This window comes from Metabacillus halosaccharovorans (assembly GCF_002019635.1).
GTDB lineage: Bacteria > Bacillota > Bacilli > Bacillales > Bacillaceae > Metabacillus > Metabacillus halosaccharovorans.
Map to the genome: position 1 here is coordinate 2,332,371 of NZ_KV917371.1, position 57,671 is coordinate 2,390,041.

49 protein-coding genes (2 of these 49 cut by a window edge) are annotated in these 57,671 nt (G+C 35.9%); 32 read left to right on the forward strand and 17 right to left on the reverse strand.

Annotated elements, in window-relative coordinates; translation table 11 throughout:
- A protein-coding gene (locus BK577_RS11190; protein ID WP_078432952.1) for an efflux RND transporter permease subunit crosses the window boundary here: on the forward strand, positions 1-1,685 show its 3' portion. It extends 1,396 nt beyond the left edge of the window; the window shows 1,685 of its 3,081 coding nt (coding positions 1,397-3,081); the start codon falls outside the window, past its left edge; the stop codon is at positions 1,683-1,685.
- A 189-nt stretch (positions 1,686-1,874) separates the two neighbouring features.
- On the opposite strand, the gene BK577_RS11195 is transcribed toward BK577_RS11190, so the two are convergent.
- The 4 genes from BK577_RS11195 to BK577_RS11210 form a co-directional block, all read right to left on the reverse strand.
- Positions 1,875-2,144, reverse strand: coding sequence for a YkvA family protein (locus BK577_RS11195; RefSeq protein ID WP_078433542.1), 270 nt, complete (start codon positions 2,142-2,144; stop codon positions 1,875-1,877).
- Positions 2,145-2,548: 404 nt separating this feature from the next.
- On the reverse strand, positions 2,549-2,938 hold the full coding sequence (locus tag BK577_RS11200; protein WP_232230089.1) for a sporulation protein: 390 nt from the start codon (positions 2,936-2,938) through the stop codon (positions 2,549-2,551).
- Positions 2,935-3,078, reverse strand: a complete 144-nt coding sequence (locus BK577_RS11205; RefSeq protein ID WP_253958147.1) for an FbpB family small basic protein — start codon at positions 3,076-3,078, stop codon at positions 2,935-2,937. The genes BK577_RS11200 and BK577_RS11205 overlap by 4 nt, the downstream gene beginning before the upstream one ends.
- Before the next feature lie 285 nt (positions 3,079-3,363).
- Complete coding sequence (locus BK577_RS11210) at positions 3,364-4,296, reverse strand: LysM peptidoglycan-binding domain-containing protein (protein ID WP_078432953.1); 933 nt, start codon at positions 4,294-4,296, stop codon at positions 3,364-3,366.
- A 336-nt stretch (positions 4,297-4,632) separates the two neighbouring features.
- Between BK577_RS11210 and BK577_RS26005 the strand changes: the two genes are divergently transcribed.
- Positions 4,633-4,806 carry a hypothetical protein gene (locus BK577_RS26005; protein WP_169908222.1) on the forward strand — a complete coding sequence of 58 codons (174 nt, stop codon included), beginning with the start codon at positions 4,633-4,635 and terminating at the stop codon, positions 4,804-4,806.
- Between the two features lie 72 nt (positions 4,807-4,878).
- On the opposite strand, the gene BK577_RS11215 is transcribed toward BK577_RS26005, so the two are convergent.
- From BK577_RS11215 to desA, 3 genes are all read right to left on the reverse strand, one after another.
- Positions 4,879-5,478: a response regulator transcription factor gene (locus BK577_RS11215; protein WP_078432954.1), complete on the reverse strand. Its 600-nt coding sequence runs from the start codon at positions 5,476-5,478 to the stop codon at positions 4,879-4,881.
- A gap of 10 nt (positions 5,479-5,488) precedes the next feature.
- A complete protein-coding gene (locus tag BK577_RS11220; RefSeq protein WP_078432955.1) occupies positions 5,489-6,601 on the reverse strand; it encodes a sensor histidine kinase in 1,113 nt (370 codons plus the stop codon).
- A 139-nt stretch (positions 6,602-6,740) separates the two neighbouring features.
- Positions 6,741-7,742: a Delta(5) desaturase DesA gene (desA, locus tag BK577_RS11225; RefSeq protein WP_078432956.1), complete on the reverse strand. Its 1,002-nt coding sequence runs from the start codon at positions 7,740-7,742 to the stop codon at positions 6,741-6,743.
- Positions 7,743-7,969: 227 nt separating this feature from the next.
- On the opposite strand from desA, the gene BK577_RS11230 reads away from it, so the two are divergent.
- The 12 genes from BK577_RS11230 (at position 7,970) to BK577_RS11285 (ending at position 28,249) form a co-directional block, all read left to right on the forward strand.
- Complete coding sequence (locus tag BK577_RS11230; RefSeq protein WP_078432957.1) at positions 7,970-9,733, forward strand: sensor histidine kinase; 1,764 nt, start codon at positions 7,970-7,972, stop codon at positions 9,731-9,733.
- Between the two features lie 235 nt (positions 9,734-9,968).
- Positions 9,969-11,552 (forward strand): response regulator transcription factor, encoded by a 1,584-nt coding sequence (locus BK577_RS11235; RefSeq protein WP_078433544.1) that lies wholly within the window; start codon positions 9,969-9,971, stop codon positions 11,550-11,552.
- Positions 11,553-11,572: 20 nt separating this feature from the next.
- On the forward strand, positions 11,573-12,904 hold the full coding sequence (locus tag BK577_RS11240; RefSeq protein ID WP_078432958.1) for an ABC transporter substrate-binding protein: 1,332 nt from the start codon (positions 11,573-11,575) through the stop codon (positions 12,902-12,904).
- Positions 12,905-13,200: 296 nt separating this feature from the next.
- Positions 13,201-14,121 carry an ABC transporter permease gene (locus BK577_RS11245; protein ID WP_245823505.1) on the forward strand — a complete coding sequence of 307 codons (921 nt, stop codon included), beginning with the start codon at positions 13,201-13,203 and terminating at the stop codon, positions 14,119-14,121.
- 20 nt (positions 14,122-14,141) lie between these two features.
- Complete coding sequence (locus BK577_RS11250) at positions 14,142-15,020, forward strand: carbohydrate ABC transporter permease (RefSeq protein WP_078432960.1); 879 nt, start codon at positions 14,142-14,144, stop codon at positions 15,018-15,020.
- 49 nt (positions 15,021-15,069) lie between these two features.
- Positions 15,070-16,674 (forward strand): ABC transporter substrate-binding protein, encoded by a 1,605-nt coding sequence (locus BK577_RS11255; RefSeq protein ID WP_078432961.1) that lies wholly within the window; start codon positions 15,070-15,072, stop codon positions 16,672-16,674.
- A gap of 146 nt (positions 16,675-16,820) precedes the next feature.
- Positions 16,821-18,296: a glycoside hydrolase family 32 protein gene (locus tag BK577_RS11260; RefSeq protein ID WP_078432962.1), complete on the forward strand. Its 1,476-nt coding sequence runs from the start codon at positions 16,821-16,823 to the stop codon at positions 18,294-18,296.
- Between the two features lie 14 nt (positions 18,297-18,310).
- On the forward strand, positions 18,311-19,276 hold the full coding sequence (locus BK577_RS11265; RefSeq protein ID WP_425435929.1) for a carbohydrate kinase family protein: 966 nt from the start codon (positions 18,311-18,313) through the stop codon (positions 19,274-19,276).
- 103 nt (positions 19,277-19,379) lie between these two features.
- Positions 19,380-23,099 (forward strand): GH32 C-terminal domain-containing protein, encoded by a 3,720-nt coding sequence (locus BK577_RS11270; protein WP_078432963.1) that lies wholly within the window; start codon positions 19,380-19,382, stop codon positions 23,097-23,099.
- Positions 23,100-23,217: 118 nt separating this feature from the next.
- Positions 23,218-24,003: an NAD-dependent epimerase/dehydratase family protein gene (locus BK577_RS11275; RefSeq protein WP_078432964.1), complete on the forward strand. Its 786-nt coding sequence runs from the start codon at positions 23,218-23,220 to the stop codon at positions 24,001-24,003.
- A 360-nt stretch (positions 24,004-24,363) separates the two neighbouring features.
- Complete coding sequence (locus BK577_RS11280) at positions 24,364-26,157, forward strand: ABC transporter ATP-binding protein (RefSeq protein ID WP_078432965.1); 1,794 nt, start codon at positions 24,364-24,366, stop codon at positions 26,155-26,157.
- Positions 26,144-28,249 carry an ABC transporter ATP-binding protein gene (locus BK577_RS11285; protein ID WP_078432966.1) on the forward strand — a complete coding sequence of 702 codons (2,106 nt, stop codon included), beginning with the start codon at positions 26,144-26,146 and terminating at the stop codon, positions 28,247-28,249. The genes BK577_RS11280 and BK577_RS11285 overlap by 14 nt, the downstream gene beginning before the upstream one ends.
- 34 nt (positions 28,250-28,283) lie before the next feature.
- On the opposite strand, the gene BK577_RS11290 is transcribed toward BK577_RS11285, so the two are convergent.
- Positions 28,284-29,210, reverse strand: a complete 927-nt coding sequence (locus tag BK577_RS11290) for an AraC family transcriptional regulator (protein ID WP_245823463.1) — start codon at positions 29,208-29,210, stop codon at positions 28,284-28,286.
- A 188-nt stretch (positions 29,211-29,398) separates the two neighbouring features.
- Between BK577_RS11290 and BK577_RS11295 the strand changes: the two genes are divergently transcribed.
- From BK577_RS11295 to BK577_RS11305, 3 genes are all read left to right on the forward strand, one after another.
- Positions 29,399-30,085, forward strand: a complete 687-nt coding sequence (locus tag BK577_RS11295; RefSeq protein WP_078432967.1) for a rhamnogalacturonan acetylesterase — start codon at positions 29,399-29,401, stop codon at positions 30,083-30,085.
- A 205-nt stretch (positions 30,086-30,290) separates the two neighbouring features.
- A complete protein-coding gene (locus tag BK577_RS11300; protein WP_078432968.1) occupies positions 30,291-31,316 on the forward strand; it encodes an alpha/beta hydrolase family protein in 1,026 nt (341 codons plus the stop codon).
- Positions 31,317-31,697: 381 nt separating this feature from the next.
- Positions 31,698-33,980: a helix-turn-helix domain-containing protein gene (locus tag BK577_RS11305; protein ID WP_169908223.1), complete on the forward strand. Its 2,283-nt coding sequence runs from the start codon at positions 31,698-31,700 to the stop codon at positions 33,978-33,980.
- A gap of 394 nt (positions 33,981-34,374) precedes the next feature.
- Here BK577_RS11305 and BK577_RS11310 read toward each other — a convergent pair whose 3' ends face one another.
- The gene (locus BK577_RS11310; protein WP_078432970.1) at positions 34,375-35,247 is read right to left on the reverse strand and encodes a carbohydrate ABC transporter permease; all 873 of its coding nucleotides are present in this window, start codon (positions 35,245-35,247) and stop codon (positions 34,375-34,377) included.
- A gap of 429 nt (positions 35,248-35,676) precedes the next feature.
- On the opposite strand from BK577_RS11310, the gene BK577_RS11315 reads away from it, so the two are divergent.
- The 6 genes from BK577_RS11315 to BK577_RS11340 all read left to right on the forward strand — a co-directional run bounded on the left by BK577_RS11315 (position 35,677) and on the right by BK577_RS11340 (position 42,997).
- A complete protein-coding gene (locus BK577_RS11315) occupies positions 35,677-36,534 on the forward strand; it encodes an ABC transporter permease (protein WP_281252600.1) in 858 nt (285 codons plus the stop codon).
- Positions 36,535-36,581: 47 nt separating this feature from the next.
- Positions 36,582-37,205 (forward strand): YesL family protein, encoded by a 624-nt coding sequence (locus tag BK577_RS11320; protein ID WP_078432971.1) that lies wholly within the window; start codon positions 36,582-36,584, stop codon positions 37,203-37,205.
- A gap of 112 nt (positions 37,206-37,317) precedes the next feature.
- Complete coding sequence (locus tag BK577_RS11325) at positions 37,318-38,829, forward strand: extracellular solute-binding protein (RefSeq protein WP_078432972.1); 1,512 nt, start codon at positions 37,318-37,320, stop codon at positions 38,827-38,829.
- Positions 38,830-38,918: 89 nt separating this feature from the next.
- Positions 38,919-40,505 (forward strand): glycoside hydrolase family 43 protein, encoded by a 1,587-nt coding sequence (locus BK577_RS11330; RefSeq protein ID WP_078432973.1) that lies wholly within the window; start codon positions 38,919-38,921, stop codon positions 40,503-40,505.
- Between the two features lie 3 nt (positions 40,506-40,508).
- Positions 40,509-41,627 carry a glycoside hydrolase family 88/105 protein gene (locus BK577_RS11335; protein ID WP_078432974.1) on the forward strand — a complete coding sequence of 373 codons (1,119 nt, stop codon included), beginning with the start codon at positions 40,509-40,511 and terminating at the stop codon, positions 41,625-41,627.
- Between the two features lie 17 nt (positions 41,628-41,644).
- Positions 41,645-42,997, forward strand: coding sequence for a glycoside hydrolase family 28 protein (locus BK577_RS11340; RefSeq protein ID WP_078432975.1), 1,353 nt, complete (start codon positions 41,645-41,647; stop codon positions 42,995-42,997).
- Positions 42,998-43,049: 52 nt separating this feature from the next.
- Here BK577_RS11340 and BK577_RS11345 read toward each other — a convergent pair whose 3' ends face one another.
- A complete protein-coding gene (locus tag BK577_RS11345; protein ID WP_078432976.1) occupies positions 43,050-43,835 on the reverse strand; it encodes an alpha/beta hydrolase in 786 nt (261 codons plus the stop codon).
- Positions 43,836-43,946: 111 nt separating this feature from the next.
- The gene (locus tag BK577_RS11350; protein ID WP_078432977.1) at positions 43,947-44,897 is read right to left on the reverse strand and encodes a pectinesterase family protein; all 951 of its coding nucleotides are present in this window, start codon (positions 44,895-44,897) and stop codon (positions 43,947-43,949) included.
- Between the two features lie 471 nt (positions 44,898-45,368).
- Between BK577_RS11350 and BK577_RS11355 the strand changes: the two genes are divergently transcribed.
- From BK577_RS11355 to BK577_RS11380, 6 genes are all read left to right on the forward strand, one after another.
- Positions 45,369-46,061 (forward strand): TerC family protein, encoded by a 693-nt coding sequence (locus BK577_RS11355; protein ID WP_078433548.1) that lies wholly within the window; start codon positions 45,369-45,371, stop codon positions 46,059-46,061.
- A 259-nt stretch (positions 46,062-46,320) separates the two neighbouring features.
- Positions 46,321-46,740, forward strand: a complete 420-nt coding sequence (locus BK577_RS11360) for a BlaI/MecI/CopY family transcriptional regulator (RefSeq protein WP_078432978.1) — start codon at positions 46,321-46,323, stop codon at positions 46,738-46,740.
- Complete coding sequence (locus BK577_RS11365) at positions 46,737-47,591, forward strand: M56 family metallopeptidase (RefSeq protein ID WP_078432979.1); 855 nt, start codon at positions 46,737-46,739, stop codon at positions 47,589-47,591. The genes BK577_RS11360 and BK577_RS11365 overlap by 4 nt, the downstream gene beginning before the upstream one ends.
- A 131-nt stretch (positions 47,592-47,722) precedes the next feature.
- Entirely contained in the window at positions 47,723-48,124 is a 402-nt protein-coding gene (locus tag BK577_RS11370; protein WP_078432980.1) for a DoxX family protein, read from the forward strand.
- A 9-nt stretch (positions 48,125-48,133) separates the two neighbouring features.
- Positions 48,134-48,811, forward strand: coding sequence for a DsbA family protein (locus BK577_RS11375; RefSeq protein ID WP_078432981.1), 678 nt, complete (start codon positions 48,134-48,136; stop codon positions 48,809-48,811).
- Between the two features lie 8 nt (positions 48,812-48,819).
- On the forward strand, positions 48,820-49,215 hold the full coding sequence (locus tag BK577_RS11380) for a disulfide oxidoreductase (RefSeq protein ID WP_078432982.1): 396 nt from the start codon (positions 48,820-48,822) through the stop codon (positions 49,213-49,215).
- Between the two features lie 107 nt (positions 49,216-49,322).
- Here BK577_RS11380 and BK577_RS11385 read toward each other — a convergent pair whose 3' ends face one another.
- Positions 49,323-49,415 carry a YjcZ family sporulation protein gene (locus BK577_RS11385; protein ID WP_034333088.1) on the reverse strand — a complete coding sequence of 31 codons (93 nt, stop codon included), beginning with the start codon at positions 49,413-49,415 and terminating at the stop codon, positions 49,323-49,325.
- Positions 49,416-49,825: 410 nt separating this feature from the next.
- Here BK577_RS11385 and BK577_RS11390 point away from each other — a divergent pair, with 410 nt between their 5' ends.
- Entirely contained in the window at positions 49,826-50,356 is a 531-nt protein-coding gene (locus tag BK577_RS11390; protein WP_078432983.1) for a hypothetical protein, read from the forward strand.
- Positions 50,357-50,402: 46 nt separating this feature from the next.
- Here the strand turns inward: BK577_RS11390 and BK577_RS11395 are convergent, their stop codons facing one another.
- The 4 genes from BK577_RS11395 to BK577_RS11410 all read right to left on the reverse strand — a co-directional run bounded on the left by BK577_RS11395 (position 50,403) and on the right by BK577_RS11410 (position 53,400).
- Positions 50,403-50,588 (reverse strand): hypothetical protein, encoded by a 186-nt coding sequence (locus BK577_RS11395; RefSeq protein ID WP_026562186.1) that lies wholly within the window; start codon positions 50,586-50,588, stop codon positions 50,403-50,405.
- Between the two features lie 289 nt (positions 50,589-50,877).
- Positions 50,878-51,615, reverse strand: coding sequence for a 3D domain-containing protein (locus BK577_RS11400; protein WP_078432984.1), 738 nt, complete (start codon positions 51,613-51,615; stop codon positions 50,878-50,880).
- A gap of 288 nt (positions 51,616-51,903) precedes the next feature.
- The gene (locus tag BK577_RS11405; protein ID WP_245823464.1) at positions 51,904-52,974 is read right to left on the reverse strand and encodes a PQQ-dependent sugar dehydrogenase; all 1,071 of its coding nucleotides are present in this window, start codon (positions 52,972-52,974) and stop codon (positions 51,904-51,906) included.
- Positions 52,975-53,073: 99 nt separating this feature from the next.
- Positions 53,074-53,400: a hypothetical protein gene (locus tag BK577_RS11410; protein ID WP_078432985.1), complete on the reverse strand. Its 327-nt coding sequence runs from the start codon at positions 53,398-53,400 to the stop codon at positions 53,074-53,076.
- Positions 53,401-53,698: 298 nt separating this feature from the next.
- Between BK577_RS11410 and trhO the strand changes: the two genes are divergently transcribed.
- Positions 53,699-54,646, forward strand: a complete 948-nt coding sequence (gene trhO, locus BK577_RS11415; protein ID WP_078432986.1) for an oxygen-dependent tRNA uridine(34) hydroxylase TrhO — start codon at positions 53,699-53,701, stop codon at positions 54,644-54,646.
- A 42-nt stretch (positions 54,647-54,688) separates the two neighbouring features.
- Here trhO and BK577_RS11420 read toward each other — a convergent pair whose 3' ends face one another.
- Positions 54,689-55,561 (reverse strand): helix-turn-helix transcriptional regulator, encoded by an 873-nt coding sequence (locus tag BK577_RS11420; RefSeq protein WP_078432987.1) that lies wholly within the window; start codon positions 55,559-55,561, stop codon positions 54,689-54,691.
- Positions 55,562-55,705: 144 nt separating this feature from the next.
- Here BK577_RS11420 and BK577_RS11425 point away from each other — a divergent pair, with 144 nt between their 5' ends.
- Positions 55,706-57,671, forward strand: the 5' portion of a protein-coding gene (locus tag BK577_RS11425; RefSeq protein ID WP_078432988.1) for a glycoside hydrolase family 127 protein. The gene runs 326 nt beyond the window's last position; 1,966 of the gene's 2,292 nt are visible here — the first part of the coding sequence; it begins with the start codon at positions 55,706-55,708; its stop codon lies beyond the right edge, outside the window.

Genomic DNA, 57,671 nt, shown 5'->3' on the forward strand with positions numbered 1-57,671 from the left:
TCATTGGATCAACGATCATTGCATTAACATTAGTTCCTATCTTCTTAGTTTGGAGACAGAAACTAGCTGAAAAAAAACCTGTGAAAGCTAAACAAAGAGAAGGTTTATTAGATAAACCATTACATTCAATTGCTGCCTGGTACAGCGAAAAGATTTTGAAGAAAATTGTTAAATTTCCACTGCGAGTCGGTATTCTTGTTCTAGCTTTCTGTACATTAGTATATGGATTAGTCCCATTTATCCCTGTAGTCTTTTTTCCAAGTGCAGATCGGGAAGAAGTAACTGTTTCAGTCACTTTACCTCCTGAAAAAACGTTAGAACAAACAGAAAATTATTTATCCGATATGAAAACATATTTGGAGAAAGAAGATTCAACCATTTATGAAGTTACTACGTTTGTTGGTACAGGAGAACCTGGTTTATTTGGAAGTGTTATGTCAAATCCAGGAGAAAATAGCGGTCAATTAGATCTTAGGGTAGACAAAGACTCCCAATCTGCTGAAGAAACCATTGAAAAGTGGGAGGATACATTAAGAGATAAGTATTCTGATGCGATTATTTCCATGTCCACAATTGAAGCAGGACCACCTGTTGGTGCACCAATTGCCATAACAGTCTCCGGAGATCAGTTACAAGAGCTGATGGATACTGTAGATAATATGAAAGAAGATCTTTCAAAGATTGAAGGCAATGGTGCCGTGATAGATGATGTGGGAAAATCACGTCCGACTGTTGTCTACACACCGAATCGAGAAGAAATGCAAAAACATGGAATTTCAACAAATGAAATTAGCCAACAAATTCGCTTATTAACTGATGGTGTTCCGATGGGTTCTTATGATGATGGGACACAAAGCAGAGACTTTTCCATAAGAATAGGTGGTGTAGAACAAGGTGAGGATATGAATCTTGAAGAGATAGAATTACCTTCAAAAGTCACTACCTTACAGGGTCCACCTGAGCTTGTTTCGTTATCAAATTTGATTACTGTAAATGAAGGGGAAGAGATTCAGTCTATTCCTCATAATGATGGCCAACGCACAGTTACAATTAGAACGTATCCAAATGAAGATCAAAAATCAGAGGTTGAAAAAGAAATCAACCAACTTGCGGAAGAGTATAAGTCCGAATCCATTTATGTGTCAGTTGGTGGGGAATCCTCTGCTCGAACCGACTTTTTCATAGAGGTTGGTAAGCTGTTTATTATTGTCGTGTTCCTGATTTATATACTAATGGTTGTTCAGTTTAATTCATTAAGAATTCCACTATTAATCATGAGTACAGTTTATTTGGCTATTTCTGGAGCAGTTATTGGGCTTTTTATTACACAAACAGGATTAGGCTTTATGGCAATGATGGGAATTGTCTCACTAGCTGGAATTGTTGTAAGAAATGCGACAGTTTTTATTGAGTTTATGGACCAAAGACTTAAAGAAGGAGCAGATTTAATTGATGCAGTTATTGAGTCAGGAGAGGCGAGGTTGAGACCTGTTCTATTAACAGCTGTGACTTCGATAGGAGCACTCATTCCGGTTGCATTAAGTGGTGATGTTTTATTCACACCACTAGCAATCTCTATTATTTCCGGGATTTTCTTTTCAACTATTTTCACATTGCTGTTCGTTCCTGCTTTTTATACTGTGATCAAGAGAAAAAAGGTTGGAGAGAAAATGGAAGCTGAATAAGGATTATAGATTCTACTACAATCAGGCGTGACATGCACGCCTGGTTTTATAGATGAGTGATGATGGACAAGTAGGGAAGAGAATGATAGCAGGAATGTTCTTCATACCGGAGATGATAGACATAAGGGAAGAGAGAACAAACAGAAACGTCCTTCATAGTGATATGAAGGACGTTTTTTTCATAACTAACTAGAGTTTATATTTCTCTTTCAATGACTCCGGAGCCAACTTAATCATCCAATCCAGCACAAATGTCGCAATCACAACATCATCCACAATTCCTAAAAATGAAATATAGTCAGGAATTAAATCAAATGGGAAGAAAACATATGTGAGAATGAGTAAAGTTCCCAATATCTTTTTATGAGATTCTACTTGTTTGGAGAAGAAGAACTCCTTTAAAAACGGAAGGAATCTCCAAAAAGTAATGATAAACTTAAGTCTCTTTAATCGTTTCATCAATATTAATCACCCCTTTATGGTTTGAACGATAAGCTTTGGATTGTAGTAACAAGACTTTGATGGAATCTTGGGGGATTTTTCACCTCTAATGTAAGTGAGGCAACAAGCTTTGTTTCGAAAATTGTTAATATTACGATTCCTATATAGTGAGACTTCCATCAGTGGGGTTATCTCCATCCCAACTGATGGTTAGCGAAACTTATCGGACCTTTATGGGCAGTTATCTCCCAACTTATCTTTTTTGCTTCAAGAATCTTCGTTAGGAGTTTTACTGCCCGTTAAGGTGGGGAAAATAGAGATTTTATATGCCTATGTGTCAATGCAAATCATTTCTCCTTGTTTATAATAGATGAAGAAGAAATGGATCCTACATCTTTCATCGTCCTTTCAAATAAATAATCTTATATGACCTGAATGATATCCTGGTCTTTACTTTCAACACCTTCATTAAAGGTAAGGCGGGTTTTAAATCGATATGAAATACTATCTGTTGAAGCAGGGATATCTTCTGGTAATTTAAAGGTGAAAGATACCTTGCTATCTTCTTCAGGGTTGATAAGCTTTGAAGATAAGATCGTAGCTGTATCAATGACTTTCTCTATATCTGTATTTCTATCAATTAAAACAAGATCACTATCAATCCTTTTTAATTGTTGCTCAATCGTTCCACCTTTAAGGTGAAAAAAACCGTTAATTAAATCACCGCGTTTATATGTGTCTTTTGGTAGAATTAGGTCAATCACAGCTGAACCAACACCTAAAAGGGACATATATTTCCTCAGTAACATCATTTATCTCCTCCAATATATTCGCTTTGTTTGACATATTTTTGTTCAAGGCGTTTTTCAATTTTATCTAGTTGATCTTTATCATTAAGAAGCTCTTCTTTGTTTTTCTTAATTAATTCTTCCATTGATAGTTTTTTTACCAATATAGTGATCTCCTTTATTCGTTATCCTATAGGTATAAAAGAAAAACCTTTACCGTCATGGTAAAGGTTTAGAAAACATAAAAGACCTTTACCAAATATAGTAAAGGTCTTGCTAACAACGTTATGGTTGCCAACGAAGCCGAGAGTGATTCACTCTGTAATGACGACTTTGTTGTTAAAGCTACTCCCCTTTAGGAGAACGACTTATTTAATTAAGTTAATCATAAAGTATTTAACTGTTATCGTCAATTGTTTTAATGTTACAGTTTTGTTACGATGTTAAGGTCATTTGACCTTAACTGTTTGTAATGCTTCAATCATTTTTGGAGTGATCCCTTCTGACTCCTCTTTGTTTAAATAATGAATCGTTATACGCATCCAAACACCATCTACTTTTTTCATGACAATATTCACTTGGGTTTTACTTGAGGTTCCATGCAGGAAAAATTCAGCATCTTGATAGAAGGGGTGTGAACTCGTTTTGGTTGGATATTCGGTTATCTTATAGTCCTTTAAGTATGCTCTTGAGTTTTCCCTTATCTCATTAATATTGGCATTTGCATCCAACACTTCAATTCTGGAAAAATATTCACCATTTTTGTCATAACTTATTATAAACCGTCTAGGTTCCTCAGCATCAAAGCTGTACCCTTCTTTAGGAGAAGCGCTGATCATGATTTCAGATGCATGGTAATTCGTTGGAGTGAAGGGTGTTGTCCCTGCTTGATCGACATTTAGAATTTGACCGACTTTGATCAAATCAGAGGTTAAATAGTTGCTGGTTTTTAATTCTTTCACTGTTAAACCATAATTGTTTGCAATACTGTATAAGGTGTCACCTTTTTTTACTGTAACGGTTGTAGGAATGATGAGCTTATCTCCTGCATAAATTGTATTTGAAGAAAGTTGGTTAAGGAATTTTAATTGTTGTACAGTAGTGTTATATTTTTTTGCAAAACTGTAGAGTGTATCACCTTTATTGATGGTAATCGTAGTTGGGATGGTTAATGTGTTACCAGTATAAATTAGTGAGGAAGAGAGGTTGTTAATTTGTTTTAATTGCGATACTGTCAATTCGTTTTTATCAGCAATACGATAAAGTGTATCACCCTTTTTTATCGTATATTGTGTCGAAGCCTCTGCACTGGAAATACCCCAAATTCCAGTTAAACCCAATGTTAAAGCTGCTAATTTTATTATACCTTTCGTTGTCTTCATATTGATCCCCCAATATTTATTCTATATACGGATGAGTTGGAAGAGTGAGGTCAATTTACATGTTCTTTTCAAGATGCCGTACTTAGTACATTAGACGAAATGAATGATCATATCGTTTCAAATGGATGAGCCTAATTTTTGGGGGCTTTAAATATGATGAAATTTGGAGCTTTTTGATGAATATTTTTGAGTCTTTTCAAGAGACTTTTGGGTTCTAGCGGTTTATAATAAATCATATAATCATTTTTACTTATAGATGATTGAAAACGAACATTGGTTGAAACACTTTATATTCGTTTCACACAAACCTATTTTAATAGAAAGGTGTGTCATAGAATGGAAGCTAATATAAAAAATCCAATTACTGTTGACTCAACAATATCATTAAAAGGAATTGTAAAAGCAATCTTTGATAATACCGTTCATATTCAGATTGGCGGGAAAATCATTACGATGCCAGTTGCAGATTTTAACCTATTAAAAGGGGAAACAAATAGCCAATCAAACTAAATGATTTCTTAATATAACGCAGCGAATGGTCTGAACCATAAACGCTGCGTTTTTCTGTTTTCAACTTATCTTTCATTTAAACCAACCTTTTTCCTTTGACTGGCTAATAGCCTCGATTCTATTTTTCACATTGAGCTTTTCTAAAATTGTAGAAATATAGTTTCGCACAGTGCCAGATTTAATGCTAAGTTGATCTGCAATTTCTTTTGTGTTCATTCCTTCTGCAACTAAGCCAAGTACCTCTTTTTCCCGTTCAGTTAGAGGGTTTTCTTCGCTATATAGATCATCCATTAACTCAGGAGCATAAATTCGTTTTCCGGCCATAATACTACGGATTGAATTGGCTAATTCTTCGCTTGGGCTATCTTTTAAAAGATACCCTTTCACACCTGCTTTTAATGCACGTTGAAAATAGCCGGAGCGGGAGAACGTTGTAAGGATAATGACTTTACAGTTTTTCTCCTTTAAATGTTCTGCAGCCTCTAGACCAGTCATGCCCGGCATCTCAATATCCATAATACAAATGTCCGGATTAAATTCTTCAACAAGAGTGAGTGCTTCTTTTCCATTCCCAGCTTTCCCTACGACTTCCATGTCTTCTTCTAAATTAAGTAAAGAACCTAAGGCGCCTAAAAGCATTTGTTGATCTTCAGCAATGATAATACGAATCATAAGTATCCTCCTAATCTGCTTGTTTGACGACATGTGGAACGGTTATGAAGAGTGATGTACCGTTATCTGTCGAAATGCTAAGGTATCCATTAACAAATTCGAGACGTTCTCTCATCCCTGCTAATCCGTTTCCTTTGGTAAAATCAGTGGATGTATTGCCAATTCCATCATCACTTATTTTTAATATAATTTCAGTTTGGGTTTGTTCTAATGAAATAAAGCAAGCTGATGCCTGACTATGTCTCACAACATTTGTAACAGCTTCCTTTAAGCACATGCTTAAAATGTTTTCTGTTAGTAGGGGTACATTTTTTGTTACCGATATATTCTCATCACAAACTAATTTAATTTGAGCAGCGTTTAAAATTTGTTTTACATGTGTCATTTCTTCTTTTAATCGAATCCCACGCATTTGTGAGACCATATTTCTAACCTCATTTAATGCTGTCCGTGCAGTTTGTTGAATGTCCTTCATTTCATTTTTTGCTTGTTCAGGGTCTTTATGGATAATTTTTCGAGCCAAATCACTTTTTAGTCCGATCATCGACAGTTTTTGTCCTAATGTATCGTGAAGATCACGAGCTATTCTTTGACGCTCCTCTAATATGACTAATTCAGAAATTCGTTTGTTGGCATCCTCTAATTTTTCTTGAAGATTGTCACGTACTTTTCGATTGTAAATACTGAAAGGTAAGAAGATCACACTTAGGCAGCTTATTAGAACAAAGGGTAATTGTCTTAATAATAACTCCTCATGTAAAACAATACTAAAGTTTATGGCTACTGCTGTTGCAACTAAGTGAATAATATAAAGCGTCAAAAAGTGTACACGGGCCTTTATATTTCCAATAAAATACGCAATATAAAAGGAAAAGTAGAAATAATTAAACAAGTACGAAGAAGTAAAGGAAATACCAATGAGAATGAGTGTTAATGCATATACCCTCCAGCTCTTAGAGAGGAAAGCGTAACGAAACGTAATAAAAAACATAATTGTTAGAGTAATACCGGCAATTATTTCAGCTGTTGAAGATGATTGGAAAATGAAATAAAAAGGTAAAATGCTTAAAAAAGCCCATATATATGGAGAAATGCCATTACTTTTTTGAATGATTCTCTTCATTTTTCGAACCTACTTTAAAGATTGATTTTAGTGATATTTTATCATATACATTTTTTTCATGCTTTAAGAGGATGACAACTTAGATTTTACTATCCAATTGAATAAGGATCGTAATGAGCTAAGAGTCATCCTCTTTAGGTTAATTATTTTGATAACTTCTTAAAGCGTTAAAGCCTACAAAGCGTTTGTTATGTGCATCCCATAATTTGAATTTTAGAGATTGTAAGCTGGTAGCCAACGTGATCGTAGGGACATTTTGTAATGGCTCTGTACGATTATGAACTTCCTCAAGCTTATAATTTGGTACTCTCGGGCTTAAATGATGAACATGGTGATACCCGATATTGCCTGATAACCATTGTAAAAGTTTTGGAAGCTTATAGTACGAGCTGCCTTCAACAGCTGCTAATACATATTCCCATTCCTCATTTTCTTCATAATAAGAATCTTCAAATGTATGTTGAACATAAAAGAGCCATATACCAAGTGAGCCTGAAACCATAAAGATCGGGATTTGTACTAAAAGAAACGGTACTGTCCCAAGTGCCCAGCAGAGGAAAACGATTAGAACTACTACTGAAACATTTGTTAAATACGTATTCAGGCGTTCATTTTTTCTAGCACCTTTTTTATTAAAACGGTTTTTAATTAAAAATTGATAAATCGGCCCAAGACCAAACATCACAAACGGATTACGATAAAGTCTGTAGCCTATTTTACGCCAAGTTGAGGAAGCGAGGTATTCATCGATTGTTAGCACCCATATATCGCCTGTCCCTCGTTTGTCAAGGTTACCACTTGTTGCATGATGGATCGAGTGATCATGCTGCCATTGACTATATGGAAATAATGTTAAGATGCCAGCAATCGTTCCCAGCACTTTGTTAGCAGTTCTATTTTTAAAGAATGAGTAGTGACAACAGTCATGGAAAATGATGAAAATCCGTACTAGGAATCCTCCCGCAATGACCGTAAACGCAAAGGTAAGGAGGTAAGATATTGTTAAACTTTGATACGCAAGTGTCCAAAGAATAAAAAACGGGCCAAGTGTTGTAATAAGTTGCCAAATACTAGCTTTCGTATTGGATTTTTCATAGGGAGCAACTTGCTTTCTTAAATTTCTTTGCAATTCTTTACTCATCTTTTTAATTCCCTTCATCGTTTGTACCTTAATTATATAGAGAAGATAAAAAATAGTGTAGACATAGGTGTCATAGGGACAGTATGACAAGTGTCATATATACATGAACGTGTCAGCATATATATTTTAGGTTTTTGCTTTATATAATATTCTCTTTTGGCTATTTAAAATTGAAAATGGAAGGTGTATATTACTAGTTAATAGAATGATAAATTTCAGGAGGAACTATGTTTTATTCGCTTAGGAATAGACTTTTTTTAATTTTTACTTTACTGTTAACGGTTCCATTCTTGCTTTTATCCATTATTATTCCTTCCTGGTTTACCTCGATCATAGAACAGCAAACAAAGGATTCAACTATTGAAATGATGGATCAATATTCTTTATACCTTGATTCCATTACAACCCAGGCGGAAGATCTCGGCAAACAAGTGCTGGTGGGACAGGCAACACAAGATTGGCTGAAGGCTGAAAAGGAGGAAGAAACAACAACTAATGCACAAAAGCTATTAATTAAAAACCAACTTAAAATGCAGTTATCATCCATGATGATAAACAATTCAAATAATATGTCCATTTCTATTTTTCTTAATGATGGGACCGGGACTTGGGGAAATATTCCTTCCCTTCAGAAAACTGAGTGGTACCAAGATTTTTTAGTAAACGATCAAAGGTGGATGAATACTCATATTGACTCCTTTCAACTCCATCAAGAAATGCGGGAAATAAACTTAAATGGCTATCTTATCCCTTTATTTGATATGAATATGCTGGAGTTATCAGGGATTATAAAGGTAAGTTTTCCATCTTCTTTACTAGAAACGGCGTTAAATAAAATTAAGCTTGGTGAAAATGGCAGAGTTTACTTATTGGATGGAGAGGGCGTTAATGTTTTGCCCGGAGAGGTTTATACTCCGAACGAGGTCTTAAATAAAAGTCTTGAGAATATCAAAAGCGGTATAGAAATGGGTTTAGTCGAAGTGAACCATCATGACGAGGAATACCTTGTTTTCTTTCAAAAACAAAAAATCGGTGATTGGATTTTAATAAGTGAAATAACGAAGTCAGAGTTATTTGCTAAAATCGATCAACTGCAAAAGAACTTACTCATCACAAGTGCCTTAATATTTCTGTTGACCATTCTAACCTCTTATTTATTGTCTTCTAATATTGTAAGTCCATTAGGGAAGTTAACAAAAGCAATGAAATTTGTAGAACGTGGGGATTTCAATGGAGCAAAGCGGGTGATGCCTTCCATAAAATCTCACCATCATGAAATTGGTTATGTGATAAAAGTCTTCGATCATACGATTGAGCAATTAAATCATTTAATCGAAACGGAGTATGAAGCAAACATTCGTAGAAAGGATGCAGAATACAAGGCATTATTATTACAAATAAATCCTCATTTTTTAAATAATACACTTGAAGTCATCGGTGGCTTAGCTGTTCAAGGAAAGAAGAAAGAAGTCATGAATGTAAGTATTTATTTAGGTCGTATGATGAGATACTCATTGAACACTCGAACAGATGTGGTGAAATTAGGTGAGGAAATTTCTTATATTCGAAGTTTTATAGAAATATTAAAGTTAAGATATGAGGGAACACTAACTTGCGAGATTGATGAACAAGAAGAAACTAAATCTATTCCCATTATTAAATTTATTATCCAACCTCTTGTTGAAAATGCAGTTAAGTATAGCTTTATCCACCATACTGTAGCCGACATTAAAATAAAAACAATGGTGCAACAGGGTCAATTAGTTATTGTCGTGGAAGATAAAGGGATCGGAATGTCAGATGAAGAGATAGCGAACATATGCCAAACTGTTAAAAATGATGGAAACGATTCTGCTTTAGATAGTGATGGTCATAGTATTGGGCTTAAAAATGTATTAGGGAGATTAAGTTTGTATTATGGAGCAGAATTTTCTTTTTCGATTGAGTCTGAAGTAGGACATGGAACAAAAATTACCTTATGTATAAAGTGAGACTTCCATCAGTGGAGGTTTACTTCATCCCCCACTGATGGTTAGCGAAACTTATCACGCTTAGAACGCCACGTCCTGTGGTTTTCGCCTGACTAGGACGTCCTGTCCTTCGTCGGATCTTTACGGGCAGTTATCTCTCGATTTTTCTACTCGGCTTCTATCAAATCTTGAAGTAGGGTAGGAGTCTTACTGACCGTTAAGAATGGGATAAAAGTAACTGAGGGGGCTATACATGATGAAAGTAGTGATTACTGATGATGAAATACAAATTCGTAAAGGGCTGAAGATGAAAGTGGATTGGGAAGAAGAAGGCTTTCAAATTGTTGGAGAAGCTTCCAATGGTAAAGAAACTCTTGATCTTTTAAATTCAATCGATGTTGATATTGTCATCACAGATGTGAGAATGCCGATCATGGATGGGATTGAATTTGCTAAACGAGCAAATCGTAAATTTCCACATGTAAAAGTTGTTGTTTTATCAGGTTATTCAGATTTTGAATATGTAAGATCCTCACTTGTAGAAGGTGTTAAGGATTATTTATTAAAGCCAGTTGCACCAGATGAATTGATCCATGCTCTATACAGAATTCGAAGTGAGCTTGAGGAAGAAAAGAGAAAAAAGCTTGAAACAGAGAAAATGAACAAATTAGTTCATAATCAGTTAGAAGAAATGAAACAACAATATCTTCTTCATTTAGCTAAAGAGGAATTATCTGAGCTAAAAGGTACACTTGAACGGCTACAACAATTACAGTTAAATGAGTTTACTAGTAAAGATGTAAATGTCCAGTTTTTCACAATCGAAATGAGAACAAAAGATCCTCAGCTGTTAAAAGAGCTATGGCTTCCATTTATGATGCTATGCAAGGAAATTGCCCGGGAATATGATAACACATACTGTTTTTATGATGCGAATTATACAAATATGCTTCACTTTATCCATCGTTTAGATTGTGATAAAGGTCAACAAACAACTTTTATCGTTGATAGAGTTCAAAAGCATGTAAAAAAGTACTTAAAGATAGAGACTGTAGTGGGAATCGGAAAGATTGTAACAGGACTAAAAGAATTTAAATCCGGCTATATATCTGCACTGCTTTCTTGGAGTCAGAGCAAACTCGGTACACATTCCCAGGTAATAGACGGAACAATCAATCAAGAACTGTATGAGTTTTCACTAGATGTTGAAAAGAGGTTGGTAAACTCAATAGAAAATATTAGTATACATGACTTCAAACATAATATGAAAGGAATCTTAGGGGAAACAAACAATCAATCGATGATGTCCTTTTCATTTGCAGCCAGCAGAGTACTGTTTTTATTAAGCTCTTTAGCTACTAAATATAATCTCGACACAAATGAGCGCCATCAACTTATTTGGAATTGTCAACAAAGTATTTGGCAACTAAACACACAACATACAGTGATCGACCAGCTAATTAAGCTGGCAGAACTCGTTATAAAGAAAATTCAAGATGCAAGGTGTTCTTCAAACGGATCTGAAATTGTTGAAAATGTTCGCGAGTATTTAAATAAGCATTATGCCAGCGAAATTTCATTAACGTCGTTATCAGAGCAATTTCATATAAATAGCGCGTATTTATCTGAGTTATTTAAACAACATGTCGGACAAAACTTCAGTGACTATTTAATACAGGTGAGAATGGAGAAAGCAAAAGAATTTTTATTAGACAGACAGCTGAAAATTATTGACGTTGCTTATTTAGTTGGTTTCTCTAATTCAGGTTATTTTAGTACGGTTTTCAAAAAGCATATTGGAAAAACACCTGCAGAATTTCGGAAAGAGATCACTAAATAATAGCTTAGGAAGGAAATGCTATGAAAAAAAGAGTTGTCATTATTGGTTTTATTCTTTTCATAATAGCGAGTGCCGGATACCTCTTTTCTCTTTTTCTTACTTATACTAAAGACCAGAATAATATCCAAGAGGAGAGTCAAGAAAAAATTCAACTTCAGTTTTGGAGAAATTATGGAACAAAATCAGAGAATGATGCTTATAAGAAGCTAATTACATCATTTGAGAAGGAACATCCTCACATAGAAATCAATATGGTTTCAGTTCCTTATGGAGATTATGAATTAAGGTTACGAACTGAAATTGCAGCAGGCAGTCCTCCGGATATTATGTCAATAGATAGTCCTAACCTTGCTCTTTATGCACATTCCGGTTCGCTATTGTCTATCGACCAATGGATGAAATCAGAAGGTAATATTGATGATATTCCACCTTCTACCATGGAAGGTTTAAAGTATAACGGCGAAATCTATTTATCACCGGTAGTTGAATCCGGAGTCGCATTATTTTATAATATCCGTTTGTTCAAGCAAGCCGGCATTCCATTACCTTCACAAGATCCGCATAAACCTTTGACATGGACAAAGGTGCTGGAAATTGCTAAAAAACTCAATGATCCAACTCATGAGGTCTTTGGAATAGATCCTGCCCAAGGATTTAGCGACGGAGAATCTCCAGCTTATTTTAAGCTCCCGCTATTATGGCAATTTGGTTCAGATGTGTTAGACCTGGAGGCAAATACAGCAGATGGATATTTAAATTCTGATCAAGCTTTAGAGGCATTACAATTTTATCAAAATCTTTATCATACACATAAAGTGGCTGCTGTTGAATTGCCGCCGGATCCGTTTGTCTCAGGGCATCTTGCTATGTCTGTAATGGGCTCTTGGACTTTAGCTGATTTTGAAAAGAACTTTCCGGAATTTAAGTTAGGAGAAGACTTTGGAGTTGCACCATTACCTAAAGAAGCGTATCAAGTTACTCCAAATGGAGGATGGGCTCTTGGGATTTCAACAAAATCCAAGCACCCTCTGGAAGCATGGGAATTTATTAAATATATAACAAGCTTTGAGGGGTCAGTGAAATATGTCGAAATGACAGGAGACTTGCCTGCAAGATACTCGGTAGCAGAAGAATTTCCGGAACTTAATAATTATCCGAAAAACATTTTTGTTCAACAAACCCAAAACTTTTCAAAAAATCGGCCGGTTACTCCAGTGTATCCTGTAATCAGTGATGCCATAAAGGATCTATTTGAAGATGTTGGTATAGGTGGAAAGGATGTAGAATCATCTGCAAATGAAGCAGTTGAAAAAATAAATAAGAGTTTACAAGATGTTAAAAGTAGTGAGTGAGGTTGTCTTATGGACAACCTCTTTTTGTTGTGTAAGAATCCAAAAATTTTATATATCAAGATCCAAAGATATTAAAATAATCCCTTTTAACCATTTGATATAGTTGAAATCACAAAGATAAGAAAAAAGAATGACGAAACAAAATGTTGAAGGGATTTGGTTTTACAGTAATTTTTGAAATCGCTTACCGAACCCGGTTACAACTAATTAAAAAGTCATTTCATTTTCTAAAGGGGGTTAATAGATTGCAAGATTTAACAAATGTGAAGAGTGATACCCAACTACCAGTTCAGGCTGTGAAAAACACAAAACTTAAAAGCAATATTGAGTATATCAAAAAGAATTATTTCCTTTACTTACTTATTGCTCCCGCTGTTATTCTTACGATTGTTTTTAAGTATGTTCCCATGTACGGAGCAATCATTGCCTTTAAAGATTTTAGTACGATTAAAGGAATTTTAGGAAGTGAGTGGGTAGGATTTAAGCATTTTGAGGATTTTCTAACCTCTCCAAATTTTGAAGTCATTTTTATGAGTACCCTTAAGCTTAGCTTGTACGGATTACTACTTGGTTTTCCAGTTCCGATTATTTTAGCCTTGATGCTAAATCAAGTTAGAAGAAACGCCATTAAGAAAAATGCTCAACTGATTCTGTATGCACCAAACTTTATTTCAGTTGTTGTTATAGTCGGGATGCTCTTTATTTTCTTATCTCCTACAGGACCAATTAATCATATCATTTCATTTATGACTGGAAAGCCCGTTATGTTCATGTCAGAGCCGGAATACTTCAGATCAATTTATATTTTGTCTGGAATTTGGCAAGCGGCAGGCTGGTCGTCCATCGTTTATGTGGCAGCATTAGCAAATGTTGACCCTGAGCTTCATAATGCAGCAACAATTGATGGTGCAAATATTTTACAGCGAATCATTCATATTGATTTGCCAACGTTGAAACCGCTAATGGCGATTATTTTCATTCTAGGCGCAGGTGGAATTATGGCGATTGGTTTTGAGAAGGCTTACTTAATGCAAACTTCGATGAATATACCGGCATCTGAGATTCTTCCAACCTATGTTTATAAAGTAGGATTACAAGCCGGGGATTATGCTTATTCAACAGCTGTTGGACTCTTTAATTCTGTTATTAATGTCATATTGCTCGTTGTCGTGAATTTCGTTGTGAAAAAGTTAAATGAAGGTGAAGGACTATATTAGGTTGAAAGGAGGATTTTACAATGATTAAGCACACACGAATAGATCGAATGATTTTATCTTTAAATAGTATTTTCTTATGTTTAGCGGTTCTCGTTGTTTTAGTTCCCTTGGTTTACGTCGTTATTGCATCCTTTATGGACCCTACAGTTTTACTGAACAAAGGTTTATCTTTTAATATCTCTGATTGGAGTCTTGAGGGGTACAAGCGGATATTATCAGATGATGCGATGGTGAGAGGGTTTTTAAATGCCATTCTATACTCTGTTGGGTTTTCAATTATTACAGTTGTTGTCTCTGTATTTGCGGCTTTTCCTTTATCAGTTCAGGGTTTTGTAGGAAAAAATGTATTTATGACGCTATTCCTTATCACAATGTTTTTTAGTGGAGGATTGATTCCTACTTATTTAGTTGTCAAAGATTTAGGAATGTTAAATACGATTTGGGCGATTTTGCTCCCCGGAGCTGTGAATGTGTGGAATATTATCCTGGCAAGAACCTATTTCAAGGGAATTCCACATGAATTACATGAAGCAGCAAAGGTTGATGGGGCTTCAGATTTACTTATCTTTTTCAAAATTGTGTTACCGCTTTCTAAACCGATCATCTTTGTACTGGCCCTTTATGCTTTTGTTGGCCAGTGGAACTCATATTTTGATGCCATGATTTATCTTGAAGATCCAAACCTGCATCCACTTCAACTGGTTTTAAGATCAATCTTAATTCAAAACCAGGCTGAACCTGGAATGATAAGTGATCAGCTTGCTATGGCTGAATTGGCAAAAGTATCTGAAATGATTAAGTACTCAGCTATTGTTATCTCAAGTCTACCGTTAATAGTAATGTATCCATTTTTCCAAAAGTATTTTGAAAAGGGTGTTATGGTTGGTTCATTAAAATAATGAATCAATTAGAGATAAATAATAAATCTACTATTTTGGGGGTAAGTTTATGAAACATGTAAAAAAAATGGTCTACTCTACTGCTGTTGCGATGTTGCTGTTATCCGGCTGCAGCAGTAAAAATGTCTCTTCTTCTGAAGACTACGAGCTTTCTGATATCTCCTTTCCATTAAAAGAAGAGGTCACACTTAAATTTTTGACACAAAGTTCACCCTTAGCACCAAAAGATCCAAATGAAAAATTAATTTATCAAAGATTAGAAGAAAAAACAGGGGTTAATGTTGAATGGAAGAACTACACAAATGATGTATTTGTAGAAAAAAGAAATTTAGCGATAGCAAGTGGAGATCTCCCTGACGCAATTATGGATGCCGGTTATGGAGACTATGATTTATTAAAACTAGCAAAAGATGGGGCCATTATTCCTGTTGAAGATTTGATCGATCAATACATGCCAAATCTTCAAAAAGTACTAGAAGCAGCACCTGAATATAGAGCCATGATGACGGCTCCTGACGGGCATATTTATTCTTTTCCATGGATTGAAGAACTAGGTACAGGGAAAGAAAATATTCACTCTGTTGATGATTTTCCGTGGATTAATGTCGAGTGGTTAGACAAATTAGGATTGGAAATGCCAACAACAATAGAGGAATTAAAAGAAGTACTGAAAGCTTTTAAAACACAGGATCCAAATGGAAATGGTGAAGCAGACGAAATTCCGATGTCATTTATTATTAATCACGGCGGTGAGGATCCGGCCTTTTTATTCGGCTCTTTTGGACTTGGGGACAACTGGGATCATACAGTTGTAAGCAATGAAGGTGAAGTATTATTTACAGCTGCAGATGAAGGCTACAAAGAAGCAATCTCCTATTTTAGTGATTTATATAAAGAAGGATTAATAGATGTAGAAGCATTTGAACATGATTGGAATAACTATTTAGCCAAAGGAAAAGATGAACGTTATGGCATGTATTTCACTTGGGATAAAGCAAATATTACAGGTATGAATGAAAAATATGAGCTAATGTCTCCATTAGCAGGTCCTGATGGTCATGTGAATGTGGCAAGAACAAATGGTATGGGCTTTGACCGCGGAAGAATGGTCATTACAAGTGCAAATAAAAACCTGGAACTTACAGCCAAGTGGATTGATCAATTATATGACCCACATCAATCTGTCCAAAACAACTGGGGGACATATGGTGATGAATCACAACAAAATATTTTTGAATTTGATGAAGCAGCTGGTATGTTAAAGCATTTGCCATTAGAAGGAGCGGCACCTGTTGAAGTACGCCAAAAAACAAGCATTAACGGACCTTTGGCGATCCTAGATGAATATTATGACCAAGTTACAACAAAACCAGATGATGCTGCATGGAGACTGGACTTAATGAAAGAAGTAATGGTCCCACATATGAAAGCAGAAAACACGTATCCAAAAGTGTTTTTCTCACTAGAAGAGCTGGATAAACTTTCAGAAATTGAAACAGATTTATTCGCTTATGTTAATAGAAAAAGAGCGGAATGGATGACAAATGGAAAAGTAGAAGAAGAGTGGAATGAATATTTAGCAGAGCTTGATCGTTTAGGTCTACAAGAGTGGTTGGAAATTAAACAAACGGGATATGATCGAAATCAATCTTAAAAATATAGGGAGGCTAACAATTAGCCTCTTTTGTGGATGGGGGGCGAAATCTGTCGATTGATAGAATATTGGTGAAAGTTGAAAGTTGAAATTTGATAGATTACTCTTCCAATCGTAAAAAATTCATATAAAAGGAGCTGTAAACAATGACTCAAAAATTAACTGAAAAGTACCGCCCGCAATTCCACTTTTCTCCGGAAGAAAAGTGGATGAATGACCCGAATGGAATGGTGTATTTTGAAGGTGAATACCATTTGTTTTATCAATACCATCCATCAGACACAATATGGGGGCCAATGCACTGGGGGCATGCGGTGAGTAAGGATTTAATCCATTGGGAGCATTTGCCGGTTGCCCTGTATCCTGATGAGCATGGTACCATTTTTTCAGGCAGTGCCGTTGTAGACTGGAATAATACAACAGGATTTTTTGACGACGAGCCTGGTTTAGTAGCGATCTTTACGCACCATGACACCTTTCCGGAGACAGATTCAGTCCGTCAGAGACAAAGTATAGCCTATAGCCATGACAAGGGGAGAACGTGGATAAAATACGAAGGAAATCCTGTGTTATCAGATCCTTCAATGACCGATTACCGTGATCCTAAAGTATTTTGGCATGAGCCTACAAGTAAATGGATCATGATTCTTGCAACAGGGCAATGCGTTACCTTGTATACATCTTCAAACTTAATAGATTGGGAATTTGCGAGTCAATTTGGGGACCATGATGGCTCACATGCGGGATTCTGGGAATGTCCTGATCTCTTTCCGTTACAGGTTGATCAAGATCCCAGCAATCAGAAGTGGGTCATGATCGTAAGTATTGGTGATACCGGTGAGTTTAGTGAAGGTTCAAGAACTCAATATTTTATTGGAGATTTTGATGGGACCACTTTTAAAAATGATAACGATGCAAAAAACGTGTTATGGCTTGACTATGGCAGAGATAATTATGCAGGTGTTAGTTGGTCAGATATCCCTGAGTCAGATGGTAGAAGAATTTATCTCGGATGGATGAGCAATTGGAGATATGCCAATCTTGTTCCAACGACTGATTGGCGAGGAGCGATGACACTGCCAAGAGAATTAAACTTAGTTTCAACTACTAATGGAATTCGATTAATTCAAAAACCTGTAACAGAAGTAAACAGTTTAAGAGAAAATGGTTTTCATCATGATGAAGAGGTAATAGTCAACACTCACCCGCTATCTATTACTCTTGATGATGCTTTACAGGAAATAAATATAGAAGTTGAAAACATAGATTCCTCGGTCATTGATTGTGTGATTAAACATTCAAATACAGAAGAAACGCTGATTCGATATGACACAGAAAAGGAAGAATTAACTGTTGATCGCACAAACTCAGGTGAACACAGCTTCTCATCTTCCTTTCGAGCCATACAACATGCACCATTATCAATGGTTCATAACAGGATAAAACTGCAAGTCTTCCTTGATACTTCATCAATTGAAGTATTTGCAAATGATGGAATCGCAGCAGTTACTAGTTTATTTTTTCCAACGGAAGGAAGTAAAAAACTAGAATTATCATCACAGCGTGGAAGTGTAAAAATCCACTCTCTGCAATTAACAAAACTTACATCCATTTGGGTCTGAGTAGGTTAAGGAGGTTGAACACAATAGGGCATTCAATTATTTGTATAGGTGAATTATTGATTGATTTTTTCTGTAAAGACGTGAACATTGATTTAATAGACGGACTAAATTTTGAAAAACAAGCCGGCGGAGCCCCTGCCAATGTATGTGCGACGATTGCATCTTTGGGTGGAGATGCCATGTTTTGTGGAAAGGTTGGGGCTGATCCATTTGGGTATTTCTTGAAAAAAACACTGGATACCGTGAATGTTGATACATCCATGCTTTTATTTGATAGAGAGCATCCGACCACACTGGCCTTTGTATCCTTACAAGGTAATGGTGAACGTGACTTCGTCTTTAACCGGGGAGCAGATGCGTATCTCCATGAACAGGAAATAGACAAAACGGCATTTAACCAAGCAGAAATTATTCATTTCGGATCTGCGACTGCACTATTGGAAGATCCCTTCCGCAGCACATATCTGAATATGATGAAACGAGCAAAAAAAGATAGGAAGTTTATTTCGTTCGATCCTAATTATAGAAAAGATTTATGGAAAGAACGCAGACCGCAATTTATCGAATTCACTAAAGAAGCGATCGCTTTAGCTGATTTTGTGAAGGTAAGTGAAGAGGAAATAGGGATTATCACGGAAAAACATGATGTAAGAGCAGGAATAGATGACCTTCATCAATTAGGAGCATCCATTATATCCGTTACATTAGGAAAGACCGGGACTCTTGTATCGAATGGAAACAGAAAAGAGCTTATTCCAAGTATTGAAGTAAATGCGATAGATTCAACCGGAGCCGGTGATACATTTGTAGGAGCTGCTTTATTTCAAATCGCAAAAAAGAAAAATCCCCATGATATCGTCCATTCTTTTCAAGACTTAAAAGATATCATTTTATTTAGCAATAAGATTGGGGCATTTACATGTACTCAAATAGGGGCAATATCTGCTGTGTCTAAATTACAATCCAATTTTTGTGTATGAGAGGACATGAAGTGAATATGAAAGGGATGAAGGAACGTTGCCTTAATCCCTTTTCTATTGCAAATTAATGAAAGCGTTTACTATATTAAAGGAGCTGTGATGAATGAAGAATATTAAAAAGACGAAGCTCGTGATTCTGCTTGTATTTGTTTTTTCAATCATTTATATGGATCAGCATTTTCAAGTACAGGCAACAGAACAAAATGCAGCAATCTTTGGATATATACCTATAACCGGTTCCTGGATGCAGGAGAATAATGGTGTAATCAGAGGAAAGAGTGATAAGAAACAACCAGGACTCATCTTATCATCAACAGAGGTCGGAAATTTATTTATCTATGAAGCAACGGTGAAACTTAAGTCCTCATCTTCCGGCTCACTTGTTTTTAGAGCAAATAAAATGGGAACGGAAGGATACATGCTACGTATAGATTCAAAGAAAAACAGTGTTCAATTAGTTGATATTAACTCAGGTAAACGTATTGGAGAGCAAATAAAGAAGCAGTTAAAAGAAGATGTCACTTATAAGATAAAAATAGCAGCGGATGGTCCATCAATTAAAGTATTCTTGAATGATAGAATCGTTGCCGATATAAAAGATTTTAAACATTCAAAAGGATTTACCGGCTTTAACATTGATCATGGTACAGCAGAATTTAGTCAAGTTTTTGTTCATGAGGTGAAAACAAATCTAACCGAATGGGCAATGACAGATCAATGGTCGGCAACTACACAAGGGTTAGCAGGGAATGCTAGATTAAATGAAAACATCTATGCTTTAACAAAAACAAAGGTAACCGATTTTAACTTTGAAGCGAATGTGATGATTAATGACAAAAGTGGTATCGGAACATTACTTTTTAGAGCAGATCAAAAAGGTTTGCAAGGATATGGCTTGCAAATAGATGCTGATAAAGATCAAATTCGACTGGTGGATACAAAACGTAATAAAGTTATTTCACATTATAACGAAACGATTGATACAGGATCGCTTTATCACATTAGAGTAAAAGCGATAGGAAAATCATTACATATATTCTGGCAGAATAGCTCCAATCCGATTATTACGGCTCAAGATCCAATCTATGATCAAGGTCTAGTAGGGCTTAAGGTTAGTAATGGAAATGTTGTGTTTCAGAATATTCAGGTGAGTGATGTATCTACGAACTTAGAGGGATGGCAAACACATAATGGGGAATGGCTTCCACATTTTGAAGGGATTATGGGCAAAAGTCCTGAATCAGAAAACACTTATTATATGGCAGAATCCGAGGAAGCGGATTTTATTTTGGAAGGTGATTTAAAGGTAGATCCTTCGACTCCATATGGTACTGCCGGCATTGTTTTTCGTGCAAATTCAGATGCAACAAAAGGGTATATGATAAAGCTGGATCCTAATTTAAATCAGGTCCGTTTATTAGATCTACGCGGAGATCGAACAATTGGCCTTGCTGAGAGAAAGATTGAAACAGGTAAGACCTATCATTTTGAGATCCATGCAAAAGGTCCAACAATGAACGTGTATTTAGATGGATATGCGGTGCCTGTGATCGCAGAACAAGATTCAACATATTCCAGTGGGAAATTTGGTTTAAATGTGTATAATGGTTCAGCATATTTTCAACATGTTTATGCAACCAAATTCGATCAATATTATGAAGAGCTCTATCGACCTCAGTATCATTATACACAGGCCAGAGGTGCAGCCAGCGATCCGAATGGCTTGGTTTATTATGAAGGGGAATACCATCTTTTTCACCAAGATGGTGGTAAATGGGCACATGCAGTTAGTACAGATTTAGTTCATTGGAAGCGATTACCTATCGCTATTCCTTGGAATGAAATGGGGCATGCATGGTCCGGTTCTGCTGTTGTGGATAAGGATAATGTTTCAGGTTTATTTAATGAAGAAGGCTCGGGATTAATTGCTTTTTATACATCTTTTAATCCAGCTAAACATAATGGTGATCAAAAGGTTGGTGTAGCTTATAGTCGGGATAAAGGAAGAACATGGGAGTTTTATGATGGAAATCCGATCATACCGAATATAGGTGAATTCTACGGTGGGGAAGGCTGGGACTTCCGTGATCCGAAAGTTGTTTGGGATGAGGACCATAATCAATGGGTGATGGTCATTTCAGGTGGAGATCATATTCGTTTCTTTACGTCTAAGGATTTATTGAATTGGGAGATGATTGACTCATTTGGCTATGGAGATTATGTCAGAGGCGGAGTATGGGAATGTCCGGACTTTTTTCAGCTTCCTGTTGATGGTGATAACGGAAAGAAAAAGTGGGTACTCTCAATCAGTACCGGGGCAAATCCAAATACAAACGGCTCTGATTCTGAGTACTTTATCGGAACGTTTGATGGAAAACAATTCGTAAGTGACCATCCAGCTGGTGTTGTCTTAAAAAATGAATTTGGAAAAGAAATGTATGCTGCGATGTCTTTTTCTGATATCCCAGCTTCAGATGGTCGAAGAATTTCTTTAGGATGGATGAGTAACTGGGATTACCCATTTAGCTTCCCGACTTCTCCTTGGCAGGGACAAATGTCAATACCACGTGAAGTGATGTTAAAAACTGTACCTGGTGAAGGTGTTCGTTTAGTTCAACAACCGATAGAAGAATTAAAACAGTTAAGAGGAAGTCATACATCCTGGAGTAACAAGCTTGTAAAACCTAATACGGCTAACTTACTCTCAGAAATGAGGGCTACAGCATTTGAAATCGTAGCGGAAATTGAATTACCGGAAAATAACAGAGCGGAGGAATTTGGGTTTCGGCTAAGAAAATCAGATACACAACAAACAGATGTTGGCTACAATGTAACAAATTCAAAAGCGTTCTTTGATCGATCAAAATCTGGAGAAACCGACTTTTCTGAGAAATTTTCTACACGACATGAAACGAACGTCAAACCAGATAATAATCGAATAAAAATGCGAATGTATGTAGATGAATCATCTGCAGAAGTATTTGTGAATGACGGTCAGGCCGTGTTCTCAAATGTTATCTTTCCGGACGGTGCCAGTGATGAAATGAGCTTCTATTCAAAAGGTGGCGATGTGAAAATTTTATCATTGGAAATTTATCCATTAAGAGGAATTTGGAAGGAAGCATCAAATAACAGTACGACAACTAACAGGATCGTTATGGATCACCAAAAGCTTGCACTAAGAGTAGGTGAGACACATAAGCTCTCAGCGGTTGGGCTTCCTTATTCTGATAAAAATCAAAAATTAAACTGGAGATCAAGCAATCCATCCATCGTTGAAGTGAAAAAAATAGATCATAACAATTCTGAGATTAAAATAGTTGGACATGGAAGATCAATGATTACTGCTACTACGAAAAATGGAAAAGTGGTGGGAACAACAATAGTAGAAAGTAAAGCATCCTTTCATATTGTAGATGCAAAAAGCGGGAAGGTATTATCTGTTGAGGGGACATCAAATGGATCGAAAGTAAATATTCAACAGAAGAAAGATGCGATAGAACAAATTTGGAATATGGAAAGAAATCAATCAGGCAGCTATAAGGTTATGTCCTCCAAAAGCAATAAAGTTCTCGATGCATCGGGAATTTCAAATGGTGATGACGTGCAAATTTGGGAATACTTTGGTTATGGAAATCAACAATGGTACCTAACTCCAAATCCAGATGGCACATACACCTTCAATGCAGTTAATAGTGGGAAAGTATTAGAAGTTCCTAAAGACAGTAATGAAGATGGAACAGTTGTGGAAATTAACGAAAAAAATCCTGAGGGATCTCAAAATTGGAGACTGATTGAAACAAGTAAACCTTCGAAAGATTAAAATAATGTGATAAGGCCCTTTCAGCTGAAAAGTTATGAAAGGGTTTTTTTGGGGTAAGAGTATGATATCGACCATATTTCACACTCTATAACTAAAACGTCTAAAAGTAGGTGAAAGAATGAAAAAGAAGGTAACGATCATCGGTGGAGCAGGGACAATAGGAAGTATATTAGTGAACGGTCTGTCTGATACATATGACTTTGTTATTCTTGATAAAAATGTACACTCTACTTCATTACCATGTCATGCTATTGAAGTAGATGCAACAAACTATCAAGACTTACTGGATAATATACCAAAAGATACGGAAGCAATTATAAACTTATTAACGATTAAATCAAAAGATGATTTAAAGAATATTGACCAATTTCATAAAATGACAAACATACACTTTGTAGCTTCATTTTATCTATTACACGCAGCCGTTGCACTAGGAATAAAGAAGCTCGTCTATGCAAGCAGCAATCACGCAACAGATTACTATGAAAAAGATGGACGTTCAACATTAGATAGAAAAATTACAATTCATGATTACCCTTTTTCAAGAGGACTATACGGTGTATTAAAGCTTGCATCAGAAAATATAGGACATATCTTTGCAGGAGAAAAAGAAAATAATTTGTCTGTCATCAACTTACGAATCGGCAGTGTATTAAAGGATGAATATGAATCAGTAAAAAAACAACAAAGATTGCACCATACCTTACTATCACATGAGGATACGATACAGCTTTTTCACTTGGCTCTTCAATCGACGGTAAAATACGGAACTTATTACGGTGTTTCCGATAACCCGAATAAACCATGGTCAACAGAAAATGCATGGGAGGAATTAGGGTTTTCATCAGATGTTAATGCAGTTGATGTATTGAATAGGAACATAGAAGGGCTGGAAAAGGGTTGAAGAAGATGCGGAGACTTAAAGTTTGGTTGAATTATCTTAAATGTAACCGTAATCACGCTTGAAGTTGGTCGAATTGCATGAAATGTAACCGTAATCATCGTAAAAAGTGGTTGAAAAGGAGTACTTTGCTCGGAGGTTGGTTGAATTCTGCTAAATGTAATCGTAATCACAAAAGAAGTTGGTCGAATCCTATAAAATGTAACCGTAATCACCATCAAAAGTGATTGATAAAACCGTAATGACTAACAGCAGTCTTTCTGCAGAGCAAAATAATCCATATAACATGATGTGGAAATCCATTGTTAATTACTTAAAGAAGGAGTAACCTTAACACTACTATAAGTAAGAAGGTGGGGTTTGGTGAAAAAGCGATCGCTATTTACGGAGTATTTTCTCCAACACAAATGGGAGTATATGCTGGGAGCAGTGTTATTAACAATTTCTCTGGCTCTTCAATTAATGGTTCCTTTGGTGTTAGAGGAGTTTACGAATGGAATTCAATATGCCACGATCACAGCAAGTGATCTGATGGAGTTAGCTGTTTACTTTATTTGGTTAGGTCTGGGAATTTTCGTTTTTCGTTCTTGCGGCCGCATTTATATTTTCCGTTTATCAAGAATGCTTGAACGTGATTTGCGTACCCGGTTATTTCAACATTGGGAGAAGCTTCCTGCGGAATATTATCAAAATCAAAGAATCGGTAATCTGATGGCTCATGCTGTAAACGATGTGAATGTGCTTCGTCAAATTGGGATGCAAGGTGTTTTTCAAATGATTGAAGCATTTATTTTAATAACGATTGGTATTTTCCTTATGGCAGGTACGATTAATTTGTACCTTACTTTACTCGTCTTCATTCCATTGCCGGCCTTAACATACCTGGCCTACCGTTTCCGAATAAAAATTCGCATGCATTCAACGAAGGTGCAGGAAGCCATCGGTACGATAACAAGCCGTGTGCAAGAGTTTTGTACCGGAATAAGGGTCATTAAAACGTATGTTCAAGAGCAGGAAGAAATGAAAAAGTTTATGAAGGAAAATGATCAAAACATAAAGGCGAATCAACAACTGATCCGTGCAAATTCACTTTTCACTTCACTTAGTCAGGGAATTGTAGGACTTAGTTACTTACTATCTATCGTGTTTGGCTCTATTTTGGTCATGCGGGGTACGATTACGCTTGGAGAATTTGTTGCATTTAATACATACCTGTCCCTGCTTATTTCACCAATAGAAAACCTTGGAAAAGTGATCAATTTATTTCAACAAGGAAAAGCTGCTGATCAACGATTATCTGAAGTGCTTGCTACAGAGCCAGCCATTAAAGATGAAAGAGATGTTATTCCTGTTATGGCTCTGAGTGGAGACATTGATATCAAAAATCTATCCTTTCAGTATCCAAACAGCCAACTAGAAGCTCTTCATAATATTAATTTATCAATTAAAAAAGGAACAAGTTTAGGAATTGTTGGGAAAATTGGCAGTGGGAAATCGACCTTAGTCAATCTTCTATTACGACTATATAATCCACCTAAAGGCACCATTTTTATTGATCAATACGATATACGAAAACTCCCACTTCATGTTTTAAGATCTTCAATAGGATACGTCCCGCAAACGAACTTTCTTTTTTCTTCTACTATTCAAGATAATATTGCCTTCGATCCAAAAGATTATCAAACGAAACATGTTTTTCGAGCAGCTCGGCAGGCTGAAGTTTATGCAGATATTCAAGGGTTTACTGAAGGTTTTCAAACGGCATTAGGGGAAAGGGGACTTTCATTATCAGGTGGTCAAAGACAACGGGTTAGTATAGCTCGTGCATTAATAAAAAATTCACCCATCTTAATATTTGATGATAGTTTAAGTGCTGTTGATGCAAAAACGGAGGAAAGGATTCTATACACTTTGAAAGCGGAAATGAAGGAGAAAACTTCGATCATGATCAGTCACCGTATTTCAACGATACAGCATGCCGATCAAATTATTGTAATGGATAAAGGGCAAATTGTTGAACAAGGTACACATGAAACACTGCTTAGAAAAAATGGGATCTATAAAAATATGTATGTTCAGCAATCAAATGAAATGGTCATGGAAACCTCAAACGAAAGAACAATTCGTTTAAAGAAGTGGGGGAATGAACATCGCTAATATGAGCGACCGTCAGTTATTAGGAAGAATGCTTGGTTTTGCAAAGCCATATTGGAAAAGAATTATCTTATCTATTTTTATCACAGGGTTGATTGTCATTGCTAGCCTCGCCCAGCCTTATATTATTAAAGTAGCGATAGACACGTATATAAATGGAATCTACTCACCGATGGTTGTCGTAAGTCAGGATGAGGCAGATGATATGAAAAACAGGTTGAATCATCTTGATGTGAAGTTTCAGGAAACGGCTAGCTTAGAAGAAAAAGTATATATTAGATTACCAGGTTCTAAAAATGAACAGGAGATCCAAGACTTAGAGAAGGCAGCAATTGTTTCAATTGAGAATACTCATTATCTGGTTCAAGGCTGGAATGAAGGATTATCAAAGGCAGAGGAATATCAACTCCATTCATCGACTAATCAAATAGAAATTGATGGGGAGCTATTTCCGGTCAATCATTTGAGTCAGGCGGAAATGAATCAATTTCGAGACCAAGATTATACAGGCCTGCTAATATTGGGGGCGATTTATTTTATTCTCATCGCTAGTTCTGCTGTTCTTACCTTTTATCAGCAAAATACGCTGCAATATACTGGACAGTCAATTATATATGATATTAGAGAGACTATTTTTAAGCACCTTTCGAAAATGTCGATTTCTTTTTATGGAAAGCATCCAATCGGAAGATTAGTCACAAGAATTACCCATGATGTAGAGGCTCTCAATCAATTATATTCACAGGTTATTGTTAACTTAATTAAGGAAATTCTTATTCTTTTAGGCATTATATTGATCATGTTACATCTGAGTGTAAAGCTTACATTAGTTAGTTTGATTGTCATACCGGCTGTTATGATTACAACCATTTATTTTAAAACGGTTATGAGAAAGGCACAGCGAAAAATACGCCTTATTTTATCAAAGCTTAATTCGTTTCTTGCTGAAAATTTATCAGGTATGAGTATTATCCAGCTATTTGTTCGAGAAGAAAAACAGCTTGAACAATTTAATGAGTTGAATGAACGTCATTATAAAGCTGGAATGCGACAGACGATTTTAAATTCGATTTTTAATCCCTCCATTGGTTTTTTTGGTAATCTTTCTCTTGCATTACTTGTTTGGTTTGGAGGAAGAAATGTTTTGGAAGGTGCTATAACTTTTGGTATTGTGTATGCCTTTACACATTATGTTAGGCAATTTTTCGAGCCGCTAAGGGCACTTGCTGATCAGTTCAACCAAATTCAGTCTGCACTAGCGTCAGCAGAACGTATTTTTGAAACCTTGGACACAAAGTCAACGATCCTTAATCCTCATAATCCGAAAAAACTAGGGAGCGATATTAAAGGAGAAATCCGCTTTGACCATGTATCTTTTGCTTATAAGAATGAGGAATGGGTGTTGAAAGATATTCATTTTCATATTCAACCTGGGGAGACGGTTGGAATTGTAGGGGAAACAGGTGCAGGAAAGAGCTCGATTATTCAGCTTATTAACCGTTTTTATGACATCCAAAAGGGAAAGATTTGCCTAGATGATGTGAATATAAAGGATGTTCAACTGTCAGAGCTGAGAAAACATATCGGGATTATTCAACAAGATAGCTTTGTTTTTTCCGGAACTGTTTTTGATAATATTCGATTAAATCAGCAGGATATTACGAATGAAGACATCATTAAGATGGCGAAATCTGTCAACATTGACGCCTTTTTCCACACTTTACCAAACCAATATGAAACAGTGCTAGGTGAGCAAGGGACTGTATTATCTACAGGGCAAAATCAGCTATTATCATTTTTAAGAGCAATTATTGCCAATCCTAAAGTGTTAATCCTTGATGAAGCAACAGCAAATATTGATACAGAAACAGAAGCGGTTGTCCAAAAAACATTAAGAAAAATCTCTGAAAATCGCACCACGATCATCATTGCCCATCGGTTATCAACCATTCAGCATGCAGATAAAATTATCGTCTTAAATAAGGGGAAGATCGTGGAAATGGGGAATCATCAAGAGCTTCTAAAATCGAGGAATATGTATTATCAACTATGTAAGAGTCAGAGCAAAGCAAATCGTTCAAGAGTTCGGGTGTGAAAAAATTTGAAGGTAGGGCTTGAAGGATGAAGCTCTACCTTTTGTTTGGATGATTAGAAAGCTCTCCGCTAATCTGTTTGTGATCTTCACAATATTGAGATGGGGAAACCCCAATAATTCGTTTAAAGGTTCTGCTAAAATATAATTCATCACCATACCCAACGGTCTGGCTTACTTCTTTTATTTTTACATCAGATAAGACAAGTAGTTCTTTTGCACGGTCGATACGTAGATGTGTTAAATAATCGATCGGACTTAAGCCGATATATTTTTTGAAAAGTCTGGAATAATGGCTGGTACTCAATCCGGCAATTTGAGATAGTTCAGACAGGGTGATTGTATTTTTATAATGATTAATCATGTACTCAATTGTTCCTTCAATCGCTTTTTTGCTATCACCGCTTATCATTTGAGAGTTGAAATCTTCCACAAAGGTTAATAACAGCTCCCCAAAAACAATTCTTTTCTGCATATTAACGGTGGTCCCTTGTCTTTTTGCTAATGAGCTTAGCTGCTCAAGTAAAACCGTTACGGCGGAATGATTGCTAATTGTATAAACTCCTTTAAGCGGAAAAGGTACATCCTGTGAATGTTTAAATTGCCATACATCTTTATCCTCAAAAGCCATTGCATATGAAAAACGAACATAATAAAATTCCAATGGATTCGTACGGTATGACTTCTTATCACATACCATTTGAGGAGTGAAAATAACGAGTCTGCCTGGCTGTAATTTATGCTTCTTCCCGTTAATGACGACTTCTCCCCTTCCTTTTGTTACATACCAAAGGGAGTAATAACGCGGCCTTTTATTTTTTCGGACCCAATCAGGTGGACATGTTTTATGTCCGGCTAATAATATAGAAAAAATTAGCTTATTTAATGAAGATGAAAGGTTTCTCATGCTGTGACACAAATGACAATCCCCTTTCCAAATTACTGCATTTATCATACTATCCATACGCAAAATCCATGAAAATAGAACAAATCTTATACCTGATACATAGAATCCTAATCATACTCTTAAGATCACATAGTAATCATTAAAACATATGATTGTTTCATCTCTAAAGAGAGGTTAGACATCATCATACATATGAATGAAAATGGAAATAGGAAAATCTATATCAGAAGCTGGGGGATAAGAGAATGTCTCAAAACAAAAATCCAACCATTTTTATAGCAGGTGATTCTACTGCTTCTTCATACCCAATAGAAAGAGCTCCACAAGCAGGGTGGGGGCAGGTATTACACCAATTCTTTACTGATGATATAACCATTGCAAATGAAGCCGCATCAGGAAGAAGCTCAAAAAGCTTTATTTTAGAAAAAAGACTAACGAAAATTAATGAACATATCAAGGAAAACGATTACCTATTTATTCAATTTGGGCATAATGATTCTAAAACAGATGAAAGATTTACAGATCCATTTACAGATTTTAAACATTATTTGAAACAGTATATTCATGTAGCCAAAAAGCATAAAGCAACACCTATTTTACTAACACCTGTGCAAAGAAGAAGCTTTGATGAGTATGGAAATGTAAATGAAACACATGGCAATTATCCGGAAGCAATCCTTCAACTAGGAAAGGAAGAAAACGTTCCAGTAATCGATTTAGGAAAGAGAAGCAAAGTATATTTTGAAAACATAGGTACTGATAACACCAAAAAAATCTTTCTTTGGCTTGATCCAGGTGAACATTCTAATTACCCGAATGGACTACAAGATAACACTCATTTTTCTGAAAACGGAGCCCTTGAGGTTGCAAGATTAATAGTTGGAGGAATTCGAGATTTAGATTTACCAATTGAAAAATATCTTATATATTGAAGTAATTTTACTAATAGATTGTAGGTTATGAATTTTTTCAAAAAAGCTACAGTGGAATGGAGCGGAAGACACTCGGCTCCTGCGGGAGAAGAGGAATGGCGAGACCTCACAGGCGAAACCGAGGAGGCTTGACTTCCTCCCCGGCGAATCTTGTGTCTGGAGCGCAATGGAACGAACTAGTTTAGAAAAAGGAGGAGAGTTCACTTTGTTAAATCCCGATGACTTTCTTGAAAATTTATATAATGACACTGTTCCAAAAGCAAAAGTTTATGACCAACAATGGCAAGAACAAACAAAATCTAAATTTGAACAATTGATTGGTCGTTTTCCATACCCAGAAGAAACTTCATTGAATCCTAAACTTATAGAAAAAACGGAAAAAGATGAATATTGGCGTTTAAAAATAGAAATAACAACTATCGGCCAGCTACGGTGTCCCACTTATGTCCTTCTCCCGAAGAAAGAAACAAACACAAAAGTCCCTGCCATACTTGCTCTTCATGGTCATGGCTATGGAAATAAAGAAATGGTTGGGTTAAATCATAATGGAACTGAAATTGAAGGAGAGCCGGGCATTCATACGAATTGTGCAATAGAACTTGTACAAAAAGGGATGGTTGTTGTTGTACCAGAGTTAATTGGGTTTGGTGAACGAAAGCTGGCAAAAGATGCTGAATCTAGCGAGCCTAGTAGTAGTTCATGCTTTTCAATTGCAAGTCAATTGCTATTAATGGGGAAAACGATAGCCGGATTGAGGGTGTTTGAATGTAGAAGAGTCATAGATTACATACAAACGATTGATATGGTTGATCAAGACAGAATTGGTTGTTTTGGTTTTTCTGGCGGAGGTCTTGTAGCAGCCTTTACCTCAATCGTCGATGAACGGATAAAAGCCACTGTTCTTTCCGGCTATACCAATACATTTAAAGGCAGCATCATGGATCGAAATCACTGCCTTGATAATTATATTCCAGGAATTTTACAACTAGGTGAAATGCCTGAGTTGTTGGGGTTACTTACACCAAGACCTTTGTTTATTGAGTCAGGAAAAAATGATACAGTATTTCCAATTAATCATGCAAAAGAAGCGTTAGAAACCATTAATGAAATTTACAGAAGGTTTAATGCGGAAAATCAGATAGATCAACACTTTTTTGATGGAAAGCACGAAATATGTGGTGACAAGTCCTATAACTGGCTTTTAAAAAACTTGGCAGGATCTAATGAATAGAAGTGATTCCACAACATTTTATATGAAGATAGTAAAGAAGGTAAAAAGGGCATCCTATCTAGACCGGCTCTTTTTACTTTGTAATCTGTCGATTTTTTTTTATATAATCATTACGTTATGTCATGTTCACTAGATCACTTTATTATATGGAACCCTATTTTCATACATTAATTTGATCTAACTGTTTTGATGATTATAGCGATAATGTTAAAAATAAAGTAGGTTTTATGTAAGCGTTATCAAAAGAAAGATCAATAAAGGAGGTATTTAATTGTGAAAATGGCAGTATATGTGAGTAACAGCATATTGACATTAAAAATAGTGGAATCATATAATGATAACTAATGTAAGCGTTTTATCGGTAGGGAAGAGGTGATGATGTTGAAACAAAAACCAAAATATTTTTATCGCATTTTTTTACCTTTTGTTTTAGCAGGTACTCTTGTTGTGATCTTATTTAATGGCTTTGCGTATTTTTTTACCAAGGCTTCATTTGAAGAGAAGATTATTTTGGAGAAGCAGGAAAATGTTGTTCAAATCATGAATACGCTCGAACAGAAAATGCAAACATTAGATTATTCACTTAATTCCTATGTTCATGATTCCTCATTTAAGCAATATATTAAAGAACCTTTAACCGTAAAGAATTTTGATATTTATCAAGCAATTGATAAACAATTAAACTACATTTCTTCATTCGGACCAAGTCAAACAACCATAGAATTAGTAAGCTTACAAGGAAACTGGAAGATAAATCAATACGGATTAAAAGCAGTTACTAAAACAGAAATGGATTACATTGTATCAAATTATATGTCACTTCCACACCCCTCTACATGGTTGAAGGAAGAAAATGTGGAAAATGAGATTAAGCTTATCAAACAAACCCCCTATTATCAGTCAACAAAAAACGGCGTTCTCATAGTACATATCCCATTAAAGTCATTATCAAGTCTAATCTATAATCAGGCTGAATCAAATCCTGTCTATATTTATAATCAAGATGGAATATTAATCTATCAAAATGATGCAGAACCACAGGAAAAAGAAATTAAGCATAATATTATTTCTGACTTAGTAAATCACCACCAAGGACAAGCTGGGATCTATCCAGTTGATACACAACAAAAAGACCAATATAAATTGGTTTATTCAAAATCAGGATACAATGGATGGTTATATGTTACAAAAATAAAAGATTCAGAGTTTACTGAGGCAATGAAACCAACCATTATTGGAACTATTTTGATGAGTGTTTTTATGCTATCAGTGACAATAATTATAGGTTATGTTAGCTCCGACTACTTTTCTAAACCAATTCGTGAACTGCAGAAATTCATCCCTAAAATGCAAAAAAATGATTATAAAGATGAATTTGAGCTTATCGGAAGTTCGATTCGTGAAGTTATAAATAAAAATCAGTCCCTTGAAAATGTAATTACAAGCCAGCATGAACAATTAAAAACATTATTTATGTTGAATCTTTTTCACGGACGTATGAATGAGCAGGAAATTCAAGAGCAACTGCAGGATTTTAAGTTCCAACAAAAGTGGAAAAGTTTGTATGTTCTTGCTATTCAATTTGATCATCTTGAAAACAATAATTATTCAAGAAAGGACAAAGACGTCCTCTTATTTTCAATCAATCAGCTCGTTTCTGACATTATTAGTAAGGATGAGCAGTTATCACCGGCTGTTATTGATTCAAGAACGCAAGCAACCATTTTACTTTGCCAAAACGAGGATACTGATCAGCATATATTAGTCATAAACAATTATATGGAAAGAATTCAAAAAGTGGTGAAAGAGATTTTTAATTTGACAGTTAGTGTAGGTATAAGTAGCCCATTTAAAGATTTAGGAGACAGTAAACTTGCACTTCAACAAGGAATTGAAGCCCTTAAGTACCGCTTAAAGGTAGGAAAAGAATCGATTATTTTTTATGAAAGTGTTTCAGCTATTTTTAATAGCAATGAAATTAAGACATATTTTCCGAAAATTCTTGAAAATCAGTTGTTCGATTCAATTAAATTAGGAGAAAACAAAAAAGCAAAAGAAACGCTACATCAACTGCTTGCAGATTTGTTTAAAAATAATCATAATCCTCATGAACTTGAAGTTAATATTATGCGGTTTATCAATGATTTAGTTAGTTTTATGCACGTGTTGGGTATGAACACTTTAATTATTGAGGATCATAAAACATTGTATAATGCCATTTCAGAAATGAAAACTTCCGAAGAAATTGAAATGTTTGTAAAACATAAAATCGTATATCCTATGATCAATGCGATTACTGAACGTACTGATTATCAATATAAAACGATCTCAGATAAAATTGTTCATATTATTCAAAATGAATTTGATACAGAACTTTCTTTAGAAAATATAGCAGCCCGTCTTCATTATAATAAAAATTATTTAAGTAGTATTTTTAAGAAGGAGTTCAATCAATCGTTTAGTGAATATCTTGCATTGTATCGATATGATATGGCGAAGAAATGGCTGAAAGAAACAGATATGTCAGTAAAGAAAATCTCGGAAAAGCTGCAATATAATAATTCTCAAAATTTTATCCGTTCCTTCCGTAAATATGAAGGAATAACACCGGGGAAATATAGGGAATTGCATTGTGGTGAGACATTGGTTTATAAGAAAAGTTGATGAAAGTTTCTTTTTGTTTCAAAATAATAGAGTGTATAAGAAACATCCCCTTTATACAATTTGTAATTTGAACATTGTAGGGGATGTTTTTACTATGTAAAGCGCTCCGTTATATTCTATAGTAAAGCCTTTAGAACAGGCCGTTACATTGCGCTGCAGACACTCCATGCGTCGGGGAGGAAGCTGAGCCCTTCTCGGCTTTGCCTGCGGGGTCTAAGCCTTTCCTCTACTTCCCGCAGGAGTCGAGTGTCTTCCGCGCGATTCCACTATCTATTAAAAAGTAATCTGCATCTACAATTCTTTCTAAAACATTCAATTAAAAATAATAAAGACTACCGTATCGAATATAGTAGTCTCTATTGTTATTCACATAAGTATTTTCTTCTTACTCATATTAAGCCTTCACAGAGCCTACAAAGGCACCTTTTACAAAGTATTTTTGCAAGAATGGGTAGACGATTAGCATAGGGATTGTTGCTACTGCGATAACGGCCATTTTGATTGTTTGTGCCGGTGGAACGATATCAACAGCGGAATTATCTGCCTGCATGCCGCTTGATACGATAACAATTTGACGCAGTAACACTTGAATAGGCCATTTACCTGAATCATTTAAGTAAAGAATTGCATTTGTATATTCATTCCAATATGACACTGCGTAAAATAATGAAATTGTTGCGATTGAAGGCAGAGATAACGGCAGGATAATTTTGAAGAAAATCATAATATCGTTGTAACCGTCAACCTTTGCTGATTCTTCCAAGCTGTCCGGAATGGCTTGGAAAAAATTCCTCATAATAATTAAGTTAAATGCACTAATTGCGACTGGCAAAATTAGTGCCCAATACGTATCAATAAGGCCTAAATTCCTTACGACAAGATAGGTAGGAATCATCCCTCCGCTAAAAAGCATGGTAAAGACTACGATAAAGTTGATCCCTTTCCTTCCATATAAGTACTTTCTCGATAATCCGTAAGCCATGAAAGCAGTTAAAACCATACTAACGAATGTACCAACACCTGTTACACCAATTGAGACGGCAAAGCTCCTAAAAATCGTAGGTGTAGAAAAAATATAGTGGTAAGCATCCAAAGTAAAAGTTGTTGGAAAAAGTATAAATGTTTTTTCAACAACCTCCTGTGTTGTTGCGAAGGAACTTGAGATAACGTTTACAAATGGGAGAAAACAAGCTAACCCAATTAGCAGCAGGACCGTATAGTTAAGGAAATTAAAAATACGATTGCCTAAAGAACTTTCATACTTCAATCGAAACCCTCCATTTCAATTTATATTTATCTATATTTCTATTTCCAATATAGCAACCGAAAAATAAGCATGTCTATAATCATTTCCACAGTAGTTATTTCATGCCATGATTATGGATCTTACTAAGAATAATCATGGCAGGTTAAAAGTACTCAATAGATCATATTGACAACAGAAAGCGATTACAAACGGTGTCGGAGAATAGTTTCTGACAGAATGATTGTAGACGTTACGCTATGAAATAGATTAATTTTGAATTGTACAAACATATACGGAGAAAAATTGAGGGAGGATTTCTGTGTGAGGGAAACAATGATTCCTATAAAAGATCAGCATAGCGTGCAAACTGTTCCAGATAAGAAAGCAATCAAGCGAGAAATCAGAAGAAAGAATATTGCAAGTATAGGCAGAAATAAATATTTGTATTTTATGATATTGCCAGGTCTCTTGTATTTCATTATTTTTAAGTATGTACCAATGGGAGGACTGATCATCGCCTTCCAGGATTACCAGCCGTTTTTAGGGATTTCAGGAAGTCCTTGGGCCGGTTTTAAACATTTTATTCGGTTATTTACAGAACCAACCTTTTTTATGTTGTTAACAAACACACTGTTTTTATTTGCATTAAATTTATTTGTCTTTTTCCCGATTCCTATCATATTGGCATTAATGTTAAATGAAGTAAGAGGGAAAATCTTCAAAAGCACAATTCAAACTGTTATATATATCCCGCATTTTATGTCATGGGTTATTATTGTATCGATTTCATACGTCTTCTTAACAGTAGATGGAGGAGTTATTAATGAATTGATTGCCAAAGCAGGCGGCGAGAAAATGGATTTCTTAACAGATGGTGCATGGACCAGGGCGATTTACATCCTGCAAATTATCTGGAAAGAAATGGGCTGGTCAACCATCATTTATTTGGCGGCAGTGACAGCTGTTGATCCACAATTATATGAAGCTGCAAAAATGGATGGTGCCAATCGTCTTCGTCAAATCTGGCATGTTACATTGCCTGCAATTCGTCCGGTTATCATTATTCTATTAATCTTAAAAATCGGTCAAACATTAGACTTAGGTTTTGAGCATGTTTATCTTCTTTTAAACTCGCTTAATAGAGAATCAATGGAAATCTTTGATACGTATGTCTATACGGCCGGACTTAAAAATGGTCAATTAAGCTATAGTACTGCGGTTGGTTTATTTAAAGGACTTGTGGGACTAATCCTGGTTATTGGCGCAAATAAATTAGCGAAGAAATTTGGGGAGGACGGTCTTTACTAATGAAAAGAATTGATAGCGGTATCATTAGGGAGAAAGGAGTGTGAATAATGGATAAAATGGCTGAGCGGTTAAATGACATATGTATCCGTATTTTACAGCTGGTATATCTTAATATCTTATGGATCGCATTTACATTGCTGGGCCTTGTTCTAGCTGGAATCGGTCCAGCCACATTAGCACTGTATACCGTCATAAGGCAGTGGATTCGAGGAAATAGTGATATTCCCATTTTTTCGACATTCTGGAAGGCCTATCGCTCTTCCTTTAAAGAGGCGTCTGTTATTGGCATGATTTATCTTGTCATCGGCTGGATTTTATATGTTGATCTTTTGTATGTTCAGTCTTTTTACTTGCGTGCTTTAGTGATCTTTGTCAGCTTTATCTATGTTGTTTCACTTTGTTATGTGTTTCCCATTATGGTCCACTATGACTGGAAAAGCACCATTGTTAAAATCAAGTGCTCTGTCTTATTTGGGATTTCATATTTACAGTATACATTGATCATGCTTCTTTCATTGGCGTTCATTTATTTCATCCTCTTTATGAATTCAGGTGCGCTTGTGGTCTTTGGGGTTAGTATTGGGAATTACGTCATTATGTGGATGACAAACCAAGTATTTATAAAAGTTGAAAATCAGGCTGTGCTCTTAGAAAGCGAGAGTCAATCTTAATACAATTTTAAGGGGGTGGATAAGAAAACAAGCAATGAATGAGGGGATATATCATGCATAATCAAAAAAAGAAAAAATAAAAAGCTCAAAGTCAGAAAGGGGAAAATGGAAGATGAAAAAAAAGCTAGCCAAAATAATTGGGGTAAATGTATTAGTAGCATCACAAATCCTTCTTGCTGCTTGTTCTAATAATAATGAACAAGCAAGCGGAGATACAGAAAAATATGATCCTGAATCAAAGGTTGAAGTGAATTGGACAGCGATCCTGCATACAGCTTCTCCACCAACAGATGTCGTGTTAAAAGAGATAGAAGAAGCGACAAATTCGACGATCAATTTTAATTGGGTACCTGATGCATCTAAAGAAGAAAGAATTACAGCCGCACTCGCCTCCGGAGAATTATCTGACATTGTTTCTTTAACAATGATGACAAATTCTTCTGTAAGGCAATCATTAAAAACCGGTATGTTTTGGGATGTAGAAAAGTACTTAGATGATTACGATAATTTGAAACTAATATCTGAAGACATTCGAACAGCTGCATCCATCGATGGAAAATTATATGGAGTACCATTTCAAAAAGATTTAGCACGTTCCGGACTCTTGCTTCGTAAGGACTGGTTAGATAATTTAGGACTTGAAGTTCCAAAAACATTGGATGAATTATTTGAAGTTGCAAGAGCGTTTACAGAGGATGATCCGGATGGCAATGGAAAAGATGATACAGTCGCTTTCAGTGATCGAAGTGATCTTAGGTACAGCAGTTTCAAAACATTAAGCTCCTACTTTGGAACACCAAACGGATGGCAAGTTGAAGAAGACGGGACATTTACACCGGAATTTGAGACACAAGCATATAAAGATACAATGAATTATTCGAGAGACTTATACAAGAATGGCTATTTGGACCAGGATTTTGCTGTAACAGCTAAAACAGATCAACAACAAAAATTCGCACAAGGTAAAGCGGGAATTTATACAGGTATGGTTGATATTAAGAACTTAAAAACAATGGCAGAGGGTATTCAAGATGAAATGGAGATTGTGCCAATAAACAAAATTGAAAGCCCTGATGGTGGAAATCATATCTGGTCGGAAAATAGCGGTGTAGGTGGCTTAATGGCTTTCCCTAAATCAGAAGTGAAAACAGAAGCTGAGTTAAAACGCTTACTGCAATTTATTAATGATTTAATTGATGAAGAAGTGTTTATGATGATGACAGGCGGTATTGAAGGAACTCACTATGAAACTGATAGCAATGGCGCGTTTACGATTTTAGACAACGATTTATGGCAAAAAGACGTACAACCATTTTCCAGCTCAAGACCTAGTGAGATTACCCACTCACTTGTCGACGCAGATCCTTCTAAACAACTGGTTAATGAGCTAATTAAAGAAAATGCCGAGTTTGCCGTCCTCGATCCTACTGTACCGCTTGATTCAGAAACAGCAAATGAACGCGGAACAGAATTAGAGAAAATAATTGTGGATGCAACAATCAAATACATCATGGGTGAAATTGATGAAAAGGCCTTTGATGAGGCAGTTGATAAGTGGAAGAAATCAGGTGGAGATGCAATGGCAAAAGAATATGAAGAGGCTTATAAGAAAGCACAAGGTTGATGATGAATTGGTAAAGGTAAGATTCTTTCTCCCTAATGGAGAAAGAATCTTCTTTTCTAAATAGGTTTCATAAAGAAAGGAGCTTTTTTATGCAGGAAAGGTCGTATATAAAGAATCCGGTCTTGACGGGATTTAATCCAGACCCGTGTATTGTTCGGGTGGAGGAAAACTACTATTTAGTTACTTCAACTTTTGAATGGTATCCGGGAGTGCCAGTCTATCATTCTAGAGATCTACAAAACTGGAGGCACTTAACCAATATTTTGAATACGGATCAAACCTTTATCGGCAATCCGGATTCATGCAGTATTTGGGCTCCTGCTTTAAGTCATCATGATGGTGTATTTTATTTGGTTTACACTGATGTAAAAAGAAGTAAGTATCCATTTAAGGATGCACATAATTACTTAATTACAGCAACTGATATCTTAGGTCCTTGGTCAGAGCCTATCCTTTTAAACAGTGGAAGCTTTGATCCATCTTTATTTCATGATGAGGATGGTCGGAAATGGTTTTTGAATGTTGAGTGGGATTATCGAATTGATGGGAGAAATAAATCTGCAGGGATTGTGATGCAGGAGTATTCTCCGGAGGGTAAAAAATTGATTGGTCCAATGTATAAAATATTTAATGGGACGAATTTAAGGAAAACAGAAGCTCCCCATATTTATAAACAGAATGGTTATTACTATTTACTAACTGCTGAAGGTGGCACAGGTAAAACACATGCTGTCACCGTTGCAAGATCTAAAGAATTGACCGGTCCATATGAGGTTGATCCGCAAAATCCAATGTTAACTTCTGCACATGACGAACATTTACCGTTGCAAAAGGCCGGACATGGAAGTTTAGTTTGTACACAAACGGGTGAATGGTATATGGCCCACTTATGCAGCAGACCTGTGAAAGGGAAATACTCCATTTTAGGTCGGGAAACTGCTATTCAGCGTGTGAAATGGACAGAAGATGGATGGCTTCGACTTGAGAACGGAGGAAATGAAGCACAAGAAGAAGTCATCGCACCGAATCTTCCTCAACACCCTTTTCCACATGATCAAAATGAATATGATGATTTTCAAAATGAATCATTACATATAACGTGGAATACCATCCGCAAAGCTCCTGATGAATCCTGGTGCTCATTAAAGGAACGAAAAGGATGCCTGCGATTAAAGGGAGGAGAATCCCTTCACTCCCTGAATGATCAGCATTTAGTTGCAAGACGACAGCAGCATTTCTCATGTGAAGTGGAAACAGACATCGAATTTGATCCAGAAACATTTCTGCAGATGGCAGGTCTGGTTCTTTATTACAATACTGATAATTATGTTTATTTCTATCTTTCACATGATGAAGAAAAAGGGAAATGTCTCAATATTATGAGATGTGAGTGGGGAGAGTTTGAACATTTAGATCTGTGGGTTCCTATAAACGACTCAAAGAGCTGCAAACTCAAAGCAATTTTACATGATGAGGAAGCAACATTCTTTTATAAGTCTAATGCTAATGATTGGGAAAGAATTGACATTCCAATCAGTATTGCCCACCTTTCTGATGAGGGGAACGGATTTACAGGGAACTTTGTTGGGGTGTGTGTACAGGATCTTTTGGGGACAAACAAACATGCTGATTTTCATTATTTTAGTTATAAGGAAAACAATCAGAGAGAGGGTTGAATAATGGTGGAAATAAAAACACTTAATTTGTCACAAAGAATGATCGACTCTGTTATTGTCCGAAGACCGCTTTTGTGTGAAGGTGTTGTAAATGATAAGTGGTCGTATGACTATGGTGTTGTATTAAAGGGGACGGAGCTTGTCTGGAGGAAAACAGGTGATCAGAAGTATTTTGATTATATGAAAAAAAATATGGATGCTTTTGTCAATGAAGAAGGTGATATCCGGGCATACAATATTGAACACTTTAATATTGATCATATAAACAATGGAAAGGCTCTACTTACTTTGTTCAAAGAAACGGGAGAAACGAAATACAAGAAGGCAATCGACCTGTTAAGAAAACAGTTGAAATTACATCCCCGCACATCTGAGGGAGTTTTTTGGCATAAGAAAGTGTATCCTCATCAAATTTGGCTTGACGGTCTTTATATGGGGTCACCATTTTACGCTGAGTATGTTAAGGAGTTTGGACAATTAGAGGAATTTGATGATATAACAAAGCAATTTTTACTATGTGCGAAAAATACAAAAGATCATGAGACAGGTCTTCTTTTTCATGCGTTTGATGAGAAAAGAATACAGTCATGGTGCAACCCGGAAACAGGCCATTCAAAGAACTTCTGGGGAAGATCAATGGGATGGTTTGTGATGGGACTAGTTGATACACTCACATTCCTTCCGGAGAATCATAAAGATAGAGGTGCATTATTAGTATTACTGACAGATGTTTTACTCGCCCTCAAAAATGTGCAAGACAAAGAATCAGGAGTTTGGTACCAGGTCCTTGATAAGGGGGATCGAAAGGGAAATTATCTTGAGGCTTCAGCTTCTTGCATGATTTTATATGCTGTAGCAAAGGGAGTAAAGCAAGGGTATCTAACAAAAGAATGGGAAGAGTTAGCCCATCAGGTTTATGAGGGGATTATAAACGAATTTATTACGGAAACAAGTGAAGGCTTGGTTAATTTAAATAAAAACTGCCAGGTAGCCGGACTGGGTGGACCAGATAAACGAGATGGAACATTTGAATACTATATTAGTGAGCCGATTATAACAAATGACTTAAAAGGAATTGGAGCTTTTATTTTAGCAGCCGCAGAAATGGAAAGTATTCAATAGAGAAAGGAGAGAGAAAAATGATTCCAACAAGCACAACCGGTCTGCATGATATTACACAATATGGTGCGGTAGGTGATGGGAAGACAGTTAATACAAAAATGATTGCCGCGACCATTCAGGCATGTGAGGATGCTGGAGGAGGAACGGTGTATGTTCCGACAGGTCGATTTCTAACAGGTGCCATTATATTAAAAAGCAATATGAATCTATATTTAGAAGCTGGATCTACTCTACTATTTAGTACTGATATAAATGAGTATCCAGTTGTCCACTCAAGGTGGGAAGGAGTTAAAAAAGATGTATATGCATCATGTATTTATTCTGAAAATAGTGAAAACATATCTGTAACAGGATATGGGACATTGGATGGGAATGGTGCCTTTTGGTGGGATCTTTTTAGAAAAAAGGAAAATAAATATCCGCGTCCAAAGCTGGTAAGCTTTGATTCTTGCAGACATATATTAATCTCAGGAGTAAAGATGATTCAGTCTCCTAGCTGGACGGTAAATCCCATATGCTGTGAAGATGTGACAATTCATAATCTAACAATTGTAAATCCGAGTCATTCACCAAATACAGATGGCATTGACCCGGAATCATGCCGAAATGTTAGAATATCAGATTGCCATATTGATGTTGGTGATGATTGCATTGCAATTAAAGCGGGAACAGAGGATACCGAAAAACGTGTAGCATGCGAAAATATTACAATTACAAACTGCACGATGATCCATGGACATGGCGGGGTTGTCCTTGGGAGTGAAATGAGCGGTGATATTCGAAATGTAACAGTAAGTAATTGTATATTCGAAGGAACAGACCGAGGGATTCGCTTGAAATCAAGACGTGGTCGCGGTGGTGTTGTAGAAGATATCCGGGTAAGCAATATTATAATGATCGGAGTAATTTGTCCGTTTATTGCAAACCTCTATTATTTTTGTGGACCACGTGGTAAAGAAAAATATGTATGGGATAAAAATCCATATCCTGTAACGGAAGAAACTCCTGTTTTTAGAAGAATACATTTCTCAAATATAACCGCTAGGGAAGTAAGTGCGGCGGCAGGATTTTTATACGGCCTGCCTGAGATGTATGTGGAAGATGTGACATTTGATCATGTCACCGTCAATATGGCTGATGATGCAGAACCAGGTATGCCTGCCATGATGTCCGAATTAAAGCCGATGAAACAACGCGGCTTCTACTGCGGAAACGTCAAAGGTGTTAGTTTTCATAGAGTGACAATCAGTAACCATCAAGGACCTGCATTTTATGTGGAAAATGGTGAAGACATCGAATTTAATCAATGCAAACAAAAAACAAGCTCAGAAGAGTCTATGATTGAGTTGAAAAATGTAACATCCTCTTAGCCAAAAAAAGACTTTGTCCATGACCGGACAAAGTCTTTTTAAGTTTGTCATATTAAAATCCTTGTTGTTTTAACCAATTTTCACATAAATTTATCCATTTTCCCACTACAGGGTCTTCTTCAGCAAGTCCTAAACCATGACGTCCATTCGGAAAGATATGCATTTCAAAGGGAACATTATTTTTACTTAATGATTGTGCATAGAGTAAACTATTCTCAACAGGAACTGCGCCATCATCAGCTGTGTGCCAGAGAAATGTTGGTGGTGTATCTGTGGTAACATTGTTTTCATTGGATAATGATAGACGCAGTTGCTCTGATGAGTTATTTCCCAGTAAATTTTGAACAGAGCCTTCATGATAAAAGTGTGTAAATGATATGACAGGATAACATACAATGGCAATATTCGGCCTACAGCTTTCTTCATCAATACGATCACTAGATTCGTAGCATCCTTGTAAAAAGTGGGTTGAAGCAGTTGATGCTAGATGTCCACCTGCTGAAAAGCCTAATATCCCAATTTTTTGTTTATCAATGGACCAATCTTCTGCATGATGTCGAACATAGCGAATAGCACGCTGAGCATCCGCTAATGGAGCTGGATGTCTCGAAGGTGAAACACGATAGTTTAATACAAATGCAGAGATACCCAGCGTGTTTAACCATTTTGCGACTGGCTCTCCTTCGTGGTGTGCACGACCTTGATAACCGCCACCTGGAAAAATGATGACCGCTCCATGTTTTTCTTTACGATTGATTAGGTACGGAGTAATTGTTGGAGTGAATTCATCTTCAGAACTAAGAAATGGTGCATTTTGAGTCCATAATAAATTTGTCATGAAATAAACCTCCTTAAACCTTCTAATATTATTAAACTTAGTGTTGGTGTCCAGCTCCAGCGCCTAGCCCTCGGGGTCAAGCCACTCAGGAATTGAAGACAAAAACGTCTTCTATTCCTGATCGTCTAATGCCTGTCGGGGCTGATCAAGGCACTTGCGCATTTCTTTTGGAACCCAGTTGTCTGAACTCTCGAATATTTTTTCAATCGTTATAACCTCAATGTCACTATCTGATAAGTTTGTTGCCCAATTCACACGATGTTCATCTACACTACCAGGACCATAGCTTTCTCCTTCATAGTATCTGGATGTTTTTTCATTTTCTTTGTCGCTCCAGTTATCCCATCCTTCGCGTTTTATATGTGAACCCATCCATGTCCGAATAAAGGTGGTTTGTGCAAAGGGGCGCCAAGGTCTTCCTAAATAAACAGAATTATCATTTGCAGTACCAGTTAATTTACAATCAAAAAAGATAAATCCGAATGTTGATTCTTTTGGTGCGGAAGAAGCTGTTATGTATCCATCACGTAAACTATGAATTTCACAGTGTTGAAAAACAACAGTACCAGAGCCGAAAATAAAATCAACATGACCTTCAATATAGCAATTTGAAAAATATTGCCGACCCCGACTTGAGTAAAGTGTGTCCTGGTTACCTAGTAATCTAACATGTTGATAGACACCGCGATCACCAGATACATATAGAGCTAACGCCTGCCCAATCTCCTTACCATATCCTGCTGTATTTTCAATTGTGATATTTTCCAGTTGAATGTTATCAGCGTGAATAGAAACAACAGGTGTCCGAAATGTTCCAAGTTTCTTTTGTTTAGAGTCAACCATTTCGGCATATAAATGATGACTAATGATTGTTTTTTCAACATCTTCTCCTATTAAATGAATATCCGGCTTATTATCAGGAATTACTACAATTTCCTCATATTTTCCAGCTTTAATATAAATGCTGACAGGTTCAAGTGTAAGAACCCGTACTGAATCAATTGCATCTTGAATACTTGTGAAGTCGCCATTGCCTTCTTTACATACCACGATATTTCTCATGAATTTACTCCACCCCTATAATTTATATACTTGCTGCTAGGTAAAGAATCCTTTTTTGTGTTGTCTATCTTTACAATAGCTTATATACGGGGGGACATCTATAATCTTTCTTAATTTGATGGAATTATTTGATAATTAGTGATCTGATGAAACGAATATAAGATAATGATTATGCTGAAAAGATCGTGGTTTTTATAGAGTGAGATAAATATATAGACATTGGTCCATAAAATAAGGTATAATGAAAGATAGATTAAATAGCGAACACTTCCAATGTAAAGGGGAGTAGCGTCAGGATTATCCTGAAATAAAGTCGTCATTACATGAACATTGTTCATCGGCTTTGTTGGCATACATTGTGCTTAGCGAGACCTTTGCCTAATCGGCAAAGGTCTCTTTTATTTTGCATAATAGCTATTTATTATTTATAAAAAATTTTTATCTAGCAAATAGGAGGTAATCTTAATGGAAATGGATTTTCTCACTGCACTTTTATCTATTATCGTGATTGATTTAGTTTTAGCCGGAGATAATGCCATCCTAATTGGATTAGCGGCAAGAAACTTGCCAAAACATCAACAGAAAAAAGTAATTTTATGGGGATCTTTAGGAGCTATTATTATTCGTATCGTGGCAACTTTAGCTGTTGTTTGGTTATTGGAGGTCCCGGGTCTTCACCTTGTCGGCGGACTATTACTAGTCTACATTGCATACAAATTGCTTGTTGATAATAATGATCATGACGATGTAAAAGCCGGGGATAGCTTTTGGGCAGCGCTTCGAACGGTTATCATAGCAGATGCATTAATGGGACTCGATAATGTCTTGGCAGTAGCGGGTGCCTCTCACGGAAATATGCTATTAGTAGTTATCGGACTATTAATTTCAGTTCCTGTGGTTATGTGGGGAAGTACAATCATATTGAAATGGATCGATCGTTTCCCGGTTATTATAACAATTGGGGCGGGTATACTTGCATGGACTGCATCTAAAATGATAGTCGGTGAACACTTCTTAAGTGGGTTGTTTGAGAATGGATTTGTGAAATATGGATTTGAAATCCTAGTTATTGCCGCAGTTATCCTCACAGCTAAATATGTTCAGTCTAAAGCAGCGAAAAATCAAGAAGAAGAAACCGTTCTATTAAAAACGGGTTCAAATTAATCCTAAGATGGCCAACCTTATTGAAGGGTTGGTCTTTTTATAAGGTAAGAAATAATAAAATCTTATACTTAGTGTAGGTGTCTAGCTCCAGCGCCTAGCCCCTCGAGGTCATAAGTCAAATAGGAATTGAAGGCAAAGAACACCTTCTATTCCTATTGGTCTTATGCTTGTCGGGGCTAATCAAGGCGCTTGCGCTTTTCTTAATTCTTGTCTTATGTATTCTCTTACACTACAATATGTAATGAAAGGTGAGATCAGTATGAATATTAATAATTTCCGATTCGATCAAGTAGGGTTAAATCGTTTTTTTGGTCCTTTAGAGGCTAAAATTATGGATATTCTTTGGGAAGGCTCTGAGAAAAGTATAAAGCAAGTTCAACAACGACTTGAGATAGAGAAATCCATTAATTTTAATACCGTTATGACGGTGATGAACCGTCTTCTGGAAAAAGGAATTCTACAAAAAAGAGTTGAAGGAAGAACCTCTTTTTTTAAACCGGTTAAAACGAAAGAGGAATTTATTGAGGAACAATCGAAAAAATTAACAGATAATTTATTAGATGAGTTTGGCGGTTTAGTTGTGAATCACATGTTGGATTCCCTCACAGAAGTCGATCAACAATTACTGAATCGACTAGAAGAAAAAATTGACCAACTTAAGAAAGGAAAGAAACAATGACTTGGAGATATAAATCCTTAATTGTTTTTGGATTAGGCCTTTTCTTAGCAATCGTTCTTTTTATCCAAATGGGGTTGTATTTATATCATCATGTGTTTGGTACATTTATTCATTACAATGTATTTCAGCTTTGTATTAGTCTCTTTAGTGGGAATACGATTCTTTATCATCTCGTTTTATTTTTAGTAAACTCGTTTATAGCATGGACTTTTATCATGGTATGTATAAAAATCATTAAACAGGTTTTCTTTTACTCTAAAATGAAAAATAGAATAAAAGAAAAACTAAATCATTCTATAACGGAAAAAATGAATACACTGTTTAATCGCGGGAGAAAAGATATTTATGTTATCCGAAATCAAGAGCCCGTTGCTTATACAGTAGGATTTATCCGGCCAATCATTATTATTTCAACCAGTCTTATCGAATTGTTGGACAAAAATGAGCTTGAGGCTGTTATTCACCACGAAACAGCACATCAAAAATACAATGATCCATTCAAAGTCTTTCTTTTACAACTCATATCGGAGGTTATGTGGTACATTCCGATAGCGAAATGGTGTTATGAAAATTATAAAATAATGGTTGAACTGGTTGCTGATGAATATGCGGTTAAATGTATGGGATCTGAGGTTGGACTTGGAAGTGCCTTAATAAAACTAATAAAGTCCTATATTCATAATCGAAGCACTGCTCCAGTTTTGGTACCATTTTCAGATGGATCTGTAAATTACCGTATAAAACAGTTATTAGAACCTGAGTCTTCAATACCTGTTAAATGTCCGCTCATATCTATAATTGTTTCAATTAATATGATTGCATTTTTGATGATTTTGATGATGATGGTTTAGTTATGTTTACGCTTGACCGAAAAGTCCACCTACACTACAATGGGTAGTGTAGGTAAGTAGTAGATTTGCACCTATATTTTTTTAGAAACAAACACTACAATATGTAGTGTAATGATGAGAGGAGATTAAAAATGAGATTGGAAGTAGGCTTATTCATTCTTCGGGTTTATTTGGGTTTTGCTTTTTTTATGCATGGACTTGCAAAGTTTCAAGGTGGTGTTGGTAACACAGCTAGTTGGTTTGATAGTATCGGGTTACCGGGTTTTGCAGCTTATATAGTTGCAGCTGTTGAATTAGTTGGAGGATTACTATTAATTGTTGGATTTGGCACACGTTACATATCAGCACTATTTTTTATCATTTTGTTGGTTGCAACATTAAAGGTGAAACTATCCTCAGGTTTTATGGGAAATGGTCAAGGATCAGGGTTTGAACTGGATTTGGCTTATGCTGTAATGGCTATCTTCTTCGTTTTTAATCCTGCGTCATCTCTATCTTTGGAATCTAAGATAGGGAATAAAGGAAGAGAGTAAGGTGAAACAATGGCTTCTAATAAGAAAAAAGAGAGTAAACCACAAAAATTAATCGTTTGGATTGTTAGTATTCTCGTTATTTGTATGGCAGCATTGATTTTTATATCAAGTTCCTCTAGCACAGTGGAGGCATTAAACGTTGAAAATCAACCATATCTGGGTCAAGACAATGCTCCTGTTCAGATCGTAGAATTTGGAGACTATAAATGTCCTATTTGCAAAAATTTTCATGATGAATTTGTTCCGCAAATACAGAAGGACTTTGTAGAAAATGGTCAAGCAAAATTTTACTTCGTTAATTATTCTTTTATCAACGTGGATTCTATTCGGTCAGCTAAATTTGCAGAGGCAGTTTACAAGGAGCTGGGAAATGACGTATTTTGGGAATTTCATCATTTACTTTTTGAGAAGCAGCCAGAAGATCTAAAATATGAAAGAATGGATGTTTTTACAGAAGAATTTCTCGAACAGACATTAAAAGAAATTGTTACTAAAGAAGAAACTGGCAAAGTTGTTTCTGCTTTTCATCAAAAAGAATCGGAAGCTGCATGGGATGAGGATATGAAGCAAGCAAACAATTTAAGCATAACGGGAACTCCTACATTATATGTGAACGGTCAAAAATTCGAAGGAAACAATTATGAAGATCTTAAGGAAATAGTTGAAGAAGCTATAGAAGGGGAATAAGAGTACGAATGAATAAATGGTTACTTTTTTCATGGATTATCTCTCTTATTGCGACGTTGGGGAGTCTATTCTTTAGTGAAGTTCTTCATTATATACCATGTACTTTATGTTGGTACCAGCGAATTCTTATGTATCCGCTAACGATCATTTTAGGTGTTGCGTTTTATTATGGAGAACGAACTGTCTATAAGTATGTGTTACCGATAGCTATGATCGGTATGGCTACATCATTCTATCATTATACTCTACAGAAGCTTCCGTTTATGAAAAAACTTGAAATGTGTTCAAGTGGGATACCATGTTCAGGAGAATATATAAATGTTCTGGGATTTATTACAATTCCTTTTTTGGCATTTATCAGTTTTACAATCATCACAATTAACATGCTTATCATAAGAAGATAGGATTAAAGATGAAGGTCTTCGCCGCAGGAATGGCGAAGACCTTCACTTTTTTTGAGGAGGATCTCATGTCCCATAAGATTCCTAACTATTGAAGGTAATGAAAAGAATTAGTAGCCAATATATGCTGCACCTACAATAATTAACAAGATGAACAATACGACAATCAAAGCAAAGCTGTTTCCACCGTTATAACCACCCATTCTATCACCGCCTTTCCTTCAGTGTTAATGTATTCTATGAATGAAGGGTTTTGTTTGAAAGGGACAGACATGGAGTTATAAGAAAAGTGATAATTTTGTACTAAATATGTTTAGGTACATTTTTGGGGAATAATATATAATCTGTTTTTATATGTACCGTTGAGTATTGAGAACTCATTTGTAAAGTTTATTTTAGCTGAAAATTAACAAATAGCGCAGAGTATTGTTATGTTAGGGATGAAAGTGCTTTAATTATGAAAGCAGTAAAAGTGATGTTGATATTTTTGTGGAATAATGGTTGAAATTCTTTCGGGTAACTCCTATAATACAGAAGGTGGAAGATCATTCTAATATTTGGGAATTCAATGGAGATCTTCATCTACATACTATTCCGATTTGGAGGAGTTTAAATGAGAAAATTTTGGTTTTTATTTTCTACACTAGTGTTTGCCATCGGGTTAACAGCTTGTGCTGGAGAAACGGAAGAATCAACAGAATCGCAAAATACAAAAAGTGAAGATGCTACAGCAGAAGAAGGAGCAGATAAGGAGCAAAATGCCAAAAGTGCTATGATGCGATTCTATATGTCAACTTCAAAGGCTATAAATGAACATGATGGAGATTTAAATGCATATGAAGCTTCAGAAGAAGAGCCAACAGTAGAAATGAAAACTTCAGCAGAAGCATCTGCTAAAGCAGTCGTTGAACAATTAAAGACAATTGAAATTCCTGAAGAATTAACAGATCAAAAAGCAGATCTTGAATCAGCTATAGAAGATTTAACAGCATCTTATCAAACGAAGGCAGATGAGCTGGCAAAAGATGCTCCTTCATTAGATGCAGCAAATGAAACATTCACTCAAGCTGATGAGAAACTCGGTAAAGTATTTGAGGACGTAGGATTAATTCCAACAAGTTTAAGTACAGAGGTTAACGATTAAAAGACAAAACGACTTACCCGAAAATTGGTAGGTCGTTTTTAATTACTTATGAACGTTGAATGCCATTGGTAGAGAAGCTTTTTATAAGCTTTTGTAAATTTCGGTGTCCTTCTCGTAGTTTTATTGTCTCCTCAATAATATGTTGGAAGCTTTCTATATCTTTATCAGATGCATTCAAAAGTGATTTTGGGATACCTTCTGCAAGTTGTTGCAAGCTTAAATCATCTCTCACGAACAATGTCCACCTTTCTATTTAGTTACTTTTCTTCTTATGTACATTAATTTTAGAAATCTTTTAAAACTCCTTCAAAAATTTATCTACAATTCTCTACATGATTTTTCTAAGAAATAAAAAACGGATCGTAATATTGCAAGACTTGACATAATTAGCCATGTTTTTCTAATCTAGTGCAGATTGTCGTGATGATATAGAAATGAGCTGTCACAATTGAGACAGCCCTTTGAAACTATGTTAATAGGTAACTTGAGTTTATAAATAACACAACCATTTTACGTTTTTATTAATCAAGTACTTTAATCTTTACTTTTTTTCTACCCCAGTTTACAGCATCTGATTTTGAAGGGATAAAGACATCTATTTTATTGCCTTTAATCGCTCCGCCAGTATCTGCTGCAACCGCAGTTCCATATCCTTCAACTTCAACAGTTGAGCCAAGAGGAATAACAGAAGGATCTACTGCAATAACCTTTTTATCTGGATTTGCATTTAGGTTAATTCCAGTCGCAGTTGTACCTGAACATCCCTCGCAATTTGCTGTATAAGCAGTTGCGGTTACAGTCATTTCCTGACCTTCTGGTTCTTGCTCTGTTTCTGTTGTTTCTGTATTTTTAACTTTTTGAACCTTTTTTACTGTTGTAGCAGCAGGCTCAGTAGTATCTTTTTTTGTTTCAGAATGCTTGATTTGGAGCTCTTCCCCAGGTTTAATAATGTGGGAATCAAGGTTATTCCATTGTTCAAGCTCGTCTATATCTACTTCGTATTCTTCGGCAATATCCCAGAGAGTATCACCTAATTTTACTTCATGAGAATCATTAAGAACCAGCTGATCCTCTGGAAGAATTTTATCACTTGATAAGTTATTCCACTCTTTTATATGTTCAACTTCAACTTCATTTTGTTCGGCAATATCCCAGAGAGTATCACCTTCTTTTACTGTAATTTCTTCTGCAGCAGCTTGTACCGAAAATCCTGCTGTCAATGATGCGAATGTGATAAACGAAATCAACTTTCTTTTCATGTTGTTTACCTCCTTGTTAGCGGTTGTGCTAATCAATGAATTCATCTTACCACGAAAAAGAAAGTTTAAAAGAACAAGCACTTAACAGTTTGTTTACGTTGTTACAGCTAGATGTTAGCTAGATTACAAACTGTTCCAACAATATCCAATTAAGATGGTTTTTGTGATTTTTATCATAGTATTTTCCATTATTGGTAAAAAATAAAGGGAGCTATATTGTTTTTTCTAAATGAAAAGACTCCACAGTAAAAAATCCCACTTTAGAAGAGGGATTCTTTCCATGTTACTTTAATACTCTCGTACTGTTATAGGAATATTGAGAAGCTTGTCATCATCTTTACTAGGTGTTCCTCTGCCATCTCGGTTATTTGTGATAGTGTAAAGGTGATTTTCTTCAATTAACACATCTCGCATTCTGCCACTACCCTCGTGAAAAGCCGAAACCTGATTAGAAGATAAGTCAAAACGTCGGACTTTTTCACCTCTAAGTGTGGCAATATAAAGACTTCCATTCCAATACTCTATACCGGATGGTGCCCAGGTTTGTTCACCTGTATGAAAAATAGGTGGAACCATACCGGGTTTTTCTTCATCTCCTTGAATAACTGGCCATCCATAATTTTGTCCAGGTTTGATCAAGTTTATTTCATCATGTGCACTTTGCCCATGCTCAGTGCTATAGAGATTGCCGTCCGCATCCCATGCAAGACCTTGAGGATTTCTATGTCCATAAGAATACAGGTAAGAGGACTGAATTGGGTTATCATCTGGAACAGCCCCATCAAGTTTCATACGTAAAATCTTTCCTGCTAAACTCTGCTTATCTTGTGCCAAGTTGGGATTACCTGAATCTCCGGTTGTAGCATAGAGCATGTTGTCAGGACCGATCTTTATTCTCCCGCCATTATGAATTCTTCCACCGGGGATATTTTCTACTAGTGTATCTTCTTCAATCCAAGTATCATCTTCTTTTTTAAGAACGATGATACGATTTTTGATTACATTTCCTTCTTCATAGGTGTGATAGGCATATGCTTTATGGCTGGTTGTAAAATCAGTTGCTAACACAAAACCCAATAATCCACCTTCTCCCTCATGATGAACATTTTTTGTAAGAGATAACTTTTGTTCTTTTCGTGTATCTCCAGATATTTCTATGATTTTTCCTGAGCGTTGAGTAAGATAAAAGGTTTGATTATGCTTTGCTATGTTCCATGGAATATCCAGATTTTTCGCTAGAGTTTCAACAGTATTTCCTGTTGTTTCGATATCTTGTATTTGGTTCTTTGGGGTTTCATCGGAGGCACACCCTGAAAGAAATAAAAGCAAGATCATCAAATAGACAGCCTTATTAAACACATTATCACTCCATTTTTTTATGTTGGTAATATAACCCAATTATATCAATTTTGGAATGTGGAATCAAAAAGGAGAAGGCATGTAGCCTTCTCCTGTCTATTACACGGAATCATTTTCTCCAGATTCACTGACTTTTTCAATTTTATCGACAAACATTTGAAATACTTTTCTTTTCTCATCTAATATTCTTATGTACTGCTTTAGTTCATCATATTTTTCTACAAATGGTATTTGATAGGTTGTTTTAATTGTTTCGATAATTTCATCATTAATAGTAGACTGAATGACCTGTTTTGTAATTCCGGATTTATAGGAGTAGATTTGCAACTCGTTTTTTACTCTTTCGTATTCTTCATCAAGCTCGATTTTTTGCTTGAGCATTTCTTCTTTCCATTCAGTTAACGCATCTTTTACATTGGCCTCCATAATAGTCCTCCTCTGCCTGAAATAAGAAAAAGTATAATGACATATCTTTATACAATATTTCTTAAATCTTTGTAATTTATGGGGGTAAGTAGGCATTGGGTGAAGCTTTTTTTTGTTTTTAGCGGAGAAGGGAAATGAGCGGTGTTCCCATACTTTTAACAGGTTATCCAAATCTGACCGGTTGCTTTTAGTTAAATTATTTGTTTTAATTAGATGTTACGTTTTTTGATAAATGTAACAGCAAGTTACCATCTCTGTATGTATATCTTGCAAATATAATATAGAAGGTGAGAGTTAAATGGAAAATAAAGAGTATCGAGTTTTATTATATTATCACTATGTTACAATCGAAAACCCTGAAGAGTTTGCTCAAGAGCACTTAGAGTATTGTAAAAATCTTGGGGTATTAGGAAGAATTTTAATTGCTCATGAAGGAATCAATGGGACACTTTCAGGAACTGTTGAACAAACCGAGCAATATATGGCACATATGAAAGAAGACCCTCGTTTTGCAGATATGGTCTATAAAATAGATGAAGAGGATGAACATGCTTTCAAAAAAATCAAAGTACGTCATCGTCCAGAGCTTGTGACACTTCGTTTAGAAGACGATGTTAATCCGCTGGAGTTAACAGGAAAATATTATAGTCCGAAAGAATTCCAAGAAGCAATGCAACAAGAGGATACAGTTATTATTGACGCTAGAAATGACTATGAATATGCTGTAGGTCATTTTAAAAATGCGATTTTACCTGATATAAATACATTTAAAGAACTTCCGGAATGGATTCGAGACAACCGTGAAAAATTTGAAGGCAAAAAAATCCTTACTTATTGTACCGGTGGAATTCGTTGTGAAAAGTTTTCCGGCTGGTTACGTAAAGAAGGCTTTGAAGATGTTGCACAGCTTCACGGCGGAATCGTTACCTACGGAAAAGACCCGGAAGTACAGGGAAAAGACTGGGATGGACAATGTTATGTGTTTGATGAAAGACTTATCGTCCCTGTAAATAGAGTGGAGCCGACTGTTGTCGGAAAAGACTATTACACTTGTGAACCATGTGAACGATTTGTTAACTGTGGAAACCCTGAGTGTAACAAAAAAATTCTGTGCTCAGAAGAAAATGAACATAAACATTTACGTGCATGCAGCCATGAATGTCGAGTTCATGAACGAAACCGTTATGTAACAGAGCATGGTTTAACAGAAGAAGAAGTAAAAGAAAGACTAGCAGTGTTAGTTTAATATATAGTTGTGTGAAAATCCCTTTCTTGATGAGAGGGATTTTTAATTTCGATATATTTCATTTAAATAGGTAGTGGGTGATACACCGGTAACTTTTTTAAATACCCGACTGAAATAAAACGGGTTTGAAAAACCTAAAGAATCACTTACTTCAGAAATGTTAATGCATTTTTCTTTCAACATTTTAATCGCCTTTTCAATTAGTAATTCATCCTGAAATTGAGTGATGCTTTTTCCTGTTTCTTTTCGGAATAGAGTTGATAAATAGGCATAGTTCATGCCGATAGACTCGGAAATTTCTTTACTTGATAATTTTTTAGATGAAGAGTGACTGAAAAGATCAATCATTTTTCCTACAATCCGATGTTGTTTTGATTTGTTGGATTCCTCTAGTTTCTTACTATATAGATCTATAAAAAATTGGTAGGTCATCGAGGATGTTGTTAATGGTCGCAGAGTATGAGGTGACAAGTATTCTTCACATAGTTTCTTCAGCTGAAGCTCTGTGTATTCAGGATTTTTCACAGTTCCGGTTTTCGGGAGAGTCATTTTTGAAAGATAGGTTTCTTCCATTATGAGTGTTGAGTGCTGATATTTGGAATATTCCCCTGAAGTTTCTACATTTATGTAATCGTATGAATCATAGAAATGAATATAATACCATTCTGTACCAGGTGTATAAAGTCTTGTCCCCCAGTGTGGAACATTTTTTTTAAGAAAAAGATATGCCCCACTTTGTAAAAGAAACTCCACATCATCTTCAATTACTTGTATATCCCCTTTTTTAACGTAAATAAACACATTGAGTGTTTCCATAAGACGGATAGGGTGATCTAAAATTCCCCTATCATCCCACATATGACCGATTTCTCTTATTAAAGGTAGAGTGTTTGTATATAAACTCACTTCATTCATCGTCCAACCTCCCTAGCTTTCTTTTCTCTACTTTATCACGAAAAAACAAAAAAAAGATATGGATTATATGGAATTGTGAATTCAGTTTTTGCTTTTTTTTCTTCACAATAGAAGTCATAACGATTAAAAGGGGAGGACTATATAATGGAGAATGTTACACTTCTAGAGGGGATTTTCAAGGAATCCCAGGAAAAAGGGATGGAGTATTTGATTTATCTTGATGTTGATCGACTTGTTGCTCCATGTTATGAGGCCGCAGGTGAAACACCAAAAAAACCGACATATGGTGGATGGGAAACCAGAGGAATTAGAGGCCATTCGATAGGTCATTGGTTATCCGCTGCTTCCACAATGTATTCTGTGACAATGGATGAACGTTTAATAGAGAAATTAACTTATGCAATTGATGAACTTGCTCATATTCAATCTTTTGATAAAGATGGATATGTAAGCGGCTTTCCAAGGAATTGTTTTGATAACGTTTTCTCCGGGGATTTTGAAGTCGATCATTTTTCATTAGGAGGAAGCTGGGTTCCGTGGTACAGCATTCATAAAATATATGCAGGATTAATTGATACGTATCAATTAACAGGCAATCAAAAAGCTCTTACTGTTGTAACGAGGCTTGCAGACTGGGCAAGAAAAGGACTAAGTCAATTAAATGATGAGCAGTTTCAGAAGATGCTTATTTGTGAGCATGGAGGAATGAATGAAGTCTTTGTTGATTTATATAAAATCACGGAGAATATTGCCTATCTAGAGCTAGCCAAAAGGTTCTGTCACAAAGCTGTTTTAGACCCATTAGCAAGGGAATTGGATAACCTTGAAGGAAAACATGCAAATACGCAAATTCCAAAGGTAATAGGTGCAGCGAAACTTTATGAAGTTACAGGTGAGAAACAATATAAAGATATGGCTGAGTTTTTCTGGAATCAAGTCACAAAGCACCGCTCGTATGTAATTGGTGGAAATAGCATAGGGGAACATTTTGGTCCGGAGGATAAAGAGGAATTAGGTGTGACAACGACAGAAACATGTAATACGTATAATATGTTAAAGCTTACAGAATGCTTATTTCGTATTAGCCAAAAGGTAGAATACATCGATTACTACGAAAAAGCTTTGTACAATCATATTCTAGCCTCACAAGATCCTGATACAGGCATGAAAACCTATTTTGTCTCAACACAACCAGGACATTTTAAAGTGTATTGTACACCAGATCAATCATTTTGGTGCTGCACAGGAACGGGGATGGAAAACCCTGCAAGATACACAAAGAATATCTACTATCAAAACGGTGATGAGTTATTTGTCAATTTATTTATCGCATCGCAAATTTCTCTTGCAGAGAAAAAAATGTCGGTAAAACAGCTAACTGTATTCCCTGAATCAGACCGAACTCAGTTAGTTGTTGAGCAGGCAGAGAGCGTACATCTGACTTTCCAAATACGGGTGCCTAATTGGAATTCCGGTCCTGTAACAGTAACTGTTAATCAAAAAGACAAACATACAAGTACAAAAAATGGATATATCACACTTGAAGGAAAATGGAATAAGGGAGATATAATTGATATCAAGGTCCCAATGAAAGTTTACACATCACCGATGAAACAAGATCCAACAAAAGCGGCGATTCTCTATGGACCAATTGTACTCGCAGGAGCACTCGGTACGGAGAAATTTCCAGAAACAGACATATTGGATGATCATTTGAAATTAAATAATCACCCATTAATAAATGTGCCAGATCTTATCACAGATGACATGGATGTAAGGAATTGGGTAAAACCTGTTGAAGGTGAGCCCCTTACATTTGAAACAGATTCAATTGGTCAACCGGGAAATAAACAGGTTACACTTATACCGTTTTATAAGCTGCATCATCAGCGTTATACATTGTATTGGAATATGATGAGTCATTCTATGTATCAAACATTCTTGACGGAAAAAAGGAAAAAAACAGATTTTCTTAATCGTGTAACGTTAGATGCTGTAAAACCCAATGAGCAACAACCTGAAGTAGAGCATTCCATTAAAAAACATAATTCAAGATCAGGGTATGTAAACCTATATAATTGTGGATGGAGAGAATGTGTCAATAAAGGTT

Excerpts from the sequence above, each read along its gene's own strand:
- BK577_RS11320 (WP_078432971.1), top strand. The coding sequence starts at position 36,582 with ATGGATAAAATGGCTGAGCGGTTAAATGACATATGTATCCGTATTTTA.
- BK577_RS11210 (WP_078432953.1), bottom strand. The coding sequence starts at position 4,296 with ATGAAGACAACGAAAGGTATAATAAAATTAGCAGCTTTAACATTGGGT.
- BK577_RS11365 (WP_078432979.1), top strand. The coding sequence starts at position 46,737 with ATGACTTGGAGATATAAATCCTTAATTGTTTTTGGATTAGGCCTTTTC.
- BK577_RS11215 (WP_078432954.1), bottom strand. The coding sequence starts at position 5,478 with ATGATTCGTATTATCATTGCTGAAGATCAACAAATGCTTTTAGGCGCC.
- BK577_RS11375 (WP_078432981.1), top strand. The coding sequence starts at position 48,134 with ATGGCTTCTAATAAGAAAAAAGAGAGTAAACCACAAAAATTAATCGTT.
- BK577_RS11250 (WP_078432960.1), top strand. The coding sequence starts at position 14,142 with ATGATTAAGCACACACGAATAGATCGAATGATTTTATCTTTAAATAGT.
- BK577_RS11315 (WP_281252600.1), top strand. The coding sequence starts at position 35,677 with ATGATATTGCCAGGTCTCTTGTATTTCATTATTTTTAAGTATGTACCA.
- BK577_RS11390 (WP_078432983.1), top strand. The coding sequence starts at position 49,826 with ATGAGAAAATTTTGGTTTTTATTTTCTACACTAGTGTTTGCCATCGGG.
- BK577_RS11340 (WP_078432975.1), top strand. The coding sequence starts at position 41,645 with ATGATTCCAACAAGCACAACCGGTCTGCATGATATTACACAATATGGT.
- BK577_RS11385 (WP_034333088.1), bottom strand. The coding sequence starts at position 49,415 with ATGGGTGGTTATAACGGTGGAAACAGCTTTGCTTTGATTGTCGTATTG.
- BK577_RS11420 (WP_078432987.1), bottom strand. The coding sequence starts at position 55,561 with ATGAATGAAGTGAGTTTATATACAAACACTCTACCTTTAATAAGAGAA.
- BK577_RS11240 (WP_078432958.1), top strand. The coding sequence starts at position 11,573 with ATGAAAAAAAGAGTTGTCATTATTGGTTTTATTCTTTTCATAATAGCG.
- BK577_RS11295 (WP_078432967.1), top strand. The coding sequence starts at position 29,399 with ATGTCTCAAAACAAAAATCCAACCATTTTTATAGCAGGTGATTCTACT.
- BK577_RS26005 (WP_169908222.1), top strand. The coding sequence starts at position 4,633 with ATGGAAGCTAATATAAAAAATCCAATTACTGTTGACTCAACAATATCA.
- BK577_RS11285 (WP_078432966.1), top strand. The coding sequence starts at position 26,144 with ATGAACATCGCTAATATGAGCGACCGTCAGTTATTAGGAAGAATGCTT.
- BK577_RS11355 (WP_078433548.1), top strand. The coding sequence starts at position 45,369 with ATGGATTTTCTCACTGCACTTTTATCTATTATCGTGATTGATTTAGTT.
- trhO (WP_078432986.1), top strand. The coding sequence starts at position 53,699 with ATGGAAAATAAAGAGTATCGAGTTTTATTATATTATCACTATGTTACA.
- BK577_RS11330 (WP_078432973.1), top strand. The coding sequence starts at position 38,919 with ATGCAGGAAAGGTCGTATATAAAGAATCCGGTCTTGACGGGATTTAAT.
- BK577_RS11335 (WP_078432974.1), top strand. The coding sequence starts at position 40,509 with ATGGTGGAAATAAAAACACTTAATTTGTCACAAAGAATGATCGACTCT.
- BK577_RS11260 (WP_078432962.1), top strand. The coding sequence starts at position 16,821 with ATGACTCAAAAATTAACTGAAAAGTACCGCCCGCAATTCCACTTTTCT.
- BK577_RS11270 (WP_078432963.1), top strand. The coding sequence starts at position 19,380 with ATGAAGAATATTAAAAAGACGAAGCTCGTGATTCTGCTTGTATTTGTT.
- BK577_RS11345 (WP_078432976.1), bottom strand. The coding sequence starts at position 43,835 with ATGACAAATTTATTATGGACTCAAAATGCACCATTTCTTAGTTCTGAA.
- BK577_RS11235 (WP_078433544.1), top strand. The coding sequence starts at position 9,969 with ATGAAAGTAGTGATTACTGATGATGAAATACAAATTCGTAAAGGGCTG.
- BK577_RS11380 (WP_078432982.1), top strand. The coding sequence starts at position 48,820 with ATGAATAAATGGTTACTTTTTTCATGGATTATCTCTCTTATTGCGACG.
- BK577_RS11400 (WP_078432984.1), bottom strand. The coding sequence starts at position 51,615 with ATGAAAAGAAAGTTGATTTCGTTTATCACATTCGCATCATTGACAGCA.
- BK577_RS11220 (WP_078432955.1), bottom strand. The coding sequence starts at position 6,601 with ATGAAGAGAATCATTCAAAAAAGTAATGGCATTTCTCCATATATATGG.
- desA (WP_078432956.1), bottom strand. The coding sequence starts at position 7,742 with ATGAGTAAAGAATTGCAAAGAAATTTAAGAAAGCAAGTTGCTCCCTAT.
- BK577_RS11255 (WP_078432961.1), top strand. The coding sequence starts at position 15,070 with ATGAAACATGTAAAAAAAATGGTCTACTCTACTGCTGTTGCGATGTTG.
- BK577_RS11325 (WP_078432972.1), top strand. The coding sequence starts at position 37,318 with ATGAAAAAAAAGCTAGCCAAAATAATTGGGGTAAATGTATTAGTAGCA.
- BK577_RS11290 (WP_245823463.1), bottom strand. The coding sequence starts at position 29,210 with ATGGATAGTATGATAAATGCAGTAATTTGGAAAGGGGATTGTCATTTG.
- BK577_RS11350 (WP_078432977.1), bottom strand. The coding sequence starts at position 44,897 with ATGAGAAATATCGTGGTATGTAAAGAAGGCAATGGCGACTTCACAAGT.
- BK577_RS11275 (WP_078432964.1), top strand. The coding sequence starts at position 23,218 with ATGAAAAAGAAGGTAACGATCATCGGTGGAGCAGGGACAATAGGAAGT.
- BK577_RS11360 (WP_078432978.1), top strand. The coding sequence starts at position 46,321 with ATGAATATTAATAATTTCCGATTCGATCAAGTAGGGTTAAATCGTTTT.
- BK577_RS11200 (WP_232230089.1), bottom strand. The coding sequence starts at position 2,938 with ATGATGTTACTGAGGAAATATATGTCCCTTTTAGGTGTTGGTTCAGCT.
- BK577_RS11230 (WP_078432957.1), top strand. The coding sequence starts at position 7,970 with ATGTTTTATTCGCTTAGGAATAGACTTTTTTTAATTTTTACTTTACTG.
- BK577_RS11195 (WP_078433542.1), bottom strand. The coding sequence starts at position 2,144 with ATGAAACGATTAAAGAGACTTAAGTTTATCATTACTTTTTGGAGATTC.
- BK577_RS11370 (WP_078432980.1), top strand. The coding sequence starts at position 47,723 with ATGAGATTGGAAGTAGGCTTATTCATTCTTCGGGTTTATTTGGGTTTT.
- BK577_RS11410 (WP_078432985.1), bottom strand. The coding sequence starts at position 53,400 with ATGGAGGCCAATGTAAAAGATGCGTTAACTGAATGGAAAGAAGAAATG.